Origin of the sequence: Rhodanobacter sp. FW021-MT20 (assembly GCF_041107475.1) — a bacterium.
Taxonomy (GTDB): domain Bacteria; phylum Pseudomonadota; class Gammaproteobacteria; order Xanthomonadales; family Rhodanobacteraceae; genus Rhodanobacter_A; species Rhodanobacter_A glycinis.
In genome coordinates, this window is sequence record NZ_JBGBPX010000026.1 from 1 (window position 1) to 47,812 (window position 47,812).

The 47,812-nt window shown below is 64.4% G+C and carries 41 protein-coding genes; 14 read left to right on the forward strand and 27 right to left on the reverse strand.

Annotated elements, in window-relative coordinates; all coding sequences use genetic code 11:
- Window positions 1–566: 566 nt before the first annotated feature.
- Window positions 567–728 (forward strand): hypothetical protein, encoded by a 162-nt coding sequence (locus tag AB7849_RS18185; protein ID WP_157618106.1) that lies wholly within the window; start codon window positions 567–569, stop codon window positions 726–728.
- Between the two features lie 80 nt (window positions 729–808).
- On the opposite strand, the gene AB7849_RS18190 is transcribed toward AB7849_RS18185, so the two are convergent.
- The 3 genes from AB7849_RS18190 to AB7849_RS18200 all read right to left on the reverse strand — a co-directional run bounded on the left by AB7849_RS18190 (window position 809) and on the right by AB7849_RS18200 (window position 2,827).
- On the reverse strand, window positions 809–1,342 hold the full coding sequence (locus tag AB7849_RS18190; RefSeq protein WP_037100286.1) for a hypothetical protein: 534 nt from the start codon (window positions 1,340–1,342) through the stop codon (window positions 809–811).
- 29 nt (window positions 1,343–1,371) lie between these two features.
- Window positions 1,372–2,307, reverse strand: a complete 936-nt coding sequence (locus tag AB7849_RS18195) for a cell division protein ZapB (RefSeq protein ID WP_369501495.1) — start codon at window positions 2,305–2,307, stop codon at window positions 1,372–1,374.
- A 73-nt stretch (window positions 2,308–2,380) separates the two neighbouring features.
- Entirely contained in the window at window positions 2,381–2,827 is a 447-nt protein-coding gene (locus tag AB7849_RS18200) for a 4-fold beta flower protein (RefSeq protein WP_008212477.1), read from the reverse strand.
- Between the two features lie 816 nt (window positions 2,828–3,643).
- Here AB7849_RS18200 and AB7849_RS18205 point away from each other — a divergent pair.
- On the forward strand, window positions 3,644–4,048 hold the full coding sequence (locus tag AB7849_RS18205; protein WP_369501496.1) for a hypothetical protein: 405 nt from the start codon (window positions 3,644–3,646) through the stop codon (window positions 4,046–4,048).
- Between the two features lie 161 nt (window positions 4,049–4,209).
- Complete coding sequence (locus AB7849_RS18210) at window positions 4,210–5,211, forward strand: integron integrase (RefSeq protein ID WP_050984330.1); 1,002 nt, start codon at window positions 4,210–4,212, stop codon at window positions 5,209–5,211.
- Between the two features lie 425 nt (window positions 5,212–5,636).
- Here the strand turns inward: AB7849_RS18210 and AB7849_RS18215 are convergent, their stop codons facing one another.
- From AB7849_RS18215 to AB7849_RS18225, 3 genes are all read right to left on the reverse strand, one after another.
- Window positions 5,637–7,100, reverse strand: a complete 1,464-nt coding sequence (locus AB7849_RS18215) for a glutamate synthase subunit beta (RefSeq protein WP_008212480.1) — start codon at window positions 7,098–7,100, stop codon at window positions 5,637–5,639.
- A gap of 12 nt (window positions 7,101–7,112) precedes the next feature.
- Complete coding sequence (locus AB7849_RS18220; RefSeq protein ID WP_008212482.1) at window positions 7,113–11,807, reverse strand: glutamate synthase-related protein; 4,695 nt, start codon at window positions 11,805–11,807, stop codon at window positions 7,113–7,115.
- Window positions 11,808–12,010: 203 nt separating this feature from the next.
- Entirely contained in the window at window positions 12,011–15,499 is a 3,489-nt protein-coding gene (locus tag AB7849_RS18225; RefSeq protein ID WP_008212483.1) for a hybrid sensor histidine kinase/response regulator, read from the reverse strand.
- Between the two features lie 77 nt (window positions 15,500–15,576).
- On the opposite strand from AB7849_RS18225, the gene AB7849_RS18230 reads away from it, so the two are divergent.
- A complete protein-coding gene (locus tag AB7849_RS18230; RefSeq protein ID WP_037100297.1) occupies window positions 15,577–16,218 on the forward strand; it encodes a 4'-phosphopantetheinyl transferase family protein in 642 nt (213 codons plus the stop codon).
- Between the two features lie 45 nt (window positions 16,219–16,263).
- Window positions 16,264–17,007 (forward strand): pyridoxine 5'-phosphate synthase, encoded by a 744-nt coding sequence (locus tag AB7849_RS18235; protein ID WP_008212485.1) that lies wholly within the window; start codon window positions 16,264–16,266, stop codon window positions 17,005–17,007.
- Between the two features lie 234 nt (window positions 17,008–17,241).
- On the opposite strand, the gene AB7849_RS18240 is transcribed toward AB7849_RS18235, so the two are convergent.
- The 5 genes from AB7849_RS18240 to AB7849_RS18260 all read right to left on the reverse strand — a co-directional run bounded on the left by AB7849_RS18240 (window position 17,242) and on the right by AB7849_RS18260 (window position 21,067).
- The gene (locus AB7849_RS18240) at window positions 17,242–17,652 is read right to left on the reverse strand and encodes an ExbD/TolR family protein (protein ID WP_037100288.1); all 411 of its coding nucleotides are present in this window, start codon (window positions 17,650–17,652) and stop codon (window positions 17,242–17,244) included.
- 5 nt (window positions 17,653–17,657) lie between these two features.
- On the reverse strand, window positions 17,658–18,089 hold the full coding sequence (locus tag AB7849_RS18245; protein WP_037100290.1) for an ExbD/TolR family protein: 432 nt from the start codon (window positions 18,087–18,089) through the stop codon (window positions 17,658–17,660).
- A gap of 11 nt (window positions 18,090–18,100) precedes the next feature.
- Entirely contained in the window at window positions 18,101–18,859 is a 759-nt protein-coding gene (locus AB7849_RS18250) for a MotA/TolQ/ExbB proton channel family protein (RefSeq protein ID WP_037100292.1), read from the reverse strand.
- A gap of 47 nt (window positions 18,860–18,906) precedes the next feature.
- Complete coding sequence (locus AB7849_RS18255; protein ID WP_092705272.1) at window positions 18,907–19,566, reverse strand: energy transducer TonB; 660 nt, start codon at window positions 19,564–19,566, stop codon at window positions 18,907–18,909.
- 205 nt (window positions 19,567–19,771) lie between these two features.
- Window positions 19,772–21,067, reverse strand: a complete 1,296-nt coding sequence (locus AB7849_RS18260; RefSeq protein ID WP_175481608.1) for a tetratricopeptide repeat protein — start codon at window positions 21,065–21,067, stop codon at window positions 19,772–19,774.
- A gap of 102 nt (window positions 21,068–21,169) precedes the next feature.
- On the opposite strand from AB7849_RS18260, the gene AB7849_RS18265 reads away from it, so the two are divergent.
- Window positions 21,170–21,484, forward strand: a complete 315-nt coding sequence (locus tag AB7849_RS18265) for a hypothetical protein (protein ID WP_369501497.1) — start codon at window positions 21,170–21,172, stop codon at window positions 21,482–21,484.
- A gap of 73 nt (window positions 21,485–21,557) precedes the next feature.
- On the opposite strand, the gene gyrB is transcribed toward AB7849_RS18265, so the two are convergent.
- The 4 genes from gyrB to dnaA all read right to left on the reverse strand — a co-directional run bounded on the left by gyrB (window position 21,558) and on the right by dnaA (window position 27,980).
- Window positions 21,558–23,987, reverse strand: a complete 2,430-nt coding sequence (gene gyrB / locus AB7849_RS18270) for a DNA topoisomerase (ATP-hydrolyzing) subunit B (RefSeq protein WP_008211798.1) — start codon at window positions 23,985–23,987, stop codon at window positions 21,558–21,560.
- A 113-nt stretch (window positions 23,988–24,100) separates the two neighbouring features.
- The gene (gene recF, locus AB7849_RS18275; protein WP_037099970.1) at window positions 24,101–25,186 is read right to left on the reverse strand and encodes a DNA replication/repair protein RecF; all 1,086 of its coding nucleotides are present in this window, start codon (window positions 25,184–25,186) and stop codon (window positions 24,101–24,103) included.
- Between the two features lie 90 nt (window positions 25,187–25,276).
- Window positions 25,277–26,377, reverse strand: coding sequence for a DNA polymerase III subunit beta (dnaN, locus tag AB7849_RS18280; protein ID WP_008211803.1), 1,101 nt, complete (start codon window positions 26,375–26,377; stop codon window positions 25,277–25,279).
- 274 nt (window positions 26,378–26,651) lie between these two features.
- Complete coding sequence (dnaA, locus tag AB7849_RS18285) at window positions 26,652–27,980, reverse strand: chromosomal replication initiator protein DnaA (RefSeq protein WP_369501499.1); 1,329 nt, start codon at window positions 27,978–27,980, stop codon at window positions 26,652–26,654.
- A gap of 204 nt (window positions 27,981–28,184) precedes the next feature.
- On the opposite strand from dnaA, the gene rpmH reads away from it, so the two are divergent.
- The 5 genes from rpmH to AB7849_RS18310 all read left to right on the forward strand — a co-directional run bounded on the left by rpmH (window position 28,185) and on the right by AB7849_RS18310 (window position 33,965).
- Window positions 28,185–28,319, forward strand: a complete 135-nt coding sequence (rpmH, locus tag AB7849_RS18290; RefSeq protein WP_008211413.1) for a 50S ribosomal protein L34 — start codon at window positions 28,185–28,187, stop codon at window positions 28,317–28,319.
- Between the two features lie 14 nt (window positions 28,320–28,333).
- The gene (rnpA, locus tag AB7849_RS18295) at window positions 28,334–28,714 is read left to right on the forward strand and encodes a ribonuclease P protein component (protein ID WP_008211412.1); all 381 of its coding nucleotides are present in this window, start codon (window positions 28,334–28,336) and stop codon (window positions 28,712–28,714) included.
- 61 nt (window positions 28,715–28,775) lie between these two features.
- Window positions 28,776–30,521 (forward strand): membrane protein insertase YidC, encoded by a 1,746-nt coding sequence (gene yidC, locus AB7849_RS18300; protein ID WP_092705277.1) that lies wholly within the window; start codon window positions 28,776–28,778, stop codon window positions 30,519–30,521.
- Window positions 30,522–30,783: 262 nt separating this feature from the next.
- Complete coding sequence (mnmE, locus tag AB7849_RS18305) at window positions 30,784–32,127, forward strand: tRNA uridine-5-carboxymethylaminomethyl(34) synthesis GTPase MnmE (RefSeq protein WP_369501500.1); 1,344 nt, start codon at window positions 30,784–30,786, stop codon at window positions 32,125–32,127.
- Window positions 32,128–32,447: 320 nt separating this feature from the next.
- Window positions 32,448–33,965 carry a SulP family inorganic anion transporter gene (locus tag AB7849_RS18310; RefSeq protein ID WP_008211117.1) on the forward strand — a complete coding sequence of 506 codons (1,518 nt, stop codon included), beginning with the start codon at window positions 32,448–32,450 and terminating at the stop codon, window positions 33,963–33,965.
- A 60-nt stretch (window positions 33,966–34,025) separates the two neighbouring features.
- Here the strand turns inward: AB7849_RS18310 and rbsK are convergent, their stop codons facing one another.
- On the reverse strand, window positions 34,026–34,922 hold the full coding sequence (gene rbsK / locus AB7849_RS18315) for a ribokinase (RefSeq protein ID WP_008211119.1): 897 nt from the start codon (window positions 34,920–34,922) through the stop codon (window positions 34,026–34,028).
- Window positions 34,923–35,157: 235 nt separating this feature from the next.
- On the opposite strand from rbsK, the gene AB7849_RS18320 reads away from it, so the two are divergent.
- Complete coding sequence (locus AB7849_RS18320; RefSeq protein WP_008211121.1) at window positions 35,158–35,859, forward strand: glutathione binding-like protein; 702 nt, start codon at window positions 35,158–35,160, stop codon at window positions 35,857–35,859.
- A gap of 55 nt (window positions 35,860–35,914) precedes the next feature.
- Here AB7849_RS18320 and AB7849_RS18325 read toward each other — a convergent pair whose 3' ends face one another.
- The 8 genes from AB7849_RS18325 to lptM all read right to left on the reverse strand — a co-directional run bounded on the left by AB7849_RS18325 (window position 35,915) and on the right by lptM (window position 43,572).
- A complete protein-coding gene (locus AB7849_RS18325; protein ID WP_008211123.1) occupies window positions 35,915–37,633 on the reverse strand; it encodes a ubiquinone-dependent pyruvate dehydrogenase in 1,719 nt (572 codons plus the stop codon).
- A gap of 432 nt (window positions 37,634–38,065) precedes the next feature.
- Window positions 38,066–38,680 (reverse strand): hypothetical protein, encoded by a 615-nt coding sequence (locus tag AB7849_RS18330; protein WP_037099657.1) that lies wholly within the window; start codon window positions 38,678–38,680, stop codon window positions 38,066–38,068.
- 36 nt (window positions 38,681–38,716) lie between these two features.
- On the reverse strand, window positions 38,717–40,060 hold the full coding sequence (hslU, locus tag AB7849_RS18335) for an ATP-dependent protease ATPase subunit HslU (protein ID WP_008211128.1): 1,344 nt from the start codon (window positions 40,058–40,060) through the stop codon (window positions 38,717–38,719).
- Window positions 40,061–40,182: 122 nt separating this feature from the next.
- Window positions 40,183–40,719, reverse strand: coding sequence for an ATP-dependent protease subunit HslV (gene hslV / locus AB7849_RS18340; RefSeq protein ID WP_008211131.1), 537 nt, complete (start codon window positions 40,717–40,719; stop codon window positions 40,183–40,185).
- A 140-nt stretch (window positions 40,720–40,859) separates the two neighbouring features.
- Window positions 40,860–41,765 (reverse strand): tyrosine recombinase XerC, encoded by a 906-nt coding sequence (gene xerC / locus AB7849_RS18345; RefSeq protein WP_369501501.1) that lies wholly within the window; start codon window positions 41,763–41,765, stop codon window positions 40,860–40,862.
- A 1-nt stretch (window position 41,766) separates the two neighbouring features.
- A complete protein-coding gene (locus tag AB7849_RS18350; protein WP_008209369.1) occupies window positions 41,767–42,453 on the reverse strand; it encodes a DUF484 family protein in 687 nt (228 codons plus the stop codon).
- A 61-nt stretch (window positions 42,454–42,514) separates the two neighbouring features.
- Window positions 42,515–43,363, reverse strand: a complete 849-nt coding sequence (gene dapF / locus AB7849_RS18355) for a diaminopimelate epimerase (RefSeq protein WP_369501502.1) — start codon at window positions 43,361–43,363, stop codon at window positions 42,515–42,517.
- 17 nt (window positions 43,364–43,380) lie between these two features.
- Window positions 43,381–43,572 carry an LPS translocon maturation chaperone LptM gene (lptM, locus tag AB7849_RS18360; protein WP_008207786.1) on the reverse strand — a complete coding sequence of 64 codons (192 nt, stop codon included), beginning with the start codon at window positions 43,570–43,572 and terminating at the stop codon, window positions 43,381–43,383.
- A gap of 122 nt (window positions 43,573–43,694) precedes the next feature.
- Between lptM and AB7849_RS18365 the strand changes: the two genes are divergently transcribed.
- Window positions 43,695–44,384 (forward strand): hypothetical protein, encoded by a 690-nt coding sequence (locus AB7849_RS18365; protein WP_008207789.1) that lies wholly within the window; start codon window positions 43,695–43,697, stop codon window positions 44,382–44,384.
- 97 nt (window positions 44,385–44,481) lie between these two features.
- Here AB7849_RS18365 and AB7849_RS18370 read toward each other — a convergent pair whose 3' ends face one another.
- Both AB7849_RS18370 and AB7849_RS18375 read right to left on the reverse strand, forming a co-directional pair.
- The gene (locus tag AB7849_RS18370) at window positions 44,482–44,892 is read right to left on the reverse strand and encodes a fosfomycin resistance glutathione transferase (protein WP_369501503.1); all 411 of its coding nucleotides are present in this window, start codon (window positions 44,890–44,892) and stop codon (window positions 44,482–44,484) included.
- A 75-nt stretch (window positions 44,893–44,967) separates the two neighbouring features.
- Window positions 44,968–45,441, reverse strand: coding sequence for a GNAT family N-acetyltransferase (locus tag AB7849_RS18375; protein ID WP_008210006.1), 474 nt, complete (start codon window positions 45,439–45,441; stop codon window positions 44,968–44,970).
- A 200-nt stretch (window positions 45,442–45,641) separates the two neighbouring features.
- Here AB7849_RS18375 and AB7849_RS18380 point away from each other — a divergent pair, with 200 nt between their 5' ends.
- Window positions 45,642–47,126, forward strand: coding sequence for a RimK family alpha-L-glutamate ligase (locus AB7849_RS18380; RefSeq protein WP_008207796.1), 1,485 nt, complete (start codon window positions 45,642–45,644; stop codon window positions 47,124–47,126).
- A 168-nt stretch (window positions 47,127–47,294) separates the two neighbouring features.
- Here the strand turns inward: AB7849_RS18380 and AB7849_RS18385 are convergent, their stop codons facing one another.
- Complete coding sequence (locus AB7849_RS18385) at window positions 47,295–47,552, reverse strand: hypothetical protein (RefSeq protein ID WP_008207801.1); 258 nt, start codon at window positions 47,550–47,552, stop codon at window positions 47,295–47,297.
- Window positions 47,553–47,812: the final 260 nt, after the last annotated feature.

Consider the following 47,812-nt stretch of genomic DNA (forward strand, 5'->3'; position numbering starts at 1 on the left):
TCGTTGGATCCGCGCAGCACTGACACGCAGCATGCAACGCCTGACAACACCATCGCCGGCAGTCGCCTGAAAGCCCAAGGCAAAAGCGTCATGCGCCTGGGGTTGACGGGAAGTCTCTTACGGAATTGTTAGGCCGCAGCGAGTTCCCGGCGCGCCCGAAAGAAACGGTAAAGCAGCACGCCACCGGCAGCGACCAGCCCGGTGCCGACATACCCACCCAGTGCACAGAGGCCGCCGGCTGACGCCGAGCAAAAGCCCCAAGCGCCGATGAGTGCAGCCGGAATGTAACCCCCGACCGCGAGTGCCAAAGACGCAGCCGCGAACCGGACTGCAGTCGCAGCTGAGAGCCGGGAAGCCATCTGCACGAAGCGCCAAAGTGTCACGACGACACCCGACCAGAATGCAATGAGGCCAGTGGTGTATGCGAGCGCGAATAGACTTTCCATGCGGCCTAACGCCCGAAGTAAGCGGCCGCGGAACGCGGTCCGCTTGACTGAGTTGTTAGGCGGCGGTGCCCACACGCTGGCCGCGCCGGTGAACGAAGCGACGATGCCCGCGCTGCGAACATGGAAAACGCGACGCGCCGAATGCTGGCAACGATGTTGGCCGAAGCACAAAAGACTTTGCCGCAAGCCGAACGCGCGACGGCCGTGCCGATGCTGGCCGAAGCTGCCCTGGTGCTGATACGTGCCGCACACTGCACGTTGCGACGCCCCCAACTGAAATGAAAATGGCTACACCGACGCCTAACGCTTGAGGTAACCGGCGCGAACCCGCGCAGCGGGTTTGCGTCCGGTTGACCGAATAGTTAGTTGCCACTCGCAGCATCGTTGATGAACCACTGCTTGCCAAATGCATTGAGGTCTTGCATTTGATGCCCAACCACACCAAGCAAGCCACCAGTCCAAGTACCGAACGCCGGCGTACCGTCCAAGTTGTAGACATGCCCCGGCAACGTGCGAAGAGTGTACACCGGGTTTTGATACGCGAACTCTGCCCCAAGCTGCTTGAAGTACGCACCTTCAAGCATGAAGCGCGGGGTACCTTTGTAGGCCAGAATTACCTTGCTGAAGTTGCGTGACTGCACAGCCTGCGCAAACTGCAGCATGCTACGGAAAACATCGGCTTCACTGTTCGTGCCCGAGACGCCCCGTAGATCGAAGATTAGAACATCGGAATTTACGTACCACTGATAGTGCGCAAAGACCGAGAGCCCCTCATTTCTGCTGTCGGCCGCCAATGCCTTGGACAGTGGCTGTTGCACCCCAAAATAGTTCCAGCCTGCGATAGCCGCGATGGCCACGACAGGCACGAGCAACCACAGTAGTCGACGACGTGCCATAGCTACCCCCTTGTGCCAATGAACGCCAATTAGAAATTCATGCGCTCGACAACGTGATAATTCTTTCCCGCCACTTCAGAAAGCGATAGCTCCTGCTTGAGCGATGCGCAGCCCAGCGCGATATATGCCACGGCCGGCGCAAGACTTCGATTTATCCGCTCCACACACTTCTCGCCGGACGCGACGACCAACAGTGGCTCCTTTAGATATGAGTCACTGACCTGCGCCGCAAACGAGAACTCGACAGTTTTGGACTTAGCGAAGTCATTGCCTGAGTCGCCATAATTGCCTAGATATGATCCGTAGTCGTGCCAACGCCGAAAGGCGTAGGAAAAATCCGCCACCTGCTCCAACTTATTCCCCACGACCCTGTAAACAGCAACTGGGAACAGCTTGGGATCTTTGTCGTTCGTAGAGCTTATATTGACCTGAAGAACGACATATTTTGTTCCACGATCTGCATCGCTGTAGTGATACTCATAGCTATACGAATCTGACACCCATCGGCTTGTAGTTGATGTTTTGAGGGTGCGAAACGTAATGCCGTTTTCGGTAAACGTTGGTGTGACGTCGAGGGCCCGAAACTTTAGCTTCTGCAGCCTTGCTTGCTTCTCTTGCGCGGCCTGTAGTTGGGCAGCAAGATCGTGCACGAGCTGTTCCGCCGTTTGCGTCTGCTGCGCATTGGGATACTTGCTCTTTAGCTTCGATGACGCGGCACTTGCGCCGTTCACGTCGCCTTTGGCCACAAGCTGTCGGATTGCCTCCAATCTGGCCGACGGGGTGTCCGAAAGCTCTTTCACTTTTCGCGACAGCTCATCAACCTGGGCCTTGAGTTTGCTATTTTGGCCTTGCGCCTCGCTCAGCTGTCCGCGCAGCGTGGCTATCGTTTGGTCGGCCTGCTGATTTGTACAGCCCGCAAAGGCTAGACAAATGCAGGCGATCGAGAGAACGTGAAACTTCTTCATGGTGCCCCCTGTGGCAACTAACGCTTGAGTTGAGCGGCGGCGTAGCCGTCCGCCTCGAACGAGTGGTTAGAGGTCACTGCGCGCCAGACCCCAAGAGAAAACGGCACGGGGTATCGCCGAAGGAGTTAGAGAAATATGGACGGTAGGGCGCGTACTGAGTGTAAGCCTTGTAGGGTTTGTACTGTTTATATGCTTTGTACGGCTCATATTCGGTGGACTGCAAGACCTCTTTGACGGCACAGGACGCAGTGCCGTCGTGGCTCCAGACGATGCCTTTGAGGAACCAGCCAAGATGCTGTCCGTTGAAGCCATAGACATCGTAGCCGCCCGCACTATCTTCTTTGAGGTACGCAACGGGCTTGCCGCTCCACAAGTAAATGGTGAGCTCGTCATCGACGGCGATGTACGCCTCTGGCTTGCCCGCGCCGTTGAAAAGCGTGACCTCGTCTTGCGCCAATGCCGGGAACGCCGCGATGAGCAGAAAAAGCGCAGTGAAAACTCCTCTCGCCATCGCGGACATGTTGTGACCTCTAACGCCTGAAATCAGCGGCGCGCGTAGCGCGTCCGCTGGATTGAAATGTTAGGTTGCACCACCTTGTATGGTGAGCCAACCTTGCGAAGCACAATATTGCGCGACAGCCGCGTGCGACGCAGAAACCCACATTTCGCTAGGGTGGTCGTGAAAGCCGAGTATGGGCATTGAACCATCACGAACCTCGAAGTCGCGCAAAGCACGAATGCCGCGTTGTGTAAGTGGACCAGCCTCCGAGAAATCCTCGATGCGCTTTCGATTGACGAGAACGACAGGCTCAGCCGCATACTCGATTGCGTATAGCGCAATGCGACGATAGTTCTTGGGCAGTACCGGTATCAATTTCCCTCGAACCATTGTGTGCAACCTAACGCTGGAGTTAAGCGGCGCGCGGCTTTTCGCGCGTCCGCTTGGACGAACTGTTAGGCCGTGCACAACGAACGATGCGCCAACCTGCTATGGAAAAATAACTTATGGCGAAGAGCGCACCAAAGCATATGAGGCTAACTTGCAGACTGTATGGATACCGCACATGAAACAAAATTGACAGTGCTGTCCAGCCTAGCATTAGAAAAAGCGCGACAAGAAAAGGGAACAGAAGAAGTTGTACGCCAAGCCTGCGAGTACGAGGGATGCAAACGAGCACTACGCTCGCAAACGCAAGAAACGGAGCGATTGCAGCAAGCAACATTACAAGTATGAATGAGCCCAATCCTGGCATGGCGGCCTAACGCCTGAATTGAGCGGCGGCTGAAAGCCGTCCGGCTCGAATGAACTGTTAGAACCCAACACGAGGAAACGACGATGACACCACTTGAATGGGCGCTCTCTGACGACACCGGCATGAGCAGCGAAACTATTATGCATGTGATGGAGGGCACGCCGCCGCCAAGCTACGGCGTAAGCGTGCCACAGGACCCCGACGATTTTGGCCGCTGCCACCGCTTGTTGCGGTTGTTCCCGCACTACCGCAAGTGCCTGCATGAGGTGGCCGACAAATACCCCATGTGGGTTGGCTTGGTGCGTGATTGGGACAGGCTGACTGATCTGTTTGACGAGCACCGTAACAACGATCTGTATGACGCGATGCAACCATTGATTGATGAAGGCCGCGTTGCCGATGGGTGGGTAAAGACCGGGCCGGGAAGTTGGACGAAAGGCGAGCACGGAAATGTTCAACTTGGCCCCGGTGTATCCATTGGGTTCTAACGCTTAGTAGACCCCATATCGGGGCATATGCAATCCATGCTCTCTGCTCGTAGGCAGGTCGTCAAGCAGGGAAACCTTACAAGACATCAAGCGGTTGCCGGGTTTTTCCGGCGTTCATGGGCTGGCAGGCTGGCGTGCATATCGTGCGAAACGAGGTATGTATGCTTTATCACCCTGAAAACGCGAATACGCATTCCGGCTCGGACAGGGCCCCACGGTTGTTGGACGAGGTGCGCCGGGTGTTGCGGGTGAAGCATTACAGCTTGCGTACGGAGCAGGCGTATTTGGGCTGGATTCGCCGCTTTATCCTGGCCAACGGCAAACGCCATCCTCGCGAGATGGGCGTAGTCGAGATTGAGGGGTTCCTTTCGCAGCTGGCTGTGCAGAGGCAGGTGGCGGCAAATACACAGAATCAAGCGCTGTCGGCCTTGCTTTTTCTGTACCGCGAAGTGCTTGCCATCGAACTGCCGTGGCTGGATGGCGTGACGCGGGCGAAACGACCGATGCGAGTGCCCACCGTGCTTTCACGCGATGAGGTGACGCGGTTGCTGGCGCAATTGGATGGCCGCCCGCGACTGTTGGCCAGCCTGCTGTATGGCGCTGGGTTACGCCTGATGGAGGCGTTGCGTCTGCGGGTAAAGGATGTGGATTTCGAGCGCGGTGAGATCACGGTGCGCGACGGCAAGGGTGCCAAGGATCGCCATACCATGTTGCCGCGTTCGCTGATCGAACCGTTGCGGTGCGAATTGGCGCGCGTACGCCAGCTGCATCAAGCGGATTTGCAAGAAGGTTTTGGTGAGGTATGGTTGCCGCATGCACTTGCACGCAAGTATCCAGCCGCTCCGCGTGAGTTTGGCTGGCAATATGTGTTTCCTGCGCCGCGCCGCTCGCGTGACCCTCGCGGTGGCCACGAGCGGCGGCACCACTTCGACGATGGCATGCTTTCACGAGCCTTGAAGAGGGCCTGCCGTGAGGCAGACATCGTGAAGCCGGTCAGTGCGCACACGTTGCGGCATTCGTTTGCCACGCACCTGTTGGAATCAGGCAGCGATATTCGTACGGTGCAGGAACTGCTCGGCCACAAGGATGTGAAGACCACCCAGATCTACACCCACGTGCTCAATCGCGGCGGGCAAGGCGTGCTGAGCCCGCTGGACCGCTGAGGCGATCATGTGCGGATGATGAGCTTGCCGATGGCGAGCCCATTACGCTGCACAATGGTGGCGCCGCAACTTGTCGCCGCCCGGCGGTGGCCCGCATCCCTGAGGCAGTACGACGCGTTATCGACGCACCGAATGCGCTGCCACGGATGAAGCGGAAACTGTCTGGGCGTTTGCTGCCAAACGTCCCCGAAAGCAGCCTGGCAGGGACCACTTAGGGAAGATCTGATCAACCAGCTTTTTGCCCTGTCATTCCTGCGAGGCGCTTTTCAACAGCCGAAGGGCTGGTCAAGCAGGAAGCGATTTGCAACAGACGAATGTCTGGTCATCCAGTGCCTTTACGTTCAATGGTTTGAAGGCGCTGGGTCCCAGCTTTCGCTGGGATGACGAGCAAAAATCAGACCTTCCTTAGTGGGCAGCCGTTCGATTTACCGCGGCAGCGTCGACGCCCCCATCAGGAACTCGTCCACCGCCCGCGCGCACTGGCGGCCTTCGCGGATGGCCCATACCACCAGCGACTGGCCGCGACGCATGTCGCCGGCGGCGAAGACCTTGTTGACGCTGGTGCGGTAGCAGCCTTCGCCATCGGTGGTGGCCTTGGCGTTGCCGCGCTTGTCCTTGTCCACGCCGAAGGCGTCGAGCACGCCTTGCACCGGCGAGACGAAGCCCATCGCCAGCAGTACCAGGTCGGCGCGGATCTCGAATTCACTGCCCGGCACCTCGGCCATCTTGCCGCTTTCCCACTTCAGCCGCACGCCGGTAAGGCTTTTCACGCGGCCCTGGCCGTCATCGTTGAAGCGCTTGGTGGCGACGGACCAGTCGCGCTGGCAGCCTTCCTCGTGCGAGCTGGAGGTGCGCAGGCGGATCGGCCAGTACGGCCACACCAGCGGCTTGTTTTCCTGCTCGGGCGGCTGCGGCAGCAGTTCGAACTGGGTGACGGCCTCGGCACCGTGGCGGTTGGAGGTACCCACGCAATCCGACCCGGTGTCGCCGCCGCCGATCACCACCACGTGCTTGGCGCCGGCGTGGATCTGCTGGTCGAGCGTGTCGCCGGCGTTGACCCGATTCTGCTGCGGCAGGAAGTCCATCGCGAAGTGCACGCCGTCGAGCTCGCGGCCGGGCACCGGCAGGTCACGCGGGGTTTCCGCGCCACCGGCGATCACCACGGCGTCGAAATCCTGCTGCAGCTGTGCCGGCGTGACGGCCTCGGCAGCGCCGCTGGTCTTGGCATCGTCGGCGCTACCGACGAACACGCCGGTGCGGAAGCGCACGCCTTCGCCGCGCATCTGTTCCAGGCGGCGGTCGATATGGCCTTTCTCCAGCTTGAAGTCGGGGATGCCGTAACGCAGCAGGCCGCCGGCGCGATCGTTCTTTTCGAACACGGTGACGTCGTGGCCGGCACGCGCGAGTTGCTGCGCAGCGGCCAGGCCGGCCGGACCGGAACCGACCACGGCCACCTTCTTGCCGGTTTTCCGTGCGGCCGGTTGCGGCGTCACCCAACCTTCGTCCCAGCCCTTGTCGATGATCTTGTGCTCGATCGACTTGATGCCCACCGCATCGCCGCTGATGTTCAGCGTGCACGCCGCTTCGCACGGTGCCGGGCAGATGCGCCCGGTGAACTCGGGGAAGTTGTTGGTGGATTGCAACACGTCGAGCGCGCGCTTCCAGTCCTGCTTGTAGACCAGGTCGTTGAAGTCGGGGATGACGTTGTTGACCGGACAGCCGTTGTGGCAGAACGGGATGCCGCAATCCATGCAGCGCGCGGCCTGCAGGCGTGCGGCTTCGTCATCAAGGTGGTTGATGAACTCGTGCCAGTGGCGCTTGCGCTGCGCCGGCGCCTCGCTGCTTTCGTGCTGGCGCGGGTGGTCGAGAAAGCCGGTGATCTTGCCCATCGTATACGTTCCTCAGGCGGTCGCCTTCTCGGTGGATTCCAGCACGGCATCGCTGTGCGCCTCGATCAGTGCCCGCTTGTATTCGCTCGGCATCACTTTGACGAAACGCGCGCGCGCGTTGCGCCAGTCGTGCAGGATTTCCTTGGTGCGGAAGCTGCCGGTGTAGCGGAAGTGTGCTTCCAGCAGCTGGCGCAGAATCGCCTCGTCGGTGGCCGGCAGGCTGTCGCGCGCGGCGCGATGCCAGTGCCCACGCGGAATGCGCAGTTCCTGCTCCACGCCGGACAGCACCGGCTCCAGACCCACCATCGACAGATTGCACTTGCGCTCGAACGTGCCTTGCGGGTCGTACACGTAGGCCACGCCGCCGGACATGCCCGCGGCGAAGTTACGCCCGGTTTCGCCCAGCACCACCACGGTGCCGCCGGTCATGTATTCGCAACCGTGGTCGCCCACGCCTTCCACCACCGCGCTGGCGCCGGAGTTGCGCACCGCAAAGCGTTCGCCGGCCACGCCGTTGAAATACGCCTCGCCTTCGGTGGCGCCGTACAACACGGTGTTGCCGGCGATGATGTGCTCGGGGCCGAAGCCGTGGAAGTCGTTCGGCGAGCGCACGATGATGTGGCCGCCGGACAAACCCTTGCCCACGTAGTCGTTGCCGTCGCCGACCAGGTCCAGCGTGATGCCGTGCGCCAGGAACGCGCCGAAGCTTTGCCCGGCGGTACCGTCGAGCTGCACGTGGATGGTGTCGTCGGGCAGACCGGCATGGCCGTAGCGGCGCGCCACCTCACCGGACAGCATGGTGCCGACGGTGCGGTTGACGTTGCGCACGTCGACGATGAAGCGGGTCTTCTCGCCGCGCTCGAGCGCGGGGCCGGCCTTGTCGATCAGCACATGGTCAAGCGCGTTGCCCAGGTTGTGGTCCTGCTCCTCGACGTGACGCCAGGCCACGTCGGCCGGCACGCTCGGACGGTGGAACACGCGCGTGAAATCCAGCCCGCGTGCCTTCCAGTGTTCGATGCCGGCACGGGTGTCGAGCAGGTCGGCACGACCGACCAGTTCGTCGAACGTGCGGATGCCCAGTTGCGCCATGATCTGGCGTGCTTCCTCGGCAACGAAGAAGAAGTAGTTCACCACGTGCTCGGGCTTGCCGCTGAACTTCTTGCGCAGCACCGGATCCTGCGTGGCGACGCCGGTGGGGCAGGTGTTCAGGTGACACTTGCGCATCATGATGCAGCCTTCGACCACCAGCGGCGCGGTGGCGAAACCGAACTCGTCGGCGCCGAGCAGCGCACCGATCACCACGTCGCGGCCGGTCTTCATCTGGCCATCGGCCTGCACCCGGATACGACCGCGTAGCCGGTTCAGCACCAGCGTTTGCTGCGTCTCGGCCAGACCCAGTTCCCACGGCGTGCCGGCGTGCTTGATCGACGACCACGGCGAGGCGCCGGTGCCGCCGTCGTGGCCGGCGATGACCACGTGGTCGGCCTTCGACTTGGCCACGCCCGCGGCGACCGTGCCCACGCCCACCTCGGACACCAGCTTCACCGAGATCGAGGCACGCGGGTTGCAGTTCTTCAGGTCGTGGATGAGCTGGGCCAGGTCCTCGATCGAATAGATGTCGTGGTGCGGCGGCGGCGAGATCAGGCCCACGCCCGGCACCGAAAAGCGCAGCTTGGCGATATATTCGGACACCTTGTGGCCGGGCAGCTGGCCGCCCTCGCCGGGCTTGGCGCCCTGCGAGACCTTGATCTGGATCTGGTCGGCGGAAATCAGGTAGGCCGCGGTGACGCCGAAGCGACCGGAGGCCACCTGCTTGATGCGCGAACGCAGCGAGTCGCCCGGCAACAGGCTGATGTCGCTTTCAATCTGATCCTTGCCGATCACGCTGGCCAGCGTGTCGCCGGGCTGGATCGGAATGCCGCGCAGCTCGTTGCGATAACGTGCCTCGTCTTCGCCGCCCTCGCCGGTGTTCGACTTGCCGCCGATGCGGTTCATCGCGATGGCCAGCGTGGCGTGCGCCTCGGTGGAGATCGAGCCCAGCGACATGGCACCGGTGGCGAAGCGCTTGACGATCTCGCGTGCCGGTTCCACTTCTTCCAGCGGAATCGCGGCCGCCGGATCGAGGCGGAACTCGAACAGTCCGCGCAGCGTCATGTGGCGCCGGGTCTGGTCGTTGATCAGGCGGGCGTATTCGGCGTAGGTCGAGGCGCTGTTCGAACGCGTGGCGTGCTGCAGCTTGGCGATCGAATCGGGCGACCACATGTGTTCGTCGCCGCGCGTGCGCCACGCATATTCGCCGCCCGCCTCCAGCGCTTCGGCCAGCACCGGGTCGTCACCATAGGCCGCCGCGTGCTGGCGCAGCGCATCCTCGGCCACTTCGAACAGGCCGATGCCCTCGATGTTCGAGGTGGTGCCGGTGAAATAGGTATCCACCAGCTCGCGGTTCAGGCCCACCGCTTCGAAGATCTGCGCGCCGGTGTAGGACATGTAGGTGGAAATGCCCATCTTGGACATCACCTTCTGCAAGCCCTTGTCGATCGCCTTGATGTAGTTGTGGATGGCCTTGTCGGCACTGATGCCGTCCGGCGCTGCGGCAAAATGCTGCCCCAGCGTTTCCATCGCCAGATAGGGATGGATCGCCTCGGCGCCATAGCCGGCGAGCAGGGCGAAGTGATGCACCTCGCGCGCCGAGCCGGTTTCCACCACCAGGCCGGTGCTGGTGCGCAGGCCGCGTTCGACCAGATGCTGGTGCACGGCCGAGGTGGCCAGCAGCGCGGGAATCGCGACGCGCTCGCGACAGGCCCGACGATCGGACACGACCAGGATGTTGTTGCCCTGGCCGATGGCGTCGACAGCCTGCGCGCACAGCGAGGCCAGCCGCGCCTCGATGCCGGCCTTGCCCCAATTGGCGGGATAGGTGATGTCCAGTTCGTGGCTGCGGAACTTGCCCTTGGAATAGCGGCCGATCTTGCGGATCTTCGCCATCTCGGCGAAATCCAGGATCGGCTGCTGCACTTCCAGTCGCAGCGGCGGGTTGATGTTGTTGATGTCGAGCAGGTTCGGCTTCGGTCCGATGAAGGACACCAGCGACATCACCAGCTGTTCGCGGATCGGGTCGATCGACGGGTTGGTGACCTGCGCGAACATCTGGCGGAAGTAGTTGTAGAGCGGCTTGCTCTGGTCAGACAACACCGCCAGCGGCGAATCGTTGCCCATCGAGCCCAGCGCTTCCTGGCCGGCCTGCGCCATCGGCAGCATCAGGAATTTCAGGTCTTCCTGGCTGTAGCCGAACGCCTGCTGGCGATCGAGCAGGCTGTCGCTGGCGCGCGGTTCGGGCGGCGCCGCAGGCAGGTCGTCGAGCTTGATGCGGATGTGCTCGATCCACTGCTTGTACGGTTTGGCGTTGGCCAGCTGGTCCTTGATCTCCTTGTCGTCGATGATGCGGCCGGCTTCCATGTCGATCAGCAACATCTTGCCCGGCTGCAGCCGCCACTTCTTGACGATGCGCGATTCGGGCACCGGCAGCACGCCGGCCTCGGAGGCGAGGATCACCAGGTCGTCGTCGGTGATCAGGTAGCGCGCCGGGCGCAAGCCGTTGCGGTCGAGCGTGGCGCCGACCTGGCGGCCGTCGGTAAAGGCGATCGCGGCCGGGCCATCCCACGGTTCCATCATCGCGGCGTGGTATTCGTAGAACGCGCGATGGTTGGCGTCCATCAGCTCGTGCCGTTCCCATGCCTCGGGAATCATCATCATCATCGCGTGCGACAGCGGGTAACCCGCCATGGTCAGCAGTTCGAGGCAGTTGTCGAACGACGCGGTATCGGACTGGCCCGGGTAGATCAGCGGCCACAGCTTCTGCAGATCGTCGCCCAGCACCGGCGAGGCGATCGCGCCGGTGCGCGCATTGATCCAGTTGACGTTGCCCTTGACCGTGTTGATCTCGCCGTTGTGCGCGACCATGCGGTACGGGTGGGCCAGCTCCCACGCCGGGAAGGTGTTGGTGGAGAAGCGCTGGTGCACCAGCGCCAGCGCCGACACCGTGCGCGGATCGGCCAGGTCGAGGTAATAGCGCCCCACCTGGTCGGCCAGCAGCAGGCCCTTGTAGACCACCGTGCGGGTGGACATCGAGGGCACGAAGTATTCCTTGCCGTGCTTGAGTTTCAGCGCGCGAATGGCGTGGCTGGAGGTCTTGCGGATCACGTAGAGCTTGCGCTCCAGCGCGTCGGGCACCATCACGTCCGGACCGCGGCCGATGAAGATCTGGCGGATCACCGGCTCGTGCTCGCGCACCGCGGGCGACATCGGCATGTCGGTATCCACGCGCACGTCGCGCCAGCCCAGCACTAACTGGCCTTCGGCCAGCACCTTGCGCTCCAGCTCCTGCTCGCAGGCGCGCCGCGAAGCCTGTTCCTTGGGCAGGAACACCATGCCTACGCCGTATTCGCCGGGTGGCGGCAGGGTCACGCCCTGCAGCGCCATTTCCTCGCGATAGAACTGGTCGGGGATCTGGATGAGGATGCCCGCGCCGTCGCCCATCAACGGGTCGGCACCCACCGCGCCGCGATGATCCAGGTTGCGCAGGATCGCCAGACCCTGCTGGATGATGTCATGGCGTTTGCGGCCCTTGATGTGGGCGACAAAGCCCACGCCACAGGCGTCATGTTCATGGCGGGGGTCATACAGACCCTGCGCGTGCGGTCGTTCCATTATCTCCACTCCCCGAGAGCAAGGGAATCTTGACTATAGTGCGCCGCAACAAAAAGGCAAGCGGAAAGTCAAGACTTTTACTGTTATGGACGTTTATAAGTCTGGACGTCCACTCCTGTCACTCGGAAGTTTGGAAGTATGGACGTCTGTCAAAACGCCATGGGGTGCCGGTCATCCGGGCAAAGACAGCCCTTCGCGCCGTTTCAGTCGCCGTCGTGATGCGACGGCTGGCGCCGTGGAAGTGCCGTGAGCAGGGCCCGCAAGGCCGCCGGTCGCACCGGCTTGTGCAGGATCGGGTAGCCCTGCGCACGGGCGCGCTGCTTCAGTTCGCTGCTGCCGTCGGCGGTGATCAGCGCGGTCGGCGGCAACGGCACGCCCCGGGCACGCAGCTCGCGCAGGGCCTGCAGGCCATCCACCCCGTCGCCCAGGTGGTAATCGGCCAGGATCAGGTCGACCGGGCCACGTTGCAGTTCCCGTTCGGCTTCGGCCACGTCGCGGGCGGTGCGGCAGTCCACGCCCCAGCGCTGCAGCAAGGCGCGCATGCCATCGAGGATGGCCGCGTCGTCGTCCAGGCACAGCACGGTGAGCGAGAGTTGCGCCGCCGTGCCCATGCCCGGTGACAACCGTGCCGGCTGCGGTTCGGCCACAGCGCGCGGCACGGTGATCGAAAAGCAGCTGCCATGGCCCTCGCGCGAGGACAGTCCGAGCCGGTGGCCGAGCATGCCGGCAATGCGGTCGCAGATCGACAAGCCCAGCCCCAGGCCCTTCTCGCCCCAGGGCGATGGCCGGTCCAGTCGCTGGAATTCACCGAAGATGCGCGAACGTTGCTCTTCGGCGATGCCGGGGCCGGAATCCCACACCTCAATGCGCACTTCCGCGCCGACACGCCGCGCGCCCAGCAGCACGCTGCCATGACGGGTGTAGCGCAGCGCATTGGAGATGAAGTTCTGCAATACCCGCCGCAACAGCTGCGGATCGCTGCGCACGGCCAGCCGGGTCGGCACCATGCGCAGGCGCAGGCCGCGCTGCTCGGCCACCACCGCGAACTGGGCCTGCAGCGACTCGAACAGGTCGGACAGCGCGAACGGGCCCACTTCCGGACGATAGCTGCCGGTATCCAGTCGCGAGGTGTCGAGCAAGGCGTCGAGCAGGTCTTCGGCGGCGCGGAACGAGGCGTCGATGCGTTCGGCCAGCTGGCTGGCCTCGGCGTCCAGTCCCGGCTGCTGGCGCAAGGCCGAGGTGAACAGGCGCGCCGCATTCAATGGCTGCAGCAGGTCGTGGCTGGCGGCGGCCAGGAAGCGCGTTTTCGATACGTTGGCAGCTTCGGCGGTGCGCCGCGCCCGCGCCGTGGCGGCCAGGGCCTCGCTGAGTTCGGCGGTGCGCTGGTCGACCCGCTGCTCCAGCGTCTCGTTCGCCTCCATCAGCGCCTGTTCGGCACTCTTGTAGGCAGTGACATCGCTGTAGGTGGTGACATAGCCGCCACCGGGCAGCGCGCGTCCGCGCATCTCGATGGTGCTGCCGTCGGGGCGGATGCGCTGGACCAGATGCATCGCGCCAGCGCGCATGTGGCCGATGCGCTTGGCCACATGCGCCTCCACCTCGCCCGGACCACACTCGCCGCGCTCGGCGTTCCAGCGGATCAGGTCGGCGACCGGCACGCCCACGTAGACCATGCCTTCGGGATAATCGAACAGTTCGAGATAACGCCGGTTCCAGGCCACCAGGCGCATCTGCGCATCGACCACGCTGATGCCTTGCGACACGTTTTCCAGCGTGGTGGACAACAGCTCGCGGTTGAAGCGCAGCTCCTGCGAGGCTTCGTCCATCAGCGCCATCGCCTCGGCGATATCCAGCCCGGAACCGGACAGCACGCCCATCAGGATGCGCCGCGCGCTGGCCGCACCCACGGCGCCGGCAAGCAATCGTTCGGTGTGCTGGATCAACGCGCGATCGGCCGATTCACCCGGCTGCAACGGCTTGCCGCGTCGCTCGGCATACTCGTCGAACGCACGCTGGGTGCCGCGTACGCCGATGATGCGCACGGCGATTGTGCGCAAGTCGGCCACGCGCACGCGACCACGCCAGTCGCCGGCGCCGCCCAGGCTGGCGGCGTGCGGATCGATGAACATCGCCGCGTGCAGGCGTTCCTCCAGGCTTGAACGCCAGCGCAGGGAAACGAACACCAGGCAGGCGACATTCAGCAGCAGCGACCAGAACGCGCAGTGCAGCACCGGATCCCAGCCATGGGTGCCGAACAAGGCCTGCGGGCGCAACCAGGCCACGCCCAGCGGGCCACTGTGCAGCCACGGCGCGGCATGATCCATCGCCGGCAGCAGCAGGGTGTAGATCCACACCGCGAAACCCGCCACCAGCCCCACCATCACGCCGCGGCGACTGGCGCCAGGCCAGTACAGCGCCGCCACGATCGCCGGGGCGAACTGTGCCACCGCCGCCAGCGACAGCAGGCCGGTCGCCGCCAGGTTCTCCACATCGGCAGCCACCCGGTAATAGGCATACGCCATCAACGCCAGGATCACGATCGCGCAGCGGCGTACCCGCAGCAGCAGTTGCGACAGATCGCTGCGCTGCTCCAGCCGCAGCCGGCGGATGCGCAACAGCAGCGGCATCGCCAGGTCGTTGCTGATCATGGTGGACAGCGCTACCGCCGCCACGATCACCATGCCGGTACCGGCCGAAAAGCCGCCCACATAGGCCAGCAACGCCATGCCGCCGTTGCCGTAGGCCAGCGGCAGATTCAGCACCCAGGCATCGCCGGCGCCGTCACGCACGGCCGGCAGCAGACTGCCGGCGGCCACGATCGGCAACACCGCCACGCTGACGATCAGCATGTACAGCGGGATGGTCCAGCGCGCAAAGCGCAGGTCGTTGCTGTCTTCGCATTCCACCACGCCGATCTGGAATTGCCGCGGCAGGCAGAACACCGCGCAGAACGCCAACAGCGTTTGCGCGATGAAGGCCGGCTGCACCACCTGGTTGGCATGTTGCAGCGGCAAGCGCAGGGTTTCCGCCAGGGACGGTCCGTGCAGGTACGCGTAGACGGCCAGCGCGACGAAGGCCAGCAGCTTGATCAGCGATTCCAGCCCGATCGCCAGCATCAGCCCGTGATGGTGTTCGCTGGCATCGATGCTGCGCGTGCCGAACAGGATCGCGAACAGCGCCAGCAGCAGGGCGCACCACAACGCGGTGTCGCCGCCCAGCCCGGGCACCGCCACCGGCATCGGGGGCAGACCACGCAGCACGGCGTAGGACATCGCCACCGCCTTCAGCTGCAACGCCAGGTACGGCACGATCGCCACCACCGCGATCACCGCCACCAGGGCCGCCAGGCCGTGCGACTTGCCGAAGCGGGCGCCGATGAAGTCGGCGATCGAGGTGATGTTGCGCCGGGTCGCCACGCGCACCAGTCGCCGCATCAGGCCGAAGCCGACCACGAACAACAGGATCGGCCCGAGATAGATCGGCAGATACGCCAGCCCATCACGCGCAGCCGTTCCCACCGCACCGTAAAACGTCCACGACGAACAATAGGTCGCCAGCGCCAGCGCATAGACGAACGGGCGCAAGCGCGGCTGGCGCGGATATAGCGGGCGGCGATCGCCCAGCCAGGCCACCGCGAACAGCAGGCCCACGTATGACACCGAGACCAGCAGCAATACCCAGCCGGCGATCAAGCGCGCGTTCTCCCGGATTCGTGGTTCCACGCCACAGCGGCTTGTGCCCGATGGCCCCCGTCCGGCAGCATGCGCGCATGCAAGCAGCGGAAAGCCGGACATCGTCGAAAGTAGCAGAGCCCCTGCACGATGACGAGATTCACGTGTGGTGGCTGGATTACCGGCGCGAACACGGCCGCGCACCGCTGCGCGCGCTGCTCGCCGGCTATCTGGGCGCCGTGCCGGAAATGCTCGCCTTCGTCGAGGGTGAACATGGCCGCCCGTCGCTGGCCGAGCCGCACGGCGCGCTCGCTTTCAACTGGTCGCACAGCGGCGATCACGCGTTGCTGGCCATCGCACGCGGCATCGTGCCGGGCATCGATCTGGAACGATTGCGCCCGCGCCCGCGCGCGATGGACATCGCACGGCGCTATTTCTGCGTCGAGGAAACCGAGGCACTCGCCGCGCTGGGGCCGCAACAGCGCGACGATGCCTTTCTGTCGCTGTGGACAGCCAAGGAAGCCGTGCTCAAGGCAACCGGCCGCGGCATTGCCTACGGCCTCGACCGGCTGCAGTTCACCGTGCCGCCGGCCCCTTCGCGATTGCTGCGACTGGATGGCGACGACGCCAGCGCCTGGCAGCTGCAATCGCTGGTGCCCGCCAGCGGCCATGTCGCCAGCCTGGCCTGGCGCGGTCCCGCCCGACGCATCCGCCTGCTGACACTTGCCGGCGCCAGCTGAACGGCGCAGTGTTGGCGGCCAACGCGACATTTCATGCCAGTCACCATGACCCTGCTCAGCGTCAACCTCAACAAGATCGCCGTGTTGCGCAACTCGCGCGGCGAAACCGAACCGGACATCATTCGCGCCGCCCACACCTGCATCGAGGCGGGCTGTGGCGGCATCACCGTGCACCCGCGCCCGGACCAGCGGCACGTGCGTCCCGAGGACGTGCGGGCGCTTGCTGTGGCGTTGCGCGGTCGAGTCGAATACAACATCGAAGGGAATCCGTTCGCGCCGGCGCGCGGCAGTTATCCCGGTTTGATTGAGCTCGCCCGCGAAGTGCGTCCCACCCAGGTCACCCTGGTCCCCGACGCCGACGGCCAGCTCACCTCCGATCACGGTTTCGACCTGGCGCACGATGCCGAGCGCTTGCGTCCGCTGGTGGCCGAACTGCGTGAGCTCGGTTGCCGGGTCAGCTTGTTCGTTGATGCCGGTGCGCGAGGTTTCGAGCACGCCACGGCGCTTGGTGTGGAGCGGGTCGAGATCTACACCGGCCCTTACGCTCGCGCCTTCGCCGACGGCGATGCCCGCCTCCAGTTGGAGCAATGCGTCGAAACCGCCCGCCGCGCCCAGCAAGCCGGGTTGGCGGTGAATGCCGGCCATGACCTGAGCCAGGCCAATCTGGGCACCTTCCGCGCGGCGATTCCGGGGCTTGCCGAGGTGTCCATCGGCCACGCCTTGATCGGGGAAGCGTTGTACGACGGCCTCGCCGCGACCGTTCGCCACTATCTGCAGATCCTCGCCTGAAAACATCCCGGGGATTGTTTCGGGGCAAGCACGACTGGTCCGGATGTTGACCGGAATCGTAGGAGCGTGGGCGTGAGGCTCTTGGCCGGAATATCGCGAAAGGCTTTTCGCGCACAGGGTGCGCTCCTACCAAGCTCCGGCAAAGCCGTCATCGGTCGCGCCGGGCTCCACAAACAACAACCCCCGCATAGGGCGGGGGTTGTTGCGGGTAACGCTTGACTTGCTTGCGGGCAATTACTGACCGTTGTCGGTGAATCCGATCTTGGTCAGGTTGTAGCTCTTGGCATCGGCCAACACCTTGGCCACGTACTGATAAGCCACGTTGCTGTTGCCGTCGACCTGGATCTCCGGCTGCTCGGTCTGCTGGGCAATCACGGCCATCTGCGCGCGCATGCCCAGCTCGTCCACCGGCGAATCGTTCCAGTAGATCTGACCACCCTGATCGATCTTCAGGTGGATCGGCTCTTTCGGATTGTCCGGGTTGTGAACGTTCGGGTTCGGCTGCGGCAGATCGATCTTCACTTTCTGGCTGACGATCGGCGCGGTGATCATGAAGATGATCAGCAACACCAGCAACACGTCGACCAGTGGCGTGACGTTGATATCCGCCATCGCGCCCTTGCTTCCGCCTGTACTCATGGACATGGGCTTTACTCCTGGGCCTGGCCGGCAGGCCGGGTCGTCATGAAGCCGACATGCACCATGCCCGCATTCTTCGCTTCACCAAGCATCTTGCGCACGATCTTCCACTGCGTGTCCTGGGCGGCACGGACCTGCAACTCGGGCTGCGGAGCCATGCTGGCGTAGACGGCGAACTTGGCTTTCAGCTCGGACTCGGTCACGGGGTTGTCGTTGAGGTACATGCTGCCGTCATCCTTGATGGCCAGGTCAACCGGCGGCACGCCCTGCCCTTCGGTATCCGCCTTCACCTCGTGGGTGCTCGGCAACGTGACCGTCACGGTGTGCGACATCAGCGGCGCGGTGATCATGAAGATGATCAGCAACACCAGCATCACGTCGACCAGCGGCGTGACGTTGATGTCCGACATCGCGCCGCCATTGCCTCCGGTACTCATCGACATGGGTCAGTCCCTCACTTGCTCTCGACGCGCGAGCCGGTTGCGAAGAAGTCGTGCAGGTCATGCGCGAATTCGTCGAAACGGGCGTAGGTCAGGCGGTTTGCGCGGCTGAAGAAGTTATAGGCGAACACGGCCGGGATAGCGGCGAACAGACCGAATGCGGTCATGATCAGCGCCTCACCGACGGGGCCGGCCACCGCTTCCATCGAGGCATTGCCCGACGCGGAGATGCGGATCAGCGCGTGGTAGATGCCCCACACCGTACCGAGCAGACCGACGAACGGTGCAGCGGAACCGACGGTGGCGAGCAGCGTCATGCCGCCTTCCAGGCGCAGGCTTTCACGATCCACGGCCTGACGCAGCGCGCGATCGATGAACTCGGAGCGGCTCAGCGACTCGGCCAGACGACCACCGGCGGCAGCCGCCGAAGCCTGCTGGTGATGGGCCACGGCCGAAGCCGCGTCCAAGGCGATCTTGGAGAACGGTTCGCTCTTGGGCTGGGCTTCCAGCTCACGGATCGCGTCCTGGGTGGACGAGTTGGCCCAGAAGCCATCAATGACACGGTCGGCGCGGCTGCGCACCATCGAATTGCGAATCGCGTTGGCAATGATGAAGTACCACGAGGATACCGACATCACGCACAGCGTGATCACCACGACCCAGCCAAGCGGGTCTTCGTGACGAAGGAACTGGCCGACGCCCATCTGCTGCATGGCAGCGGCGGCGGAGTTGGCCCCTGCGGCGGGGGAAACAGCATCTTGAAAGAAGAACATAACGCTACCCTTGGGAAGTCAAGCGTGAACTGTAACTGTAATCGGAATTACAGCTGATTGAGGGAGAAATTGACCGGCACGCGAGCGTAGCCTTCAACCACCTTGCCATTCTTTTTCTCTGGATTGAAACGCCAACGACGTACGGCATCCATCGCCGCGCGATCCAGCTCGCGGTAACCGCTGGACTTTTCCACCTTCACGTCCTTGACGGAACCGTCCACACCGACCAGCACCAGCAGCGTTACCGTACCCTCGTGCCGCTGACGCATGGCCTGTGGGGGATAGCGCGGCTTGATCTGATTGTTATAGCTCAGATCCTGGCTTGCCGTGATGTCCTGCGGCGGTGCGGGCGGAGCCGGAGGAGCCGGCGGCGGCGCAGCCACTGCATTGTTGGACTGTTCGGTCACCGGCGGCGGCGGAGCGGGCGGCGGCGGCTGCGGCGGCGGGATCACCTGCTTGATGATCTTCGGCGGCGGCTGCTTTGGCGGTTCCGGCGGCGGCGGCGGCGGGGGAGGAGGCGGCGGCGGCGGCTCGATGAAGCTCACCTGCACGATCTGGTCTTTCTTCACTTGCGGGGCCTGGGGCGGCCCGGCTGGCGCGATCAGCACGATGAACGCGAACGCGTGCAGAGCAACTGCGAACGCGATGGCGATCGTGCGCCCCCAACTGAACGGCTTTGGACCGTAATTTGAGTTACTTGAGGCCATCTGTCACTTTCGATCAGGAGCTTGTCAGCGGAATGACGAGTCGCAGCACCCATCGGCAAACTGCATCACATGATGGATGACATTTGCCACTGGACAATGCGGGAAGATTATCAACGGTACAACAGCACATGGCGTTTGTATAGCGTCGGAAAGACTATCAAATGGACGTCCATTCTGCCTCGCCGACAGCGCTGCCATGGGCTCCTTACTTGACGCCGGCCTTCTTCAACCAGGCCTTGGCCTTGCCGGCCGTGGCCGGGTCCTGCGCGGCCTTGCGCATGGCTGCAATCGCGGCAGGCTTGTCCTTGAGCCCGCGGTTGGCTTCGGCCAGCATCATGTAGGCCATGCCGGTGTGCTGCACGCCCTTGTCGATGCCTTGCTGGATCAGGCTCTTTGCCTCGCGATACTTGTTCTCGGTCATCAGGACCTGGCCGGCGCGCACCGCGACCTCGCCATCCTTCGCCATCGGCATGGCCTTCTTGTAGGCCGCCAGTGCCTGGCTCTGCTCGCCACCGATCAGCGCGGCATCGCCAAGCAACTTGTAATTGTCATAGCTGGGGGTGACCACGCCCTTGCCCATGCCGTCGTTGAGCACGGCAATGGCCTTGTCGGCGTCGGGCTTGGGATCGGACGAAGAGTTCTGCCCGGTGATCAGGTACAGCTTGGCCAGGTTGACGTACTGCTTTTCGGTCTTGAGATTGCCCTTGGCGCGGGCATCCTCCATCACCTTGATCGCCTCGGGATACTTCTGCGCCTGCATCAGCACGGCGACGGCGTTGTTCAGGGCGTCGGGATCGTTCGGGTTGGCGGCCAGCTGCTGCTGTGCCAGGTCGGCAGCCTGACCGCTCTGGCCGGATTCGGCATAGCTGGCCATCAGGATCTGGTTCCACGAAGCCTTGGGCTTGCTGTCCGGCATCGCCTGCGCCTTCTTGATCGCCGCGATCGCCTCGGGGTACTTCTGCAGGCGGTAGTAGGCGTTGCCTTCCAGCGCATAGGAATCCGCGGTTTCACGCTTACCTTCGGCGCGCCACTTCTCCACGGTATCGATCGACTTCTGGTACTGCTGGTCGGCCAGGTAGAACTGGGCCAGTTCGTACTGCAGCTGGAAATAGGTGTCGTTCGGCATCACGCCATCGGCCAGCGCCTGTTGCAGCAGGTTGATCGCGCCCTTCACGTCGCCGCCGTTGTAGGCCACGCTGGCCATGCCCTGCATCGCCAGCGCCTTGGCGTACTGGCTCTTGCTCTTGTCGATGATCGGCTGCAGCAGTTCGGTGGCCTTGGCCTTGTCGCCGCTGTTGGCCGCCGTCAGGCCCTCGTTGAGCGCCTTCGATTCCTTCTCGCTGGTCAGATCGAGCTTCGGCGCGGTACGCGTGGCATTGGGATAAAGCGAGGCAGCCTTTTCCTTGGACTCCGAATGGCTCCGGGCGATAGCAGGAGCACTGGCCAGTGCCAAGGCCAGAGCGGCGCCAGTCAGCATCGTGGTCAAGGGAGCGTGTTTCATGGCCATCCTCTGTGTCGGGTTCACGCACAAGTTGTGCGGGGGGTCCCGGAGATTAACCCGAGCCGGCATTCCATAACAAGTTGCAACGCGGCATCCATGCCCATGCAAATCAATCACTTGCAGAAAAGTTTCCATACGCAGGCGCATCTTTCGCAGAAATTTGCCTCATGGCCTCCATGCTTCGGCCTCACATCAGGCAAGAACGTGCCACCGGTTGCCGGAACATCATGCATTAATGCGTTATTGCGTCATGAAAATTCAACGGCTGTGACGATGACAGCGCTGGCATCGTCGATCCGTGAAAATGTGGGGATGGCGTCCAATGGTCGTCGACGACGTCGGAATATTTCGATGCAAACAGGCGACGGCCAGGCCACTTGGGCGCGGGGCATCCGCGCACGGCGTCGGACTGCATGATCGGGCGCCCATGGCCCTGATGGTGACGCGTTTCCCCTTGGACATACCAAGGGGAAACGCAGGCCGACCTCGATCAGATGTCGAGGTTGGCGACCTTCAGCGCATTGGCCTCGATGAACTCGCGACGCGGCTCCACCGCTTCGCCCATCAGCATGGAGAACATCTGGTCGGCGACGAAGGCGTCCTCGATGCCGACTTGCAGCATGCGACGGGTTTCCGGATTGACCGTGGTCTCCCACAGCTGTTCCGGGTTCATTTCGCCGAGGCCCTTGAAGCGCTGGATGGTCCGGCCCTTCTTGGCCTCCTCGAGCAGCCAGTTGCGCACGTCGGCAAAGGACAACACGCCACGCGAGGCATTGCCCCGGCGCACCACCGCATCGGCCTGGATCAATCCGGCCAGCTGCCGGCTCAGGTTGAGGATGGGCCGGAATTCCGCGCCACCAAAGAACGGCTGCGGCAGCAACAGGATATGGCTGAGACCATGCTGATCGCGGATCACCTCGATCGCGGCCGGCTGTTCGTCCTGCGCCGGGCGCAGCGACAGGCGATAGCGCGGCTTGCCCAGTCCGCTGCTGGCCAGGCGCTGTGCCACGCCGTCCAGCCAGCCCTGCATCGCCGCCGGGTCAGTCCACAACTCCGGACTGATCGGAGTGTGCTCGAGCAGCGCGATCAGCACGCTGGTATCGAAGCGATGGCCGAGGCGCTCGATCTGGTCGAGTGCGGTCTGGTAATCGCGCAGCAGCTTCTCCAGCACCTCGCCGGTGATCGCCGGAGCGTTCGGGTCGGCCACCAGCTCGGCGTTGTCCACCGCGTTGGAGATCAGGTACGCGTTGAGCGCCGCGTCGTCCTTCAGGTACAGCTCCTGCTTGCCCTGCTTCAGCTTGTACAGCGGCGGCAGGCCGATATAGACATGGCCGCGCTCGATCAGCTCGGGCATCTGGCGGTAGAAGAAGGTCAGCAGCAAGGTGCGGATGTGCGAACCGTCCACGTCGGCATCGGTCATGATGATGATGTGGTGGTAGCGCAGCTTGTCGGGGTTGTAATCCTCCTTGCCGATGCCGGTGCCCAACGCCGTGATCAGCGTGCCGACCTCGGCCGAGGACAACATCTTGTCGAAGCGCGCCTTCTCGACGTTGAGGATCTTGCCCTTCAACGGCAATACCGCCTGGGTCTTGCGGTTGCGCCCCTGCTTGGCCGAGCCGCCGGCGGAGTCACCCTCGACCAGGAACAGTTCGCACAGCGCGGGATCCTTTTCCTGGCAATCGGCCAGCTTGCCGGGCAGGCCGGCGATGTCCAGCGCGCCCTTGCGGCGAGTCATCTCGCGCGCCTTGCGGGCGGCCTCGCGGGCACGCGCGGCGTCGACCACCTTGGAAGCGATGGCCTTGGCCTCGCCCGGATGCTCCAGCAGGAACTCGCCCAGTTTCTCGTTGACCGCCTGCTCCACCGCGGTCTTCACCTCGGACGAAACCAGCTTGTCCTTGGTCTGCGAGGAAAACTTGGGGTCCGGCACCTTCACCGACAGCACGGCGATCAGGCCTTCGCGCATGTCGTCGCCAGTGGGCGCGACCTTGGCGTTCTTGGCCAGGCCTTCCTTCTCGATGTAGTTCTGCAGCGAGCGGGTCAACGCGGCGCGGAAACCGGTGAGATGGGTGCCGCCATCGCGCTGCGGGATGTTGTTGGTGAAGCAGAACATCGTCTCGTTGTACGAGTCGGTCCACTGCATCGCCACTTCCACCGTGATCCCGTCCTGCTCGGCCACCAGGCTGATCACATTGGGATGCAGTGTGCTTTTCAGCTGCGCCAGGTGCTGCACGAACGAACGGATGCCGCCCTCGTAGGCAAACGTGTCGTTGCGCCCTTCGCCGCGCTCGTCCTTCAGCTCGATGGTGACGCCGGAGTTGAGGAAGGCCAGTTCGCGCAGGCGCTTGGCCAAGATGTCGTAATGAAACTCGATGTGGGTGAAGGTCTGCGGGCTGGGCAGGAAGCGCACCAGCGTGCCGCGACGCTCCGACGGGCCCACTTGCTTCACCGGATACAGCGGTTCGCCCAGCGAGTATTCCTGCTGATATTCGTAGCCGTCACGGAAAATGGTCAGCCACAGGTGGTCGCTCAGCGCGTTCACCACGGAAACGCCCACGCCGTGCAAGCCACCGGACACCTTGTAGGAATTCGCATCGAACTTGCCGCCGGCATGCAGCACGGTCATCACCACCTCGGCGGTGGAGCGCCCCTCTTCCGGGTGTATGTCCACCGGAATGCCCCGGCCGTTGTCGCTGACGCTGACCGAGCCGTCGTCGTGGATGATCACCACCACGCGGTCGCAATAGCCAGCCAGGGCTTCGTCGATGGAGTTGTCGACGACTTCGAACACCATGTGATGCAGGCCGGTGCCGTCATCGGTATCGCCGATGTACATGCCCGGGCGCTTGCGCACCGCCTCGAGGCCCTTGAGGACCTTGATGTTGCTTGAGTCGTAGTGCGATTCGTTCTGCGGTTCGTTCATGCGTCGACAGTTCCCTGGCAGCAGCATCGTGACCGACGACAGGACCGAGCCGTCGGGCGTGATGTATTCCCTTGATTATAGCAGGGGTATGCCGCTAGCCCCGGCGCGCCGGATCAGGCCGGTCCAGCCGGCAGGATCCGACCATGTTCCACGTGGAACACATGCGCTGGCAGCGCGGCGAGTGGCGCGGGAAGGTCGGTCCCCGTCACCAGGATCTGTGCCCCGCTCGCCTGGAGCTGTGCCAGCACAGCCTCCTGATGCGCCTGATCCAGCTCGGAGGCCAGATCATCCAGGCACATCAGCGGCCATTCGCCGCGACGTTCGGCATGCAGGCTGGCTTGGGCCAGCAGGCAGCTCAGGGCCGTGAGCTTTTCCTGACCGCGGGACAGATGTTCGCGCAACGGCGCATGTTCGAAACCGATCGACCAATCCGCACGATGCGCACCCGCAGTGGTGTGGCCCCGGGCAAGATCCCTTCCCCGCTGTTCCGCCAACTGCTCGCCAAGATCGCGCTCATCGGACCAGCCCCGTCGATAACGGCAATCCAGCGCACCCAGTTCGGGAAGCAGGCTATGTGCCTGCGACTGCAGGTGGGGAAGCAGATCATCCAGATAGCGTCGGCGCCATGTGTCGATGAGGTTCGCGGTCTGCGCCAGCTCGGCCTCCCACGGCAGGAACAACGACGCTTCCGCAACCGGTTGGCTTCGCAGCAGGCTGTTGCGCTGCTTCAGCGCCCGCTGGTAACGCCGCCACGCCAGCAGGAAATCATGTTCCACGTGGAACACACCCCAATCGAGGTAGCGCCGACGCTCGTCGGCAGCCCCGGCAATCAGCGCATGCGAACCCGGCTCGAAGCACACCACGGCGCACGCCTGTACAAGTTGCCCCAGACTCCCCTTCTCGCCATCGATGCGGGCTTCCCAGCGGCTGCCGTTTCGACCGAGTCCGAGCCGGACGGCGTGCCCGTCGGCATGGCGCCATTCGCCGAACACGCTGAGGGCGTTTTCGCCTCGCTGCAGCAGGGCTTCGCGCGCACCGCTGCGAAAAGAGCGGCCGTGTGACAACAGGAAGGCCGCTTCCAGCATGCTGGTCTTGCCCGCACCGTTGGGGCCGATGAGCACATGCAGCCCGTCCGACAGGCTCAGTTCGACCTCGGTCAGGCAGCGCAAGCCCTGGATACGCAAGCGTTCCAGTTTCACGAATGCGTGCCCCGCATAAGGCAACGCCGGAACCGAGGACGGTTCCGGCGTTGCGCTGACGGCGCTAGCCGAGGATCAGGCACGTGCAGGTCAGAGCCGCAGCGGCATGATCACATGGCGGGATTCTTCGTTGTCGTCTTCCTGCACCAGGCAGCTGGACTGCGCATCGCGCAGGCTGAGGCGTGCCTTGTCGCCACGCAACGCGGCCAGTGCGTCCAACAGGTAGCCGACGTTGAAACCCACCGAAAGGTCGGAAACCACGGTGTCGGCTTCCACCTCTTCCACGGCTTCTTCCTGCTCGGGATTGTGCGCCACGAGTCTCAGCTTGCCCGGCGACAGTTCGAGCTTCACGCCGCGGTATTTCTCGTTGGACAGGATCGCCGCGCGCTGCAGGGCACCGCGCAGCACTTCGCGATCCAGCGTGGCGTGCTTGTCGGCACCCAACGGAATCACCGCCTCGTAATCCGGGAAACGACCGTCGATCAGTTTCGAGGTAAACACCACGTCGCCACGGCGAACGCGCAGGTGATTGCGGCCGAATTCCAGTTCGACCATGCCGTCACCGGTTTCGAACAAACCGACCAGCTCGTTGACGCCCTTGCGCGGAATGATGATCTGGCGCCGCGAGGAAACCTTGCTGTCCAGCCGGGTTTCCTTCAATGCGAGACGGTGGCCGTCGGTGGCCACGCAGCGCAAGGTGTGTTCCTGCAGATCCAGCAACATGCCGTTGAGGTAGTAGCGCACATCCTGGTTGGCCATGGCGAAGGCGGTGCGCTCCATCAGTTCGCGCAGCACTTCTTCCGGCAGCGAAACCTTCTCGACCAGTTCGATCTCGTCGATGGTCGGGAATTCGCTGGCGGGCAGCGTGGCCAGGGTAAAGCGGCTGCGTCCGGCGCTCAGCGCCACGCGATCGCCATTGAGCTTCATGTCGATACGCGCGCCATCAGGCAAGGCGCGCACGATGTCGAACAGCTTGCGTGCCGGAATGGTGATGTCGCCGTCTTCCAGCTTTTCGGCTTCAGTGGAGGCCACCATCTCCACTTCCAGGTCGGTACCCGTCAGCGACAGCCGACCGTCAACGACCCGAACCAGCAGGTTGGCCAGCACGGGCAGGGTTTGGCGACGCTCGACCACACCCACGACTTGCTGGAGCGGCTTGAGCAGAACTTCTCGTTGGATGCTGAATTGCATGATATGCGCGTCCCCTACACTGCTGTTCTGTTCTTTAAAAGAAGTATTTGTTGTTGCTGTTGGTGCCGTGGATAACTCGAATTTCAAATTTTCTCGTTGTTTTTCAATAGATTAGACGAAAAACAAGCTGTGTCTCAAAGGCCTTGGATCTTGTGCGCGGTTTGTGGATAAATTTGCGGCTCGATCCATCCACCTATTATCCACAGCTTACCCCGGTTTGGTTCAAGGCTTTATGCCCAACCGCACCGGAAATCGCCTGCCGGTCTGCCGCGGATCAACCGGTGAGGATGCGGATCAGCTGTTCCCAGTCCTGTCGCATGCGCGGATCGGTCTCGCAGAACTTGCGGATCGTGCGGCAGGCATGCAGCACCGTGGTGTGGTCGCGGCCACCGAAGGCCTCGCCGATTTCCGGCAGGCTGTGGTCGGTCAGTTCCTTGGACAGCGCCATCGCGATCTGCCGCGGCCGTGCCAGCGAACGCACGCGGCGCTTGGACAGCAGCTCCTGCAGGCGCACGTTGAAGTAGTCGGCAGTGATCTTCTGGATGTTCGGGATCGTCACCGCCTGGGCGTGCGTGGCCAGCAGGTCGCGCAGGGTTTCCTCGGCGAACGCGGTGGTGATCGGCTTGCCATAGAAGTTGGCGCGCGCCGCCAGCGTGTTGAGCGCGCCTTCCAGGTCGCGCACGTTGGAGCGGATGCGCTTGGCCAGCAGCATCGCCACGTCCTCGCTCACATCCACGCCCTTGTCGTGCGCCTTGGACAGCAGGATCGCCGCGCGCGTCTCGAAGTCCGGCGGCTCGATCGCCACCGACAGCCCCCAGCCCAGCCGCGACTTCAGGCGCGGTTCCAGCTTGTCCACTTCCTTCGGATAGCGGTCGCAGGTGAGGATGATCTGCTGCTTGGATTCGAACAGCGCGTTGAAGGTGTGGAAGAACTCTTCCTGCGTGGTGTCCTTGCCGGCGAAGAACTGAATGTCGTCGATCAGCAGCGCGTCCACCGAGCGGAAGCGGCGCTTGAACTCGTCCATGTTCTTGGTGCGCAAGGCCTCGATCATCGAGCCGACGAACTGCTCCGAGCGCAGGTACATCACCTTGCAGTCGGGCTTGTGCTCGCGCATCAGGTTGCCGGCGGCATGCATCAGGTGGGTCTTGCCCAAGCCGGTGCCGCCGTACAGCAGCAGCGGGTTGTAGGCGCGGCCGGGGTTCTGCGCCACCTGCATCGCGGCGGCCTTGCCGAGCTGGTTGGACTTGCCTTCGACAAAGGTTTCGAAGGTGTAATGCGGGTCCAGGTTGTGCGCGAACGGCGCGGCCGCGGGCGCGCTCACCGTGGCACGCGAGGGCGCGGCGGCCTTGGGCGGCAATGGCCGCGCGCTGGACCCCACGTCCAGTCGCACCGATTGCGGCTGTCCGGTGAGCTGGCTCAGCACGGTCTCGATGCGTGCGAGATAGCGTTCGCGCACCGTGTCCAGGGTGTAGGAGTTGGGCGCGTACAACTGCAGGCCGGTCTCGTCTTCACGGGCCTGCAGCGGCATCAGCCAGGTATGCAGGTCCTCGGCGTTCAATTCGCCTTCCAGGCGCTCCAGACAGCGTCGCCACAAATCACTCATGAATAATCGTCCAACCACGGCAGGGGGCGCTTGTGCGCCAGGTGGACGGCGAAGTCTAGCAGGACGGGGAGTGCTTCCGGATGGAATATCCACACAACTGTCCACAAGCCTGTCCACAGCCGCCGGCACGGTTTGTTTGACACTGATACGGCCGGCCCGGCATACTCGCAAACCTTTTTCACCGTATCGAACCCGGAGTACGCCATGAAGCGGACCTTCCAGCCCAGCAAGCTCAAGCGCGCTCGCACCCACGGCTTCCGTGCCCGCATGGCCACCGCCGACGGTCGCAAGATCCTCAATGCCCGTCGCGCCAAGGGCCGCAAGCGCCTGATCCCGTAAGCGGCCTGCATTTCATGCGTGCCGCCGGCCTGCCGCGCGAAGCGCGGCTTCGCCGCGCCGCAGATTTTGCCGCCATGCGACAAAGCAGCGGCCGCCTCGGCGGTCGCTGCTTTGCTGTGCGCTATCGTCCGAATGGATTGGGTGAGGCCCGCTTGGGCCTGGCCATTTCCAAACGCGTGTCCAAGCGCGCCGTCGAGCGCAACCGCATCAAGCGCCTGCTGCGTGAATCCTTCCGCCGCGTGCGCCACCAATTGCCGCCGATGGACCTGCTGGTGATGGCGCGCGAGCAGGCCGCCGGCCTGCCGGGGCCGGACTTGCTGGCCGAGATCGATGCACTGTGGCGCAAGCTTCCGGCGTTGAAGCCGCCCGGCGACGCCGCCACAATGGCGTGTTGACTCTTTCTTCCCATCTTCCGCGGCCTGTTGTCGCGGCACCCACGATCGGATCTGCTCCGCGATGAACCAGACGCGCACGTTCCTCCTGTTTGCCTTGCTGGCGGTGGCCTACTTCCTGTTCATGGCCTGGGAAAAGGACTACGGTCCGCACCCGCCGGCGCCCGCCGTGGCCAGCTCGGCCAGTGCCGCCGCGCCGGCCAGCAGTGACAGCGTCAGCGTGCCGACGGCCAGCGGCAGTGCCGCGGTGCCCGGTGCGACGAGCCCGGCGCCGGGCGCCGCACCGGCGATCGCCAATGCCCCGGCCAAGGTCGCGCCGTCGCAGCAGGTCACCATCAGCACCGACGTGCTGCGCCTGACCGTGGATACCCGCGGCGGCAGCATCGTGCGTTCGGAGCTGCTCGATTACCCGGTCACGCCGCGCACCAAGAAGAATCCGGACCCGGCGCCGATCCGCTTGCTGGACGAAACCCCCAGCCACTACTTCGCCGCGCAGGATGGCCTGGTCAGTGCCGACGGCCCGGCCCCCGATCACCGCGCGCTGTTCCAGGCCGCACAGACCAGCTACACGCTGGCACCCGGCAAGGATGTGCTGGTGGTCGACCTGACCTGGACCGATCCGTCGGGCCTCAAGGTGGTCAAGCGCTACACCCTGCATCGCGGCAGCTACGTGGTGGATCTGGATCAGCAGATCGACAACGGCAGCGCCAAGGCATGGAATGGCAATGCCTATCGCCAGCTGCAGCGCGTCGAGCCGCCGGCTCCGCACTACAGCAATTTCCTGGCACGCATTTCCGACCAGTCGCACTACGGCTTTTTCGGCGCCGCCTGGTACAGCCCCGAGCACAAGTTCAACAAGCTGGCCTTCGACAAGTTCGCCAAGGAGCCGCTGCACGCCAGCGCGACTGGTGGCTGGGTGGCGATGATGCAGCAGTATTTCGTCGGCGCGTGGATCCCCAAGGCCGGCGAAACGGACACGTTCTCCACCGCCGTGGTGAATGTCGGCAACACCTCGCGCTACCTGATCCGCAGCGTCGGTCCGCAGATCAGCGTGGCACCGGGCAAGCAGGGCGATACCAGCGCGCGTCTGTACGTCGGTCCCAAGCTGCCCGACGTGCTCGGCGCCACCGCACCCGGCTTCCAGCTCACCATCGACTACGGCATGTTGAAGATCTTCGCCGTGCCGCTGCACTGGGTGCTGGCCAAGCTGGACAAGCTCACCGGCAACTGGGGCGTGTCGATCATCCTGCTGGTGCTGCTGATCAACCTGGCCACCTACAAGCTGACCAACGCGCAGTACGCCTCCGCCGCCAAGATGCGCAAGCTCAAGCCGCGCATGGACGCCTTGAAGGAGCGTTACGGCGACGACAAGCAGAAGATGCAGCAGGCCACCATGGAGCTGTACAAGAAGGAGAAGATCAACCCGGTCGCCGGCTGCCTGCCGATGCTGATCACCATTCCGATCTTCTACGGCCTGTACTACGTGCTGCGTGACAGCGTGGAACTGCGCCAGGCGCCGTTCTTCGGCTGGATCCACGATCTGTCCGCCGCCGATCCGTACTTCGTGCTGCCCATCATCTACGCCGCCACCATGCTGATCCAGCAGCTGCTGATGCCGGCCGCCACCGGCATGGATCCGACGCAGGCGAAGATGATGAAGTTCATGCCGGTGATCTTCGCCGTGATCTTCCTGTTCTTCCCGGCCGGCCTGTGTCTGTACTACGTGGTCAACGGCTTGTGCCGCCTGGGCCAGCAGTGGTGGGTCACGAAGCGTTACGACGCGATGGACACCAAGGCCAAGACCGCCTGATGCGTTGCTTTTGCGATCATCCCTGATCGCGACGATCAAACGGGCGGCCGTTCCTGGCCGCACTTCTCAATTCAGGGAATCTCGAATAATCCTGCTGGATACGTCATTCCAGCGAAAGCTGGAATCCAGTGCCTTTGCTTTTCAACGGCTTGAAGTCACTGGATTCCGGCTTTCGCCGGAATGACGAAGTTTTTCGAGGTTCCCTTCGATGGAGCGGTCGCGTCGGGCCACCTGCGCGGCCGTCTTCGTTTACGCTTCCCGCATGAGCCAGCCCACCGACACCATCGCCGCCATCGCCAGTGCCCCCGGCGCCGCCGGTGTGGGCGTGGTGCGCGTGTCCGGACCGAGCGTGCCGCTGATCGCGCAGGCCCTGCTCGGCCGTGCGCCGCGGCCGCGGTACGCGCATTTCGTCAGCTTCCGCGACGCTGCCGGTGAAACCATCGATCAGGGTCTGTTGCTGCACTTCCCTGCTCCGGCCTCGTACACCGGCGAACACGTGCTGGAGTTGCAGGGCCATGGCAGCGCGGTGTTGCTCGATGCGTTGCTGCGCCGCGTGTGCGAACTCGGCGCGCGACTGGCGCGGCCCGGCGAATTCACCGAACGCGCGTTCTTGAACGGCAAGCTCGACCTGGCCCAGGCCGAAGCCGTCGCCGATCTCATCGCGGCGCGCTCGCAGGCCGGAGCGCGCGCTGCGCTGCAATCGATGGAAGGCGTGTTCTCGCGCAAGGTCGAGGTCTTGCTGCAGGCGCTGATCGCGCTACGCGTGCACATCGAAGCCGCGATCGACTTCCCCGAGGAAGAGATCGATTTCCTCGCCGATCCCGCGATCACCACACAACTCGAAAATCTGTGCGCCGACTTGCGCGAACTGCTGCGCGAGGCCCGCCGCGGCGTGCGTTTGAACGATGGCCTCAAGGTGGCCATCGTGGGCCGCCCCAACGCCGGCAAGTCCAGCCTGCTCAATGCACTGGCCGGCAGCGACCGCGCCATCGTCACCCCCGTCGCCGGCACCACCCGCGACGTGTTGCGCGAAAGCCTCAGCCTCGACGGCATCGCGCTGGAACTGGCCGACACCGCCGGCCTGCGCGAGACCGACGACGAAGTTGAACGCGAAGGCGTACGCCGCGCCCATGGCGAACTGCAGCGCGCCGACGTGGCGTTGCTGGTCACCACCGAGGCCGATGCTGACGCGGATCTGGCGTTCTTCGATGTGCTGCCCGCCGGCGTCGAACGCATGGTGTTGATCAACAAGATCGACCTCGGGCAGACCACCCCACGCGCGGAAATCCGTGACGGCATCGCCTGCCTGTGGGCTTCCGCGAAAACTGGTGCCGGCCTCGACACCCTGCGCGACCGACTGCGCCAACTGGCCGGAGCCGGCGGCGGCGAAGGCGCCTTCAGCGCACGCCGCCGCCATGTACTGGCACTGGAACAGGTCGGCACGCACCTCGATCACACCGCCCGCATCCTCGCCACCAGTCGTGCCGGCGAACTCGCCGCCGAGGAACTGCACCATGCCCAACACGCGCTGGGCGAAATCACCGGCAGCTACACCAGCGACGATCTGCTCGGCGCCATCTTCGGCTCGTTCTGCATCGGCAAATAGGTCGTAGAAACCATTCTCGGTAGACGCGTGGGTAGTGCTTGTCGTACCGGGGAACAGCCATGCATGGCGATATTCGCGCTGTTCGGCCCTGACGAAGCGCGAGGCAGCGTGCTCGATGTGTGCTGCTATGCAACAATAGAGGCTCTGCGCTTGATGAAAGATCGGTACTGCACCGGTCGCGGCTCTGCGCACCGGGCCTGTTTCGAGCGTCATTCATGCCGTCCCCGTTTCGGCGCCCTTGCACACGCGTGTGCTCCCTCCCTTCAGGTTCTGCCCTCACGTCGATGCGCGGGCAGGCTGACTTGTCCCGAGAATTCCCCGTGCCGTCATCGCTTGCCGAAACCAAGAACAACATCCTGTCGGGGCTCACTGTCGCGCTGGCGCTGGTGCCCGAGGCGATTGCCTTTGCCCTCGTGGCCCACGTCAATCCGCTGACCGGTTTGTACGCCGCATTCATCATGTGCCTGATCACGGCGATGCTGGGCGGACGCCCCGGCATGATTTCAGGCGCGACCGGTTCGATGGCGGTGGTGATGGTGGCGCTGGTGGCACAGCACGGCGTCGAATATCTGTTCGCCACAGTGGTGGTGCTGGGGCTGCTGCAGGTCGCGTTCGGCCTGTTCAAGTTCGGCAAGTTCATCCGCATGGTGCCGCACCCGGTGATGCTCGGTTTCGTGAACGGCCTGGCCATCGTGATCTTCATGGCCCAGTTGCATCACTTCAAACAGGTGGGTGCGGATGGATCGCTGCAGTGGCTGCACGGCTTGGCGATGTTCGTGATGCTGGGTCTGGTGGCACTGAGCATGGCCATCATCTACCTGTTGCCGCGCCTGACGCGCGCCGTACCGTCGGCGCTGGCGGCGATCATCATCGTGGCGTTGCTGACGCAAGTGGCCGGCATCCATACGCGCACCGTGGGCGACTTGGCCTCGATCAAGGGTGGCTTGCCGCCGTTCCATATCGCGGATGTTCCGTGGAATCTGGCGACCCTGAAAATCGTGTTCCCCTATGCGCTGATCCTCTCGATCATCGGCCTGACCGAATCGCTGCTGACGCTGAACCTGATCGACGACATGACCGAAACGCGCGGCCAGCCGAATCGCGAATGCGTGGCGCAGGGCATCGCCAACGTGGTCAGCGGTTTGTTCTCCAGCATGGGCGGCTGCGCGATGATCGGGCAGAGCATGATCAACGTGAATGCCGGCGCCACCCGACGTTTATCCGGCATCGTGGCCGGCATCGCGTTGTTGTGCTTCATCCTGTTCGCCTCCGGCCTGATCGAACGCATTCCGCTGGCCGCACTCGTCGGCGTGATGTTCGTGGTGTCGGAGAAGACTTTCGAATGGGGCAGTGTGCGCGTGTTCGGCAAGGTGCCGCGCGCGGATGCGCTGGTCGTCGTCACGGTGACGGTGGTGACCGTTTTCACCGACCTGGCGATCGCCGTTGTCGCGGGCGTGGTCATCTCCGCGCTGGTGTTCGCGTGGCAGCACGCGAAGCAGATTCGCGTGGACGTGCGTGATGACAAAGACGGCCGTCGCGTCTATGCCTTGCGTGGCGCGCTGTTCTTTGCATCGGCCGCGCAGTTCGCCGAGTTGTTTACCCCGCGCGATGATCCCGCCGACGTCATCATCGAATTCCGCGACGCCCGCGTCATGGATCATTCCGCGATCGAGGCCATCGATGCCTTGGCCGGCCGCTACCAGCAACTCGGCAAGCACCTGCATCTGCGCCACCTCAGCGAGGACTGCCGCGAATTGCTGCACCGGGCGCGCGACATGATCGAGGTCAACGTGATGGAAGACCCGCATTACCACCTGGCGGATGATCGCCTGGGTTGAACGGTATGATTTGATCGGCCCTGGAGGTTGCAGTACAGCGCAGCGACCCTGCCGATGTGATCAGCTTGCTTGCTGCGCCAGCAGGGCATTTACCTCGGTCAGTGCGGGCATGCCGCCCTGCGCGCCCAGCTTCGACACCGACAACGCGGCGGCGGCGCAGGCCTTGCGCACCGCCTCGGGCAGGCCTTCGTGCAGGAACACGGCCAGCGCGGCGTTGAACGTGTCGCCGGCGCCGGTGCTGTCGACCACATCGACCTTGAAGCTGGATTGATGCGCCGGTTCGCCCTGCTCGCGGTACCACGCGCCTTCGGCGCCGCGGGTGAGCACCACCGGGCAAGGGGCGCGTTGCATCAGCTGGCGAAAATCCTCGGCCGGGTCGGCGCCAAGCAGGGTCGCCAGTTCGAGCTGGTTGGGCGTGACGTAGCGCGCCAGCTTGAGCCAGTCGACGGGCAACTTTTGCGCGGGAGCCGGGTTCAAGATCACCGGCACGCCGAGGCGATGACCCAGGCGCAGCGTGGCTTCCACGGCATCGAGCGGGATTTCCATCTGCACCAGCACCGCATCGGCATGGGCGATGAGCTCGCGGGCGGCTTCCACGTGTGCGGGCGTGACGCGCGCATTGGCGGCGGGTACCACCACGATCTGGTTTTCGCCGTCGGCCACGCTGATCGAGGCGGTGCCGCTGGCGCAATCGTCCAGCCGCATCACATGGGACACGTCCACGCCTTCATCGCGCAGGCCCTCGTGCATCTGCGCGCCGAAGGCGTCGTCGCCCAGCGCACCGATCAGACTCACTTCCGCGCCGAGTCGCGCCGCCGCCACGGCCTGGTTGGCGCCCTTGCCGCCGTGCACGGTGAGAAAGCGTTCGCCAAGCAAGGTTTCGCCGGGCGCGGGAAAGCGCGTCGCCACGGTGACCAGGTCCATGTTGATGCTGCCGACGACGACGATACGGGTCATGCGTTTCCCTCTGGAGCGATGTTGGAATGCTTTCGACCCAGAGAGTAAACGCTGCGCCGACGGACGTGGCAAATCTGCAGGCGGTTCGAGCACTCGCGCGGCGCGCTGATCCATCGTTGATGGCCGATGCGAGCGGATGCGCCGATCCGATCGGCGCACCATCATCGCTTGCTGTTTACCTTGAAAGCGCCAGCATGGCCCCGAGTTTGAAGTTTCCCCGCGCTGGAGTTCTCCCATGATCGAATTGCATTACTGGCCTACGCCGAATGGCCACAAGATCACCCTGTTCCTCGAGGAAACCGGCCTGCCCTACGCCATCAAACCGGTGAACATCGGCCGCGGCGAGCAGTTTGCGCCGGCCTTTCTCGCCATCTCGCCGAACAACCGCATGCCGGCGATCGTGGATACCGAGCCGGCCGATGGCGGCGCGCCGATCAGCGTGTTCGAGTCCGGTGCGATCCTGCAGTATCTGGCGGAAAAGACCGGCCGCTTCTTGCCTACCGACTTGCGACGTCGGGTCGAGGTGCAGGAATGGTTGTTCTGGCAAGTAGGCGGGCTTGGCCCGATGCTGGGCCAGAACCATCACTTCAGCCGCTACGCGCCGGAGAAGATCCCCTACGCGATCGATCGCTACGTCAACGAGACGCGGCGTTTGTATGGCGTGCTGAACGGCCGTCTGGACGGCCGTGATTTCATTGTCGACAACGACTACAGCATCGCCGACATGGCGGCTTATCCGTGGATTGTTTCGCATGAGGCGCAGGGCATGGACCTGGCCGACTTCCCGCAGCTCAAGGCCTGGTTCGAGCGCATTCGCGAACGGCCGGCCACGCAGCGGGCCTACGCGGTGGGCGACACGATCAAGGACAAACTGGATCTGGCGAACGACGCGGAAGCGAAGCGGGTGTTGTTCGGGCAGGGGGCGGCGAAGAAGTAACTCCACCCTTCTCCTTCTCCCCTCCGGGGAGAGGAAGAAAACCCCGCGGCTGCGATCAATCCTCGAAGTTGCTGCGCAGCAGTTTTTCCACGTCGCCGCCGCGCCCGGCCAGCACGGCCTTGGCCGAATACAGTGCAGTGTGCAGCACTTGTCCCGGCTCGATCTTCGGCGGCATCACCAGTTCGTAGCGGTTGACCTTGACGTCGAGCAGCGCGGGACCGGGTTGCGCCAGCAGCTCGCGCACGGCGTCTTCCAGTTCATCAGCCTGCTCCACCCGGCGCGCATGGAAGCCGACGGCCTCGGCGACCTTGGCGAAGTCGGGGTTGAGCAGGTCGGTATAGCTGTCGAGCAGGCCGTCCACCTTCTGCTCCATCTCGACGAAGCCGAGCGAGCTGTTGTCGTAGACCACCAGTTTGACCGGCAGCTTTTCCTGGATCGCGGTGAGCAGGTCGCCGAGCAGCATGGCGATGCCGCCGTCACCGCACAGCGCGATCACCTGGCGTTGTGGAAACGCTTTCTGGATGCCGAGTGCCGAGGGCATCGCATTGGCCATCGTGCCATGCACCAGGCTGGTCAGCGTGCGTCGCTTGCCGTTGCTGTGGATGTGGCGCAGCAGCCACACCATCGGGCTGCCGCCGTCGGCGGTGAAGGCGGCATCCTCGCTGGCGTGCAGGTCGATGAGATGGGTGAGGTATTGCGGATGGATCAGGCCGTCCTTGCCCGGCTGTTCCTGTTCGGCGAGCTGTTTCAGGGTGTGCTCGCGATGTTTCAGGCTGTTGCGCAGGAAGGCGTGGTCCTCGCGCGCCTGCAGCCGCGGCAGCAGCGCGTCGAGGGTGGCCTTGATGTCGCCGACCACGCCGAGATCGACCGGGTGGCGACGGCCCAGGTGGGTGGCGTCGTTGTCCACCTGGATCAGGGTGGCCTCGTTCGGATAGAACTGGCTCCAGGCGAAATCCGCACCCAGCAGCAGCAAGGTGTCGCAGGCGTCGATGGCGCGGAAGCCGGACTCCACGCCGATGATGCCGGTCATGCCCATGTTGTACGGGTTGTCCGGCTCGATGAAATCCTTGGCGCGCGAGGTGTGCGCCACCGGCGCCTTCAACTTGTCGGCCAGTGCTACTACCTCGCGCTCCGCGCCTTCGCAGCCGGAGCCGCAATACAGCACCACGCGCTTGCCGGCGTTGAGCCGTTCGGCGACGGCGTCCAGTTCCGCGTCGGACGGGCGCAGGACCGGCTGCGGGCGATGCACGCTGAACGGCAGGCCTTCGTCCACCTCCATGTTCGCCATGTCACCGGAGACGATGATTACCGCCACGCCATGCCTGTTCAGCGCCGTCTGCGCGGCCAGCGCGGTCACGCGGCGCGCCTGCGCCGGTGAGTGGATGGGTTGGCAGAAATGGCTGCAGGTCTTGTAGATGGTTTCCAGGTCGACTTCCTGCGGGAAGTCCATGCCCAGTTCGCTGGTGGCGATCTGGGTGGCGATGAGAACCACTGGCGCGCGATTGCGGTGCGCCTCGAACAGGCCGTTGATGAAGTGCAGGCTGCCCGGCCCGCAGGCACCGGCACAGGCGGCCAGTTCGCCGCTGAGCAAGGCGTCGCCACCGGCCGCCATCGCGCCGGCTTCCTCGTGGCGCATGTGGATCCATTCGATCTCGCTGCGACGGACCGCGTCGGTGATGTGGTTGAGTGTGTCGCCGGCGATGCCGTAGCAGCGCTTCACGCCGGCTTGCTGCAGCGTTTCGACGATGATGTCCGCGACTTTCTTCCGGGCCATGCAAGCTCTCCACCAACGGGGCAAGGTTCCGATTGAACGGCACCGGCCGGAAAATCCGGGTGAATGCGTGCGGGGCTGTCCGTGGAAATCGCGTGTAGGAGCCCGTTCACGGGCGATGCTTCTGTCTTGCCGTCCGGCGGTGGAGTGCCAGAGCAACAGCATCGCCCGCGAGCGGGCTCCTACAACGGGAGAGCGGAGAGCGTGAGGAGGGGTTGTGCACAGCGGTATCGCCAACGTGGTGACGGCGAGTTGTATGGCTTCTTACGCGCGAAAGCGGTGCGCGTTGCGGCGGATAACTCTAGGGATGCTCTGATTTTGCTCGTCATCCCAGCGAAAGCTGGGATCCAGTGTCTATAGGCCATTGAAAGCAAAGACGCTGGATTCCTGCTTTAGCAGGAATGACGAGCAGAAGATCGATTGATCAGACTTTCCCTAGTTGGCGTGCCCCACGCCCGAGTCGCCCTGGGTCAGCGGCGGCGGGTTGCCGGCGACCGCAAGCAGGGATTGGGCGTAGCCATCCTCGATGCTGATGGTGGAGACCTCGTCCCAGGCGAAGTACGAGGCTTCGCGCAGCCATTCGGCGTCCGGGCTGACTTCCTGCATGGTGAAGCCGTCCTCTTCCACGCCGACCAGCCGGCCGATGTAGCAGACCTCGGCCTCTTCCTCGCTGTCCACGTGCACGCCGATCACCGGCGACAACAGGCCGGCGGCCTGCACCACGTCACGGATCGAATCGAGCGGGAAGCTGGGCGGCATGTGCGGGATCAACTGCTTCAGCCGCAGCGCCTTTTCCATGAATTCGTGGTGCTTGTCGGGTGCTTCCAGTTCGGTGATGTCGCGGTGCCGCATCACGTACATGCCGTCGTAGGTGAGGGTATCGCCCACCACCCACAGCAACAGGAATTCGCGGCCGACGCCGCCCACGTAGCCGCAGAAGCTGCCGTGTTCCAAGTCTTCGCGCCACAACCGCACCAGCTGCTGGCTTTGCTGCGCTTCACGCAGTTGCGCCCGCTGACCGGTGGTTTTCAGTTCGATAACAGTGCCCATGGCGCCCATTTTACCAGACCGGGCCGGCCGGCTTGTTTACAGGATGTAGCGGCTCAGATCTTCGTTCTGGACCAGCGATCCAAGACTTTTGTCTACATGTTCGGCGTCGATCATGTATTTTTCGCCGGATTTGTCTGCTGCTTCGTAGGAAATCTTCTCCAGCAGCCGTTCCATCACCGTGTGCAGGCGGCGGGCGCCGATGTTCTCGGTGCGCTCGTTCACCTGGAACGCCACCTCGGCCAGCCGGTCGACGCCGGAGTCGGTGAATTCGACGGTGACGCCCTCGGTGCCCAGCAAGGCGACGTACTGCTTGGTCAGCGCGTTGTGCGGCTCGCGCAGGATGCGCTTGAAGTCGTCCACCGACAGTGCCGACAGCTCGACGCGAATCGGCAAGCGCCCCTGCAGCTCCGGGATCAGGTCCGACGGCTTGGCCAGCGAGAACGCGCCGGAGGCGATGAACAGCATGTGGTCGGTCTTGATCGGGCCGTACTTGGTCGACACGGTGGAGCCTTCCACCAGCGGCAGCAGGTCGCGTTGCACGCCCTCGCGGCTGACCCCGGAATGGCCGTAATCGCTGCGCTGGGCCACCTTGTCGATCTCGTCGATGAAGACGATGCCGTTCTGCTCCGCCGCTTCCACCGCCTGGGCGCGGATCTCCTCGTCATTGAGCAGCTTGCCGGCTTCCTCGTCGATCAGCAGCGGGCGGGCGGCCTTGATCGCCAGCTTCCGCTGCTGCGTCTTGGCGCCGCCGATGTTCTGGAACATCTGGCGCAACTGCGCGCCCATCTCCTCCATGCCCGGCGGCGAGACGATGTCCACGCCCACGTTCATGGCGAAGTCCAGCTCGATCTCGCGCTCGTCCAGCGTGCCCTCGCGCAGCTGCTTGCGCAGCTTCTGGCGGGTGTCGCTCTCGATCGACGGCGCCGGGGTGGCATCGTGGCTCCAGTCGGTCGGCTCGCTCTGCCGGCGCGGCAGCAGCGCATCGAGGATGCGGTCCTCGGCGCGGTCTTCCGCCTGGGTGCGCACGCGCTTGATGGCCTGCTCGCGGGTCAGCTTGTAGGCGCCGTCGACCAGGTCGCGGATGATCGATTCCACGTCCTTGCCCACGTAGCCCACCTCGGTGAACTTGGTGGCTTCCACCTTCACGAACGGCGCATTGGCCAGGCTGGCCAGGCGGCGCGCGATCTCGGTCTTGCCCACGCCGGTGGGCCCGATCATCAGGATGTTCTTCGGCGTGATCTCGTTGCGCATTTCCGGCGCCAGCTGCATGCGCCGCCAGCGGCTGCGCAGCGCTACGGCCACGGCGCGCTTGGCGTCGTGCTGGCCGATGATGTAGCGGTCGAGTTCGTTGACGATTTCGCGGGGAGTGAGTTCGGACATGTTTGCGTCAGTGTGTGGAAAAGCTGCAACGCCAGGATGCGGCTTTTGGTGAGAAGTGCGGCCATGGATGGCCGCCCGTTTGATCTTCGCGATCAGGGACGATCGCAAAAACTGAGCAGCGCCTACAGCTCTTCGATCGACGTGTTGTGGTTGGTGTAGATGCAGATGTCACCGGCGATCTTCAGCGCGCGCTCGACGATGGCCCTGGCATCCAGCTCGGTGCTCTCCATCAGCGCCAGTGCGGCGGACTGCGCGTACGGGCCGCCGGAACCGATGGCGATCAGGCCGTGCTCGGGTTCCAGTACGTCGCCGTTGCCGGAGATCAGCAGCGAGGCCTCCTTGTCGGCCACCGCCAGCATGGCCTCGAGGCGGCCGAGGCGGCGATCGGTGCGCCACTCCTTGGCCATCTCCACCGCGGCGCGGGTGAGGTTGTTGCCGTACTTGTCCAGCTTCTGCTCGAACAGTTCGAACAGGGTGAAGGCGTCGGCAGTGGCGCCGGCGAAACCGGCCAGCACGTCGGCGTTCTTGCCCAGCCGGCGGATCTTGCGCGCGTTGGCCTTCGCCACGATGTTGCCCAACGTGACCTGGCCGTCGCCGCCGATCACGACCTTGCCGTTGCGGCGCACGCTGACGATGGTGGTGGCGTGGAAGGATTCCATAAAAGCTCCAAGGTTGAACGAACCAGATGGGGTCGGCTTGCCGAGGCTTCAACACGCGGCCAGGAAGCGAGTGAAGAGGAGTGAGGAGCGAGAGAAAGCAGGGTCGGCTTGCTTTTCTCTCACTCCTCACTCCTCCATCTTCACTCCTCGCTCTTGGCTCCTCGCTTGGCCCGCGGATGCGCCGCGTCATACACCTTGGCCAGATGCTGGAAATCCAGGTGCGTATAGATCTGGGTGGTGGCGATGTCGGCATGGCCGAGCAGTTCCTGCACGGCGCGCAGGTCGCCGGAGGATTCCAGCATGTGGCTGGCGAAGGTGTGGCGCAGCAGGTGCGGGTGCACGTGCTTGGTGAAGCCGTGCTGCAGCGCCAGCGTCTTCATCCGCGCCTGTACCGTGCGCGGGCTGATCGGTGCGCCGTGGCGACCGCGGAACACCGGGCTTTCCGGCGCGCTGCCCTCGGCGGCGCCCAGCATCCGCAATGCGGTGACGGCGTAGCGGCCCACCGGCACCAGCCGCGTCTTGCGGCCCTTGCCGAGCACGCGGACTTCGCCCTCGTCGAGGTTGAGGTCGCCCCAACGCAGGCCGGTGAGCTCGGACAAACGCAGGCCGCTGGAATAGAACAGTTCCAGCATCGCGCGGTCGCGCACGGCCAGCGCACCTTCGCCGCTGCCTTCGACCAGCGCCGCGGCCTCGTCCACGTCCAGCACCTCGGGCAGCTTGCGGCGCACCTTGGGGCCGCGTACGCCGGCGGCGGGATCGTGGTCCAGCAGGCCCTCGCGGCTGAGCTGGCGGAACAGGCTGCGACAGGAGGACAACAGCCGCTGCAGGCTTTTCGGCGCCAGTCCGGCGCGGTGTTCGGCAGCGATGAAACTGCGCAGCTGGGATGGTTGCAGCGTATCGAAGCCGGTCAGGTCCTGCGCTTCCATCCAGCGCAGCAGCTTGTCCAGGTCGCGCCGGTAACCGGCCACGGTGTGCGGCGACGCCTGGCGCTCGCCGGCCAGGCGGGCCAGCCACGCCTCGACCTGCGTGCGCGGCGCGGCGGTCATCTCAGGCGCCGTCTTCGGCGCGCATCAAGGCGGCGGTGACGGTGGCGGCGATCATCTTCAGGAACAGCGTGCCCATGCCGGGCTGGAAGTGGTCGGCGTTGGCGCTGCCCAGCGCCAGCATGCCCAGTTCGCCCAGCGGCATGACCGCGGCGGAGTGGATCTCGCGGGCATGTTCGCCGAACAGCAGCTGCAATCGTTCGGGGGTGAGCCGGCCGGTGATCGGCTCGTGGTGGGCCAGGAAATCGGCGAACTCCGGTAATGCATTGCGGCCGCCGTCGATCACGCTCAGCCAGTCCGCCGGCGGCAGGTCGAGATGGTTGCCGAACAGCAGCAGGCGCACCTGTTCGACGTGGAAGTCGGCGTCGAGCCGGGTGATCACGCTGCGCGCGGCCACCGCCGGCGTATTCGCGCGCAGCATGGTGACGTTGAGTTCGTGCACGCGCTGCATCAGCTTTTCGTTGTCGGCGGCGATGGCGGTGAGTTCGGCCAGGCGGCGTTCCAGCTCGGCGTTCTTCTCGCGCAGATGGTGCAGCTGGTAGCTGGCCAGCGAGGCCACCGCCCCCTGTTCGCGCGGAATGGTGAGCTGCCGGGCCAGTTCCGGGTAATGGCTGAGGAACTGCGGATGCTGCTTCAGATAGGCAGCCACATCGCTGGCTTTCAGGGTGTCGTCGAGCAGGGGGTCGGTCATGCGCGGAATCCTTGGGCAGTGGGTGGCACCGACCCGAGTGTGCGATGGACGGGCCCGCGCTTCAATCCGCCGGGGTCGATTCCAGCCATTCGCCTTCGAACACGAAGGCCGCCGGGCCGGTCATCCACAAGGTATGGCCGGGGCCGGGCCAGTCGATCTGCAAGTTGCCGCCGGGCAGTGCGACCTGCACGCTCTCGTTCACTTCATCGCGCTGGCGCAGCACGGCCATCGCGGCGCAGGCACCGGTGCCGCAGGCCTGGGTCCAGCCGGCGCCGCGTTCATGCACGCGCAGGCGCAGGCGGCTGCGGTCGAGCCGCTCCACGAAGCCGGCGTTGGCGCCTTCGGCGAAACGCGGATGCCGGGTGAGTGCGGGGCCCAGCCGCGCCAACGCGGGCGCTTGCAGGTCGTCCACCACCACCACCGCGTGCGGGTTGCCCATCGACACGGCGCCGATCTGCAACCGGTCGCCATCCACGTCGATGGTGTAGCGGTCGGCTTCCTGCGTGGCCTCGAAAGGCACCTGGGCGGGCGCGAAGCGCGGTTCGCCCATGTCCACCGCCACGCGGTCGGCGGCCAGCAGGCGCACCGTCACCGCGCCGGACGGGCTTTCCACCCGCAGCGTTTCGCCCAGCGCCACCGCGCCAGCGCGATGCAGCCATGCGGCCACGCAGCGCACGCCGTTGCCGCACTGGCCGGAGGGCGAGCCGTCGCCGTTCCAGATGCCGTAATAGAACGCACAGGACGGATCGCGTGGCGGTTCCACGCTCAGCAACTGGTCGAAGCCGACGCCGGTGTGGCGGTCGGCCAGGGCGCGGATCGTGGCGGTTGGCAGGTCGAGCAGGCCATCGCGGCCGTCCAGCAGCACGAAATCGTTGCCGATGCCGTGCATCTTGGTGAAGTGCAAGGTCATGGCGGTGCGGCCGGTGGTCAGTGATCGACGGGCATTGTCGTCACGCTGGTGGCGTGCGCGGGCGCTGACGTCGAGGCCGCGGGAGCGATCACGGGCGCTGCGGCTGTCGGCGCCACCGGCTTGGGCAGGTACAACGGACCCTTGTTGCCGCAACCGGCAAGGGCGACGGCGGCAAGGCAGAACGGCAGCAGCAGGATCGATCGACGCATGGCAGGAATTTCCGCGAAATACGGCCGCAGTATAGCCAAGCGTGAGCGGATCGCCGCGCCCGAGCCGGTGGCGCCGCTATCATGGCGAAAGCCTTGCGGCTGTCATCACCTGGGATGGTCCGATGGACTGGAACGAACTGCTGCGCCTGCCCACCACCTTGCTGTGGATTCTTTCCGCGCTGGCCTTGTTGCTGGCGCTGGTGCAGCTGGTTGTCGTGCGTCAGCGCCTGAATGCGCGGCGGCATGTCGCCGCGAGCGGCCATGCCCTGGTGGTGCTGGTGGCCTTCGTCGTCGCCCTGCTGCTGGGCAGCCTCGGCGCCACGCTGCGCGGCTATCGCTTCCTGGGCGAAGAACTGCCGGTGGTGCAGATCGATGCACGCATCCTGTCGCCGCAGCGCTGGTCGCTGCGGCTCACCTGGCCCGACGGCAGCACGCGACAAGTGCTGCTCGATGGCGACGACTTCCGCATCGAGGCGCTGGTACTGAAGTGGAAGCTGCCCGCCGTGCTCGCTGGCGTGCCGCCGCTGTACCGGCTTGATCGCCTGGAAGGCCGCTACGACGATGCCGCGCAGGAAGCGCACGCACCGCGCACCGTCACCGATTTCGACGAAGCCGGCAGCTTCGACCTGCTCGCCCTGAAGAAGCAGTACCCGCGCTGGCTGCCCGAAGTGGACACGCTGTACGGCAGCGGCGCCTACCTGCCGCTGGTCGACCGCGGCCACTACAACGTGAACCTGATGCGCACCGGCGCGCTGGTGGCGCGGCCGGACGATGCCACCGCGCAGCGACTCGGCGAGCCGATGGGCCACTGAGCCGGCGGCCTTCAACGACGAGTGAGGTGTCGCATGGACGCTGCAGGCGGAAACAGCCGCTTCGGCTCGTTGTGCCAGCCGTGTCAACGGCCCCTGCCTAGTCGTACAGCTCGAGGCCTTCGTACGGCTGCTGTCTGAGCGCGGCCAGCCGGCTGCGCAAATCGCCAGCATGGATTTCCAGCTTGTGCCCGTCCGGATCCAGGAAATAGAGCGAGTCGCCTTCGCTGCGGTTTTCCTTCCACAGGACGACATTGCAGGAGCGGATGGCCTCGGCACAATCATCGAACGCCGCACGATCCACGGAAAAGGCCAGGTGGGTGTATTCGGGTTGCGGGCCGTGGCGCGTTTCCGCGTCGAGCGACAGGCAGATCCAGCCCTCGCCCGCCAGAAGATAGGCGCCGCGCGCCCATTTCGCCGCCGGTCTCAATCCAATCACCGCGGTGTAAAACGAAAACGACCGCTCGAGATCGCTCACGGCCAGGGTGACGTGATTTATGCCCGTGATCATGCCGGCCTCCTCGCTCTGCTCACTTGAGCTGGTCTGTATTTGAGAAGTAGTGTTCTTTCACGCGTCGGGAATCGCCTATCCCAGCGCCTTTTCATAGCGCCAGCCGTTGCCGCCGTCTTCGTAGAAGCCGTCGAGGAAGCGATTGCGGCGGTAGCCCAGGCGTTCGTACAGCCGGATCGCGGCCAGGTTGTCGGTGCGCACTTCCAGCCGCAGGGCATGGCAGCGGCGACGGCGTGCAGCGGCTTCGGCGGCTTCCACCAGCGAGGTGCCGACGCCCTTGCCGCGCGCGTCGGGCTTGCTGGCGAGGGAATACAGCCGCGCCACCTTGCTGCCCTTGCGGAAGAACACCACGGCGGTGCCGAGGAAGTGGCGATGGTTGGCGCTGGCCACCAGCACCAGGGCGCTGTCGCTGTCGAGGTGGCGACGATACTGCGCGCGGCTGAGGCGGTCGCTCGCGAACGTGGCCAGTTCCAGCGCGACCAGGTCGTCGAGGTCGGACAGTTCGGCGCGGCGAACGCGCACCGCGGCGGTGGCTGGCGGTGGGGGCATCGGTTTCCTTGGGGCGACGACGACAACAAGCGGGAGGTGTGCGCGGCACTGTAGTCGCCGTTCGCCGCAGCGGCAATCGCGGCGTGGCGCGGGGATTTAGTCCCGCTTCAGTGCCTGCCCTTGTATGCGGCCCGAGGTGCGCACAAACTGCGCGACATTGTCGTGTCCCCGCACGGCTTCCATCGCCTTATGAGGGTGACATGACCCGTCTCGTCATTGTTGTCGAGAAAGCCTCCGACTGGGGGTCGTACTATCCATCCGTCGACGTGGTGAGCGCGATGGATTACCTGCGCGAACCGGTGGGCGCCGACGACGAACGTACCCACGTCATCAACCTGTGCCGCAGCTACAAGTACCTGGGCACCGGTTATTACGTGTCGTTGCTGGCGGAGGCGCGCGGGCATCGGGTGATGCCGTCGGTGCGCACCATCAACGACTTGCGCCGGCGTTCGCTGTACGGCCTGGACATCGACGACCTCAACCAGAAGCTCACCCACTTCCTGCCCGCTGGCGGTCGCGACACCACCGACTTCGGCACCCTGGTGTACTTCGGCGAAACCGCCTACCCCGCGTTGCAGGACTTGGCGCGGCAGGTGTTCGAGATGTTCCCCTGCCCGCTGCTGCGGATCGAGTTCGAACGCGAGCGGGTGTGGCAGGTGGCCTCGATCAAGCCGGTCGGCCTGCACACGCTGGACGATGCCCAGGAAGACGGCTTCGCCACCGCGCTGGACAGTTTCTCGCGCAAGCTGTGGCGCAAGCCGCGCGTGCGCAAGCGCTCGCGCTACGACCTGGCGATGCTGGTGGACCCGGCCGAGCAGATGCCGCCGTCCAACCGCAAGGCGTTGAAGTCGTTCGTGGCGGCGGGACGCGAGCTGGGCATCGAGGTCGATCCGATCGGCAAGAACGATTACCAGCGCCTGGCCGAGTACGACGGCCTGTTCATCCGCGAGACCACCGCCAGCGACAACCACACCTACCGCTTCGCCCACCGCGCGGAAAAGGAAGGCATGGTGGTGATGGACGACCCCACCTCGATCCTGCGCTGTACCAACAAGATCTTCCTCAACGATTTGATGGTCTCGCGCAAGCTGGCGGTGCCGCACACCGAAATCCTCTACCGCGACGACAGCCGCGGCATGAAAGAGGTGGTCGAGCGGCTCGGCTTTCCGCTGGTGCTGAAGATTCCCGACGGCTCGTTCTCGCGCGGCGTGGTGAAGGTGGAAGACGAGGCGGCATTGGCCGCGGCAGCCAGCAGCCTGTTCCAGCACAGCGCGCTGCTGCTGGCGCAGGAATTCGTCTACACCGAGTTCGACTGGCGCATCGGCGTACTCAACCGCGAGGCGCTGTACGCGTGCAAGTACTACATGTCGCGCGGGCATTGGCAGATCTACAACCACGGCGCCAAGGGCACGGCCAAATCCGGCGGCTTCGAGACCATCCCGGTGCGCGATGCGCCGACGGAAGTGGTGAAGCTGGCGCTGAAGGCCACCAATGCGGTGGGCGACGGCCTCTACGGCGTGGACCTGAAGCAGGTCAACGGCAAGCCGGTGGTGATCGAGGTGAACGACAACCCGTCGATCGACGCCGGCGTGGAAGACGTCTACCTGGGCGAGGATCTATACCGCCGCATCATGCAGGAATTCCTGCGCCGGATGGAGCGCAAGCGGCTGGGTATCGGTCGCTGACCCGGCCAGCTTCCGTGGCAGCCGGGTCGGCAGGCGTTCCTTCGCAAGATCGCTGCGGCGACGGGGGAGACGCCGCAGCGACGGTTCCAGGCGCGATCGTCCTGATCGCGTAATCCACTGCCAGATGGAAGGGGAAAGCAGCGCGGGACGACTCCGCGCCGCGGAAAATCAATGCCAGGCCGCCCGCAGGTGCCGACCGCGGCGGCGCGACCAGTGCGCCAGCAGATGCAACGGCAACGCCGGCTCCAGTGTCAGCAGCAAGGCCAGCGGCGCACCCAGCAGCCACAGCAGCGGCGCCCAGCCGAGCAGCGCCGTATGTGCGGGTACCAGCGTGGTGAGCAGCAACACGCCGCCGCCGAACAGCCACAGCACGGCAATGGCGAGCAGGTGGATGCGGCGATCGTGATTCGTGACGGATGAGCGCATGGCGGAAGCCCCGTGGAAACGTGGAACAGAGCTTGCCGCCCGCCCATCTCAAAACCTGCGATTGCCCGAGATTGAATATCTCTCCCCGCCCCCTCACCGCCACATCCCCCTCACCGCCACGCCTCCCTCACCGTCATTCCAGCGAAAGCTCACTGCTGACCGGAATAATTTCGAATACCCCCTGTCGTGCGGTGGCATATGCCGAAATCGGTTTTTGCCCGTCATTCCGGCGAAGGCCGGAATCCAGTGACTGTGTGGCT

What these genes read in the sequence shown, in the direction of transcription:
- AB7849_RS18195 (WP_369501495.1), bottom strand. Translation starts at nt 2,307, where the DNA reads ATGAAGAAGTTTCACGTTCTCTCGATCGCCTGCATTTGTCTAGCCTTT.
- AB7849_RS18250 (WP_037100292.1), bottom strand. Translation starts at nt 18,859, where the DNA reads ATGTTCTTCTTTCAAGATGCTGTTTCCCCCGCCGCAGGGGCCAACTCC.
- AB7849_RS18185 (WP_157618106.1), top strand. Translation starts at nt 567, where the DNA reads ATGGAAAACGCGACGCGCCGAATGCTGGCAACGATGTTGGCCGAAGCA.
- AB7849_RS18230 (WP_037100297.1), top strand. Translation starts at nt 15,577, where the DNA reads ATGCAAGCAGCGGAAAGCCGGACATCGTCGAAAGTAGCAGAGCCCCTG.
- dapF (WP_369501502.1), bottom strand. Translation starts at nt 43,363, where the DNA reads ATGACCTTGCACTTCACCAAGATGCACGGCATCGGCAACGATTTCGTG.
- AB7849_RS18220 (WP_008212482.1), bottom strand. Translation starts at nt 11,807, where the DNA reads ATGGAACGACCGCACGCGCAGGGTCTGTATGACCCCCGCCATGAACAT.
- dnaA (WP_369501499.1), bottom strand. Translation starts at nt 27,980, where the DNA reads ATGAGTGATTTGTGGCGACGCTGTCTGGAGCGCCTGGAAGGCGAATTG.
- hslU (WP_008211128.1), bottom strand. Translation starts at nt 40,060, where the DNA reads ATGTCCGAACTCACTCCCCGCGAAATCGTCAACGAACTCGACCGCTAC.
- AB7849_RS18375 (WP_008210006.1), bottom strand. Translation starts at nt 45,441, where the DNA reads ATGCCCCCACCGCCAGCCACCGCCGCGGTGCGCGTTCGCCGCGCCGAA.
- AB7849_RS18365 (WP_008207789.1), top strand. Translation starts at nt 43,695, where the DNA reads ATGGACTGGAACGAACTGCTGCGCCTGCCCACCACCTTGCTGTGGATT.
- dnaN (WP_008211803.1), bottom strand. Translation starts at nt 26,377, where the DNA reads ATGCAATTCAGCATCCAACGAGAAGTTCTGCTCAAGCCGCTCCAGCAA.
- mnmE (WP_369501500.1), top strand. Translation starts at nt 30,784, where the DNA reads ATGAGCCAGCCCACCGACACCATCGCCGCCATCGCCAGTGCCCCCGGC.
- AB7849_RS18200 (WP_008212477.1), bottom strand. Translation starts at nt 2,827, where the DNA reads ATGTCCGCGATGGCGAGAGGAGTTTTCACTGCGCTTTTTCTGCTCATC.
- gyrB (WP_008211798.1), bottom strand. Translation starts at nt 23,987, where the DNA reads ATGAACGAACCGCAGAACGAATCGCACTACGACTCAAGCAACATCAAG.
- AB7849_RS18330 (WP_037099657.1), bottom strand. Translation starts at nt 38,680, where the DNA reads ATGGGCACTGTTATCGAACTGAAAACCACCGGTCAGCGGGCGCAACTG.
- AB7849_RS18325 (WP_008211123.1), bottom strand. Translation starts at nt 37,633, where the DNA reads ATGGCCCGGAAGAAAGTCGCGGACATCATCGTCGAAACGCTGCAGCAA.
- AB7849_RS18260 (WP_175481608.1), bottom strand. Translation starts at nt 21,067, where the DNA reads ATGAAACACGCTCCCTTGACCACGATGCTGACTGGCGCCGCTCTGGCC.
- AB7849_RS18265 (WP_369501497.1), top strand. Translation starts at nt 21,170, where the DNA reads ATGCAAATCAATCACTTGCAGAAAAGTTTCCATACGCAGGCGCATCTT.
- AB7849_RS18205 (WP_369501496.1), top strand. Translation starts at nt 3,644, where the DNA reads ATGACACCACTTGAATGGGCGCTCTCTGACGACACCGGCATGAGCAGC.
- AB7849_RS18210 (WP_050984330.1), top strand. Translation starts at nt 4,210, where the DNA reads ATGCTTTATCACCCTGAAAACGCGAATACGCATTCCGGCTCGGACAGG.
- AB7849_RS18235 (WP_008212485.1), top strand. Translation starts at nt 16,264, where the DNA reads ATGACCCTGCTCAGCGTCAACCTCAACAAGATCGCCGTGTTGCGCAAC.
- yidC (WP_092705277.1), top strand. Translation starts at nt 28,776, where the DNA reads ATGAACCAGACGCGCACGTTCCTCCTGTTTGCCTTGCTGGCGGTGGCC.
- AB7849_RS18380 (WP_008207796.1), top strand. Translation starts at nt 45,642, where the DNA reads ATGACCCGTCTCGTCATTGTTGTCGAGAAAGCCTCCGACTGGGGGTCG.
- AB7849_RS18385 (WP_008207801.1), bottom strand. Translation starts at nt 47,552, where the DNA reads ATGCGCTCATCCGTCACGAATCACGATCGCCGCATCCACCTGCTCGCC.
- hslV (WP_008211131.1), bottom strand. Translation starts at nt 40,719, where the DNA reads ATGGAATCCTTCCACGCCACCACCATCGTCAGCGTGCGCCGCAACGGC.
- rnpA (WP_008211412.1), top strand. Translation starts at nt 28,334, where the DNA reads ATGCGTGCCGCCGGCCTGCCGCGCGAAGCGCGGCTTCGCCGCGCCGCA.
- AB7849_RS18370 (WP_369501503.1), bottom strand. Translation starts at nt 44,892, where the DNA reads ATGATCACGGGCATAAATCACGTCACCCTGGCCGTGAGCGATCTCGAG.
- rbsK (WP_008211119.1), bottom strand. Translation starts at nt 34,922, where the DNA reads ATGACCCGTATCGTCGTCGTCGGCAGCATCAACATGGACCTGGTCACC.
- AB7849_RS18190 (WP_037100286.1), bottom strand. Translation starts at nt 1,342, where the DNA reads ATGGCACGTCGTCGACTACTGTGGTTGCTCGTGCCTGTCGTGGCCATC.
- AB7849_RS18240 (WP_037100288.1), bottom strand. Translation starts at nt 17,652, where the DNA reads ATGTCCATGAGTACAGGCGGAAGCAAGGGCGCGATGGCGGATATCAAC.
- lptM (WP_008207786.1), bottom strand. Translation starts at nt 43,572, where the DNA reads ATGCGTCGATCGATCCTGCTGCTGCCGTTCTGCCTTGCCGCCGTCGCC.
- AB7849_RS18245 (WP_037100290.1), bottom strand. Translation starts at nt 18,089, where the DNA reads ATGTCGATGAGTACCGGAGGCAATGGCGGCGCGATGTCGGACATCAAC.
- AB7849_RS18320 (WP_008211121.1), top strand. Translation starts at nt 35,158, where the DNA reads ATGATCGAATTGCATTACTGGCCTACGCCGAATGGCCACAAGATCACC.
- xerC (WP_369501501.1), bottom strand. Translation starts at nt 41,765, where the DNA reads ATGACCGCCGCGCCGCGCACGCAGGTCGAGGCGTGGCTGGCCCGCCTG.
- rpmH (WP_008211413.1), top strand. Translation starts at nt 28,185, where the DNA reads ATGAAGCGGACCTTCCAGCCCAGCAAGCTCAAGCGCGCTCGCACCCAC.
- AB7849_RS18350 (WP_008209369.1), bottom strand. Translation starts at nt 42,453, where the DNA reads ATGACCGACCCCCTGCTCGACGACACCCTGAAAGCCAGCGATGTGGCT.
- AB7849_RS18215 (WP_008212480.1), bottom strand. Translation starts at nt 7,100, where the DNA reads ATGGGCAAGATCACCGGCTTTCTCGACCACCCGCGCCAGCACGAAAGC.
- AB7849_RS18255 (WP_092705272.1), bottom strand. Translation starts at nt 19,566, where the DNA reads ATGGCCTCAAGTAACTCAAATTACGGTCCAAAGCCGTTCAGTTGGGGG.